Source organism: Phaeodactylibacter xiamenensis, from assembly GCF_000759025.1.
Taxonomy (GTDB): Bacteria; Bacteroidota; Bacteroidia; order Chitinophagales; family Saprospiraceae; genus Phaeodactylibacter; species Phaeodactylibacter xiamenensis.
This window is the reverse complement of the sequence record NZ_JPOS01000010.1, coordinates 230685-288355: the sequence shown is the minus strand read 5'-3', so window position 1 is coordinate 288355 and position 57671 is coordinate 230685. Positions and strand designations below refer to the sequence as shown.

Here is a 57671-nt window from a genome sequence, read left to right as displayed (position 1 = left end):
TCTTCCTCGTCACGACAACTATCGTTGAGGACAAGGGGATTACAGTTAAACTACCACCCTGGTCAGAAGAGGAGCCTGATATTACCAAGCTGAAAAAGCGGAATGTCTTTTCGGTACTGGTTAATGCACAGGATCAGCTTTTGGTTCGTGGTGAGCCGGCACGCATTGAAGAACTACGTGGACGTGCGAAAGAGTTCATTAGCAATCCCAGCAAATTAGAGAATCTGGCTGAAAAGCCAACGAAAGCCATTATTTCACTCAAAAACGACCGGGGTACATCTTACGATGCCTACCTGACCGTTTATAACGAGTTGAAAGCAGCTTACTCTGAGCTGTGGGATGAGCTCAGTCAGCGCAGATACGGTGTTCCGTACAGCGAGGATATGCCCTTTGCGTATAAGAAAGCAATTCGGGAAGAGATACCTTTTGTACTCTCGGAAGCTGAACCAACAGCCTTCGGTGAGGAGTAGACGGTATGGGGATAGGTGCCAAGCTTGTCCCCCTAAGTCGAAAAACTGCCGCCCTATTTCTTTCACCCTTTGCCTTCGGGCAGTTAAAATTGATTAACTATGGCTAAGTTTTCTAAAAAGAGAGGAAAATCTAAACCAGAAGTTTCTACAGCTTCGCTCCCGGATATTATCTTCATGCTGCTTTTCTTCTTTATGGTGGTAACCGTACTGAGAGATGCAGAGCTGATGGTAAAGGTTTCTACGCCTTATGCATCGGAGCTGACAAAGCTGGAGGAAAAATCACTGGTTAACTACCTGTATATTGGCCGACCAACGCAGAAGTACGAAAGCACTTATGGTACAAAGCCAAGGCTGCAGCTCGGCGATAAGTTCGCTACCATTTCTGATATCCCACTGTTTCTGGAAAAGCACAAAATCAAAGTGCCGGAAGCACGTCACGGTCAGATCACTTCTTCCCTCCGGGTGGATGGTGAAGTAACTATGGGTATCGTTACAGACGTTAAGACTCAGCTTCGTAAGTCGGGTCAGTTGAAAGTGAACTACTCCGCTAAAAAAGATCCGAACGCGAAACAATAGACTCTTTTATACGCAATACGAAGTGGTCACCTACTGGCGTTGATGGTCAGCACGGGGAACGATAAATGTCGGGTCGTTGATCCAGACATTCATCGTCTGGAATCTTGGATTTGCGACATCGGCCACTGACGAAGCGCAGCTTGTCAGGGCAAGCGCGAGCCATTTCCCAGCGATTATGCCGACATCAAGCCGGTTGCTGTGGCAAACCACTTTATCGTCGGTATAATCTATTTCGTTTCCTCTATAAAAAAGCGCCTTTTACCGGATTATTCTCGGTGAAAGGCGCTTTGATTTTTTAAAAGGGAGATAGTGCACTACCGTAAGCGGTCCATCGACTTAACAAGCTTGTCATCTTTTTTGATAAACCGATAAGCCAGGAAGCAAAAGAACACCGCAATAATTGGAAACGTAGCTCCAAGGGCAAATTCAATCGCTGCTTTACCTGCTTCTGTCAGGTTTTGAGTGAGGTAGTAAAGGGCAAATACTAACCCGCCGATATTCAGGATGAGCGCAGAAAGGCTCACCTTAGACTGTAGTCCCCGGTTGCGGAATAGAAAAATGGCAATGATTGCTAACGCCCCGGCCAGGCCAAAAAGTACAGAAAGCCCCACCTGATCATTGACGTTATACAGGGCATCTCCAAAAATCATTGAGCTTTCAATCGCCTTTGGTGTTGTGGCAAAAGGGAGCCCAAACAGTCCCAGTGAAGCCCCTCCTGCCAAAAACAAGAAGATAGATTGAATTCTTTGAATCATAGTCTGTTTCGGTTGTTTAGCGCGAAGATAAGGATCATTTGAAAGACTCTCATCAGCAGGTTGTATATTAGCTGTCCGTCAAAAAGATTGATCAATTGCCACAACTCACTTCTTTACGTTATCAGCTCAGCTACTGGGAGCATGCCTCCTTCTTTTCGGATATTGATATCATCATCATTGGTGCTGGTATTGTAGGACTAAGCGCTGCGCTGCGCGCCCGGGAAAAAGCACCAAATGCCAAAATCCTCATACTGGAACGCGGGCCGTTGCCGGTGGGCGCAAGTACCCGTAATGCCGGGTTTGCTTGTTTTGGCAGTGTCTCAGAGCTGCTCGATGATATGACCGAAAGCCCGGAAGACGAGGTCTGGGCGTTGGTGGAGCGGCGCTGGAAAGGGCTGCAACGGCTTAGGGCACTCCTTGGTGACGCGGCTATCCGGTATGAACCATTGGGTGGATTTGAGCTCTTCCGTGCCGAAGAAGCGGAACGGTACGAGACTTGTGCCGACCAAATCACTGCTTTCAATCAAAGACTAAAATCCATTACCGGGCTGGCAGAAACCTATCAAAGGACGCACGAAGCTGCTGCGGATTTTGGGCTAAAAGGCGTACGCTACCTGATCAAAAATCAGGCAGAAGGACAACTGCATACTGGCGAAATGGTCAGAGCATTACTCGAAAAGGCCCGGGCGGCTGACATTTTTATCTACACAGGCCTGGGTGTAGAAACCGTGCACGATGCAGGCACAAAAGTGGAAGTGGAAACCACCCTGGGCTGGTCCGTCAGTGCCCGGCAGGTCCTGGTTTGCACCAATGGCTTTGCCCGGCAGTTATTGCCTGATTTGAAAGTCCGGCCTGCCCGCAATCAGGTGTTGATCACAGAGCCTGTCAAAGCGCTGAAGATCCGGGGTGCCTTTCATTACGACCGGGGCTATTTTTACTTCCGTAATATTGACAACCGGATATTACTCGGAGGCGGCCGCAATCTCGATACCGAAGCCGAGGCGACCTCTGAATTCGGCACCACACCGCTCATCCGGTCTGCCTTGGTCCGTTTGCTGCGGGAGGTTATCCTTCCCGGGCAAGACGTTGGAGTAGCTCACTGGTGGAGTGGGATACTGGGCGTTGGCCGCCGCAAACGGCCGGTCATCCGGCATCTTTCTGACCGCGTGGTGGCGGCAGTGCGCCTGGGGGGCATGGGGGTGGCCATTGGTACCCTTATTGGAGAGGAAGGAATCGATGAGTTGCTAAGGTAATTACTCCTGCTTCGCAATAATCTCAAAGGGCTGTTCCAGCCGATGCCCCTCCTCATCTACAAGCGTCAGCAAATGCTTTCCGGGAGGCGGATCGAGTTCCATAGTGTGAAACTGAGTAGTACGCCCAATGAAGGTCTCGTTCAGATGCCAGTAGATTTCCGTCTCAGGCTGCCGGTGCGCTACCGTGAATACCGTACGGGACCGGCTGCCATCCAGGTCGCGGGGGACAAGGATGCGGGTCGGATATTTCGGGTAGATCAGTTCCATAGGGCTATCCGCCAACTCACCGCAACCTGTGAGGTAAGGCGGGAGCGGCTTATGAGCAGGGTTGCGTCGGGCATAGTAATGAGCTTCGGTGGGGGGGAGGACGAACCAGGGAGCGGGCTGCATCCGCTCAGGCGGATAGCAATCTGCATTTACCCTGAATTGACCGCTCTCATCCAGGTGTATGACTTCATGAAAAGGGCAGGGCTGAAGTCCGGTTGCTGTTCGGGGAACTTGTATGGTATCCTTTGGGCAAACCGGTCCGGCCTGATAACCGCTTTCCCGGCAAATAACTGTTGGTTTGAGGTCGTCATAAGGCGTGAGGAACCAATCCCCCGACGCAGGCAGCAGCTTAAAAAGATCGAACAGTACCGGAGCTGCGGCTTTCACGCCTACCAGGCCGGGGCGCCCTTCACCATCGGCATTTCCTGCCCAGACTCCTACCGCAAACCGGGGCGTTACACCAATAGCCCAGGCATCCCGGAATCCAAAACTGGTACCGGTTTTCCAGGCAATCCGCCGACTGGATTCAAAAACTTTCCATCCGCCCTCACTGGCGGGGCGTTCCACCTGCTGCATCGCCTGAAAGGTCAGCCAGGCAGCACCGGCACTCATGGGTTGAGGGGCATCCTGCAGAGGCACTTGTGCATCAATAGCGGGCAGGTAACGCGCAGATCGGAAATCAGCCGGGCTGTACTGGCCATTGTAATCGTAGGTATGGCTAAGCATCCGGGCCATACTGGCATAGATACCTGTGATTTCCCAAAGGGATCCTTCCGCACCTCCTAATACAAGCGGGAGGCCATAGTGCCCCGGCGGATGTACCAGCGTCGTCATACCAATCTGCTCCAGGCGGTAGTGGAATTTCTCTAATCCATAGGCAGAGAGCAATTCCACCATCGGTACATTGAGGGAACGGGCAAGTGCCCGCTCAGCGGCAACCACGCCATCAAAATCTTCATGATAATTTTCCGGCTGATACCCACTGAGCCGCATGGGGATATCAGAAAGCAGCCGCTGCGGGGTAATGAGCCCCTCCTGCAAGGCAAAGGCGTACAAAAAAGGCTTGAGGATACTGCCTGTGCTTCTCGGTGCCGGGATAATATCCACCCACTCGTCGTGCACTGTTCCGGCACCAAGGACATTGCCTACGTACGCCAGTACATCACCGGTCTCGACATCCAGGATCAGGGCTGCGAGATTGTGAATCTGATTGCCTGCCAGCTGCGCCTGATGTGCCTGCAGCAGTTGGGTAGTTTGCTGTTGTAACTGGACGTCAAGGGTGGTTTGCAGGCGGCCGGACTGCCCGTTGTTCATCGCGCTACCTAAAAGGTGTGGAGCGTGTTGGGGTAGTGGCAGGGGGGCTTCCGGCAACGGTTCATCCAGTGCCAATTCCAGGGTTAGGGTGTCGAGATGGCCTGCTGCTCCCAATCGGGTGAGCAGGCGGTTGCGCTTTTGAAACAGGGCTTTCCGGTTGCGGCTGGGGTGGATGAGCCCGGGCTGATTGGGGAGTACGGCGAGCATAGCTGCCTCTGCCCAGGACAGCAGGGTGGGGGGCTTGCCAAAGTAGCGCCAGGAAGCGGCTTCAAGCCCAACTACATTTCCGCCAAAAGGGGCATGCGTAGCGTAGTGCCGGAGGATCTCGGACTTGGAAAACCGGAGCTCCAGACGGGTAGCGAGGAGCATCTCCTGAATTTTTCTCAAAAAGGTCCGGGGTGGATTGCCCTGCGCCATCCGGATGACCTGCATACTGAGTGTGGAGCCACCACTGACGATCCGTCCCGCACGCAGATTTTGCACGATAGCGCGCCCAAGGCCAGCCGGGTCAATACCCGGATGACTGTAGAACCGTTGGTCCTCAAAGGTAAGCAGTGCAGTCTCGAAGCGCTTAGGGATAGTATCCGGAGGAGGGAACCGCCACTGTTCGTCCGCGGCAATTCGGGCGCTGAGCAGTTGCCCGTTCCGGTCTTCCAAAACCACGCTCAGCGGCGCATCAAAGAGAGGCCGGGGCAGGCAAAAGGCATACCAAAGGAGGAAGATCAGACCTGCCAGAAGCAAGGCCCATTGTTTGAGGGATAGCTTTTTAGTCAACAACTTTCCAGCCGTCTTCATAACGCTCCAGCACATAGGCCTTGCTCAGCTTCTGCCGGGGATTGTTGGGGAACCATGCAAAAAGCGTAATACTCATGCGGTCACCCCGGAACGCTCCGCTGATATCAATAATGCCATGGTCTCTGGCTTCACTGGGCATAAAGCCTTCTTCACCGGGCTGTATGAGATGGACCTCAAAGTCAATCCCACCCAGGTCAGTATCCTGCAGTTGCTTAAACAAGCGGGTAAAGTGGGGCGGGTTCGTCATGGTAATGGCACTGTGGCGCAGGTAGACTTTCTCTTGATTGGTCCACTCTGCCTCAAGGACCTCCGCAATCTCCGGATATTCGAGTGTGGCCTGAATGCATTGGGCTAGGTCAGCCTTATCCTGAGCAACAGCCAGGAAGGGGAGGGCAAGCAGGGCGAAAATGGTAAGTGTAGCTTTCATCTGTTGTTTTGATTGTTAACGTTGGCAGCAGGACTACCGTATTTTTGAACTTGAAATTAAGCGTTTTTGTCCAGAATCAGACGCTGCCCGGCTTTTACGGCTACTGCTGAACCGATCGCCAGAAAAACCGAAGAGGGCCGTTCGGAGAGTGGAACCGCAAAAGCCTCACCGTAAAGGGCGGCCGCATCGCAATTGATCTCATAGCCAACTACCGGGCGGAGTTCCCAGGAAGGGTGCACGACTTGATATTCGGTCGTTCCCTTTTTGCCCCGTCGGGCATAGCCCCAGTAATGCTCTGCAATGAATTGCTCCTCGCTACCTTCCAACAGAGGTTGAGGTGCTCCCCGCGTCGTGACTTCCAAGTGGTTCCAATGACCGGCATGCCGCCACTCGTAGCGGTAGCGCTGCTGCTCCGGGCCTTCTTCCCAAAGGTGCCGCATGGGCATGGCAGCGTAACGCTCCCCGTACAACCCATTGGCTACCCAGGTAATGGCACGCTTGGGAACAATCTCACTGACGAAAACCACGCCCCGCTTCCACTCGCCTGCATCATGATAACGGACGTAAAACCGCAGGTTGACCTCTTCAAACCGTTGATGAAAAGGTATGGGCAACCCAAGTACCCGAGTACGGTCAAATAAAAAGCCGACTAAACTGGCGTAACAGCGCCCATTCCAGGTGTCCAGCTCAGTACCGGGAGGGACATAGGGTTGGAGCAGGGTGGGGTCGACCAGGTAGTTGGCCATAATCAGGTTGCGCCAGTGGGCGGTGAGAAAGGTTCGTACCATATTTTAAAAACGCTCTGGCTACAAAACATGTTGCTTAGCGCTTAAGTACGGCCTCCATTTGTCTTAGCAGGGTTTCTCCCCCCTCCGACAGCGGGCGGGCAGCGAAGTTCTTTTTGCCAGTTTTTCGCAAAACGAGCAGTACAAAGTTATCTGCCAGAATTTCGTCAGGATGGATAATGTACCCCGTATTATCGCCAATCTGCCCGAAAAAACCGGGCGCAGCTTCCGGTGGCACGCCTTGCGGCTGCACCGTGTACCCCGTGTCTGTGGGCAGCAGCGGATACAGGCGAAAGTCGATATAATCAAAATAGCGTTTACCGGGATAGGGGCCAGCCGTATCTGCGGTGATGACGGAAATGTAGCGTTTGGCCTCCCCGGTACTGTCAGGCAGCTCAATAGCATAGTTATGGTCAATGCCATCGGGATTAAGCAGGCGCCGTTTCAGCAGCGGGGTGGGGAAGTGCAGCGGGGCGTCGAGTTTTTGAAAACCGATCAACGCGTATAATTTGCTGCGCAATGCCGGGTTGTAGCGGGAGATAAGGTGGAACAACTCATGCAGTACGACCGGGAGTAGGGCCTGGTTGCCCTCGTACAGCTCATTTTTGGGTATGAAAATGGCGCGTTCGCGGGTAAAGTAGACGGAGGGGCCGAAGATGTCGGTTTCCATCTTGCCCAAGAGCACTGTGTCAGGCAATAAACCAGGGCTAAGCGAATCACAGAAGGCGTAAGCTTGCTCGAAGGTGGCTTTTAGCAGTGTCCGGTCTGTAGTCTTTAGGGGCATCGCCTGCCTGCCCAGGAAGGGTTTGTAGTTTTTTCGGAGGACAGGCGCTGGAATCGCACTATCCAGCGGTATACCCATTTGCAGCCGGGTATCCAGGGGGCTGATTTTTTCAAAGAAGCCTTCCTTTTTATCCGTTTGGAGCTGCTGCGCGGCCTGAATGCTATCCAGCAGGTGCACCACTTTGCCGGGAGAGGGCTCAAAAGTACTTTCCGCCTCGGGCACCGGTTGACAACTCAGGAGCAGCAACCCCGGCATGAAGATGGCCCACCAGTAATTCATAAAATGACAGCTCATTATGGCTTAAAGGTTGTTCAACGCTGCTTACTTCCGCCCGAAGTCGGCAGGGATTTCACCCCAGCGCTCCGTATCCCACTTCATAACAGGGTTGCTGTAGGTGTTATTGCGCAGCCAGATTTCTGCCCGGGCGATGAGCTCGTGCAGCAGCTTGGTTTTGGCATTTTTGACCAGTTTGGTGTTGGCTTTTTTGCGTTTGACCCAGCCCATAGCCGTTCTGGAGTCGGTATAAATTGGTGTGTCTTTGCCTTGTTGCTGAAGTAAGGCCAGGGCATGCACGATAGCCAGGAATTCGCCGATATTGTTAGTGCCCAGGCTGAATTTTTTGTGGAAAATCTGTGCCTCGGTCTTGGTGTCAACGCCCTGATATTCCATGACACCCGGGTTGCCGCTGCAGGCAGCATCCACGCTGAGGCTGTCCCAAATGATTTCTTTCCGGGCCTCCTCCGTAACTATTGGCTTGGCTTTGCGGGTGGAAGGGCTGCCGCTGGAAATGTGGTCTGCAAAATTACCCCTGAAGGCTGCTTCTGCCTCCTCCCGGCTTTTAAAGGACTTGTACCGCGCATTCGGGAACCCTTTGATTTGTGCCTGACAGGCCGCCCAGGAATCGTAAACTCCAGGCGTCATACCTTCCCAAACCGTATAGTACTTTTTCTTCTTCGCCATGTATCTTCGTTTCGCTGCCAATATAAGGTACATCGGGGAGAATTTCCGAATTCCGGATTTTCGTGCAACCTTTATACGAGTGTAAGGTCTTTGGAAGTACAGATGATCAACTGAAAGTCATGCATGCATTAAAGTCACCCGCTGTTGATTACAAACACCTGAAATTGGATTACGCAAGTACACATCAGGATATTGTCGAGAAGTGCAAACGCGGCAACCGCCGTGCTCAATTTGAGCTTTACCGGCTCTATTCCCGTGCCATGTACAATGTGTGCCTGCGTATGCTCCGGCACGAGCATGATGCTGAGGATTTGTTACAGAACTCCTTTGTTGATGTATTTACCAAGCTGCATACCTTCAGGTACCAATCTTCTGTTGGGGCCTGGATCAAGCGCATTGTGGTAAACAACTGCATCAATCATCTTAAGCGCAACCGTTTAAAGCTGGAGGAACTGGAAGACCGGTTTGTGGCAGACGAGCCCGATCAGGCCGGCAGTACGACTGATGACCTTAGCCTCAGCGTTGAGCTGTTGAAGCGTGGGGTACAGCAATTGCCCGATGGGTACCGGGTGGTCTTTACTCTTTATGCTATCGAAGGGTATGACCACAAGGAAATTGCTGAAATCCTCGATGTTTCTGAGGCTACTTCCAAGTCGCAGTACAGCCGTGCCAAAAAGAAACTCCGAAGCATTATCAGTGAAATGAGCTGAAAGGTATATTTCGGAGTGCCACATTTTTCATCACAGGGTAAAGCGGGCAAAGCCCGTTTTAAGACAAGTAGACTATGCACCGCGATCAATTTGAACAATTCATTCACGATAACCGGGACGCTTTCGATAGCGATGTGCCCGAACTGAAGGTCTGGGGCTGTATCCGGCAGGACCTTGACCGCCGAAAGCACCGCCGCCTCCTGCTTTGGCGGGTAGCGGGTATCGCTGCCGCTGTAATCGGACTGCTCTTCTGCGGGGTGGCCCTGGGCGGCTACCTCAATTCGCCAACGCCCCATTCAATTGTAGCTCTGGAAGACGTAGGGGCGCAGTATGCCGCTCAGGAAGCGGCCTATCAGGAAGAAATACAGCAGAAATACCAACAGCTGGTCAGCTACGAACAAGCGGGCGCAGTGCAGCAGGATTTGAAGCACCTGGATGCTACGATTGCGGAATTGCGCAAAGAGCTTCAGGCTGCTCCTCCCGGCAAAGCAGAAGATATCGTAAAAGACCTGCTGGAAAATTACCAGGCCAAGGTGTACATCCTGGAGCGGGTTTTGAACCGCATACAGATGGCAGATCCTGATTTTGAGTCCACTCCACCGAAGAAAGCCAATACGGATGACCGGATTCTCTAAGCTTCCGGCAACAGAGCAGCGCAATGGCGCTACCTTTACCATTGCGCTTGTGCTGTTGGCCACGCTGTTTGCAGTGTCTCTTCAGGGGCAGTCCTCCTGTGATTGTGAGACCTTTTCCAGGCTGATCAAGAAAGAATACCAGGTCTATCCAACCGTATTGGTCAATATTTCCAATAAATACGGTCCGGTCAGTGTGGAAGGGTGGGCGCACAACCGTATCCGGGTGGAAGCGCTTACGGAAGTAGAGGCGGAACACGAGGCTGCAGCAGCCCGGGTTTTTGACCGCATCGAAACGGAGATGAACCTACAGCAGCGGTTGGTGAATATTCAAACCAATATTGCACCGGTTGAGCAGACCTGGTGGCCCTTTCCGAGCTTACAAACGGCTGATTACTCCGTGTCCATCCGGGTGTTTTTGCCTCAACCGGCAGCGATTTCCCTACTGAACAAGCACGGGGCGGTTACGGTGAAGAATATTACGGGCAATGTGTCCGCAGAAGTGCTTAGCGGAGATGTATTTGGTGCAAACCTTAAGGGCGAAGTGACGCTCAACCAGAAAGACGGCACCCTCAACCTCGAACAAATCACCCGACTGAATGCCGATTTGGTTAATGTTGAGGGTAGCCTGACTTCCGGGGATTGGGTGAAAGTCCGGAGCCGCTCTGCCATCCTGAAGTTCCGGAATATCGGCCGACTGGAGAGTGAAACGCGCTACGACAACTACTACGTTGATGGAGGCGGTATTTTTACCAATCAGGGGCGGTACGATGAAATTTCGCTCGATCGGGTCCGGGAGGTACAGGTAAGCACCTCACTTTCCCGCCTTTACGTGAACCGGCTCCGCCATACCGCAACAATTGAAGCAGACAGCAGCAGGGTCCGTATTACGGATCTGCCCGATCAGTTCCGGACTGTTAAGCTTGAAGGCCGATTTACTGACTTTAGGTTAGTTCTTGACCCCTTGATCAATTGCCAGCTCCGGGCAACAGCCCGCCACGCTGGTATTCGCTACCCCTACACCCTGCACCTGATTGAGGAAATCGAGACCAGCGACCGGCATACGGTGTCTGGTTATTTCGGTCAGCAGCGGCAAAGTAATATTGGGCGCGTGGAGGCTTCACTGGATTACGGTGGGCTGACGATAGAAGCGGATTGACAGACCTTCCCGGGATTTTACTATCTTGATGGCAGACAAATTGAAAATCTGAATTCAATCCAAGCCATGAAGATAAAATTCTGCGGAGCTGCTCAGGAAGTGACGGGTAGTGCTCACCTTATTACACTAGACGACGGGTATACGATTTTGCTGGACTGTGGTCTGTATCAGGGGAGTGATGACGACATGAAAGATTTCAATGCACAGTGGCCTTTTGACCCTGCTGAGATTGACTGTCTGATCCTTTCTCATGCTCATATTGATCACAGCGGGCGTATCCCCAAGCTGGTCAAAGATGGTTTCCGGGGGAATATTTATTGTACGCACGCTACCCGCAGCCTTTGCGCGATCATGCTTTTGGACAGTGCCAAAATCCAGGAGTATGATGCAGAGTACCACAATAAGCGGCTTCGCAAAAAAGGGCGTACGGATGGCTTTGTGGAGCCTTTATATACGCCCAGGGATGCAGAACAGGCATGGAATCTCTTCGAAGGGCATGGCTATAACCGCTGGTTTACCATACACGATGGGGTAGAAGTCCTTTTCCGTGATGCCGGTCATATCCTGGGTAGTGCTTCTGTCACCCTGCGTATCGATCAGCTGGGGCGCAAAACCTCCATTGGGTTTACCGGAGATATCGGGCGGCCCAACCGTCCTATCCTTCGGGACCCTATACCTATGCCTGAAGTCGACTATCTCATTTGTGAGTCCACCTACGGCAACAAAGACCATGAGAACGCACCTAATGAAATCAAGCGATTTCAGCGGATCATTGAGCGGACTTGTGTGGAGAAACAAGGCAAGCTGATTATCCCGGCTTTTAGCATTGGCCGAACACAAGAGATTGTATACATGCTGGATCAGTTGGCATCTGCCGGCGAACTGCCGCGTATACCGGTCTATGTGGATAGCCCCCTTGCGGTTAACGCCACCACCATCTTTGGTGCCCATCCGGAGTGCTACGACAATGAATTGAATGAATACTTGCTGGAAGACGATGACCCCTTTGGTTTCAATGGGCTACAGTACGTACGCAAAGCTTCTGTTTCCAAGGATCTGAACAATTCTAATGCGCCCTGCATCATCATCAGTTCGTCGGGTATGATGAATGCCGGCCGGGTTAAGCACCACCTTTACCACCATGTTGCAGATCAGCGCAATACGTTTCTTATAGTGGGCTATTGTGCGCCTCATACCCCTGGCGGGCGTTTGCGCGATGGCGCGAAGGAAGTACGGGTATTTGGCCAGGAACGCCCCGTGAATGCCGATATAGAGGTCATGGACTCGTTCTCTGCTCATGCGGACCGGCATGAGATTCTGGACTTTTTGCGGAATCAAAAGCCCAAACTCCGGCAGCTGTTCCTGGTGCATGGTACACTGGACCGGCAGGAAGCTTTCAGGGGCTTCTTAAGTGAAAACGGCTTTGATCAGGTAGAGATTCCTGAGTTACACCAGGAATATCGGATTTAAGAAGCCCTGCCTAACGTAAAAAACAGCAAGCCCCGCAGTAAACCCAGTGAGCACTGCGGGGCTGATTTTATGTAATGATGCGCTGAGCTTGTTCTGCCCAAAAAGCGTAGAAGTGTCAGTGTGGTAGTTATTCAGGTTGCTTGTTCTGCTGAATTTTATTGAGCAGGAGGGCACCTTTCATCATGAAGTCATCATGGTGGTCCCGGTACTCATTGTGGATCATCAGCAGGCGAGCGGCATCGTAAGCGGCAGATTTAGGTACAATCTGACGGTCTGCGATGGGGTGCAGCCAATATTCCAGGTTGTGAGAACGCAGGTAGCTACGGTCATGCTCAAAATTAATGACCTTGGAGAGCTTGTTGAGGGAGAACAGGTAATCAGTCTCTTTATTGAGCTCTTTCTGCAGGTCAATGATGTTGTAGCGGTCAAACCGGCCTCCGGAGCGCTCGCACAGGAAAACATCCCGGCGCCCATCGAAGGTGATGAGGTCGCGGAAGCGGTACTTACGCAGGTTTTTGATCAGGAAGTTCTTGATTGGCATCCGGGAGGGACGGAGCTGATTGAAGGCTCCGGCCAGTTCCTTTTCTTCCAATCGGAAATCTTCACGGAATGGTTTACGACGGTGTGTGCGCATATTCACCACCTCCTTAACGCGGCCGACTGTATGCCCCAGTTCATCTACTTTAGAGTAGACGCTCACGAAGTCAACATTGGCGTTGTTGATGAAGGTCTCTATGAAAATTCGGTTGGTGTCTTGTTCAAATACCAGCAGGCAGATTTCACTAATGGCGTAGAAATTGGGATATCCTCCGTAAATGTTGCCGTACTTTAATTCTAGAAATGCAATATTATTGTTCACGGTTTAAGGAGATTAAATGTTGGTTTATTTAATTGTGTTTCGTCGAGTGTTCTCGTTCTGATGCATAATTTGCTTGATGACCAGGGCTTTTCGTTCTCATTCATTTGGCTTGGGCAAAAAGCATTTCCATTCGCAAGTTATACAGAAAATTCAAATCCATTAAATTTTGAAAGGCTGAAATTTCAATAAAACCTACAATCTAACAGACTTTTAACGGCAAAACGCACCGTTTAACCTACTGTACTCTTTCACAAATGAATACCCGGTTTAGTTTAACTTCAGAGGAATAAAAACTTGCCTTTCTCGTAAATTTTCTCTCCATCGGCATAAATCTCACCCTCTTTGGTCATATCGGTGATCATATCCCAATGTACGGTGGACTGGTTTTTGCCGCCAGCCTGCAGGTACGATTGGCCGATAGCCATGTGCACCGTACCTCCGATTTTTTCGTCAAACAGGATGTTCTTTGTCATCTGCTGAATACGGTAGTTGGTCCCGATGGCAGCTTCTCCAAAACGCCTGGCGCCTTCGATCTGAAAAATCTGGTCCAGAAAATCCTTGCCCCGGGTGGCTTCCCATTTCTCCACGTAGCCGTCTTTGACGTACAACGTGACGCCTTCCACTTCGTGGCCCATGTACAGAGCAGGGTACGAAAAGCGGATCACCCCGTTAACGGAGTCCTCAAGCGGGGAGGTGTACACTTCTCCGGAAGGCATGTTGGTGCGCCCGTCAGAGTTGATCCAGCGGCGGGTCTTGTCGATTTTGAAACGGATGTCCACACCGTCACCTTTGTAATATACTTCTTCCCGGTCGTTGAGCAGGTCCACGATTTGCTGTTGCTGCTCCCGGACTTCTGTCCAGCTTTGGATGGGGTCCTCATCATAGAGACGGCAGGCGGTAAAGACAAATTTTTCGTATTCCTCCAAAGACATTCCTGCTTCCTGCGCATTAGCGAGGGTAGGATACTGGCAAAGGCTGCGGCGCATATCCAGCGTGGCAGTGCGTTCGAAGTACTTTTTCATCACCGGTGCATGGGCTTCCTGCCGGATTTTGCGCTTGTCCGGATTTACGTTTTGATCTTCCCGCAGGTTGTAAGGTGCGATGATGTACAGGTAGGTGTCGAATTCCTCCATTGCTTTTTGGTAAAGCGGAGAAATGTACTGTAACTGATCTTCTCCGCCTTCTTCCAGCAGAATCCGGCTTTGTTCGCGGAAAGAGAGGTCTGTTTCCACAACGGCACCTGCCCTGACCGCTTCCCGGTAGACTTCACGCACAAGAGGCTCTGCCAGCGTGGTACTGCGCAGGTACATCTTATCTCCCGGCTTAGTGCTCAGGCAATAGTGGACCAACAGGTGGGCATACTTTTGAAGGATGTTTTCCATAGCTTGTAGGTTTGGTTAGCGGCCGGAGGGTGGGCCGGTATAGAAAGGGGACGGGGCGCCCGGAAGGCTGCCCCGCCTGTTTCTGAGAAGGGGTGCTATTGCACCAGCAATTGTTTCATGTCTACCCGCTTGCGGATAATCTCCTCCAGCTGATCCACATGTACGCGTTCCTGTTCCAGGGTGTCCCGGTCGCGGAGGGTCACGGTCTGATCATCGAGGGCTTCAAAATCCACGGTTACACAAAAAGGTGTACCAATCGCATCCTGACGGCGGTACAGTTTGCCAATACTGCCCGTATCGTCGTATTGCACGTTGAAGGACAAGCGGAGGTTGTTGAAGATATCCCGTGCCATGTTCACCAGGCGTTCGTCATTGCGCTTAAGCGGCAAAATGGCACACTTGATGGGCGAAAGAGCAGGGTGTAGCTTCAGCACTTCCCGGGTGCTCTCTTTTCCGTTGGCGCCTGTTACGGTCTCTTCCTGAAGGGCTTGCGACATGGTAGCCAGGAACATCCGGTCGCAGCCAATAGAAGTCTCCAGCACATAAGGCACGTAGCTTTCCTTGGTTTCGGGGTCGAAGAACTGTAGCTTTTTGCCGGAAAGCTCCTGATGAGCGCCCAGGTCGAAGTCCGTCCGGCTGTGGATGCCTTCCAGCTCCTTGAACCCGAATGGGAAGTTGAACTGAATATCCGCAGCGGCATCTGCATAGTGCGCCAGATTCTCGCCGTGATCATGGAAGCGCAGCATTTCCTTAGGCGTGCCCAGGGCAAGGTGCCACTTGAGGCGGGTTTCTTTCCAGTATTCATACCACTTCATCTGCTCGCCGGGCTTGATGAAGTACTGCATCTCCATCTGTTCGAATTCCCGCATACGGAAAATAAACTGCCGGGCAACGATCTCATTTCGGAATGCCTTGCCAATCTGGGCAATACCGAAAGGTAGCTTCTGCCGGGTCGTCTTCTGTACGTTGAGGAAGTTGACAAAGATACCCTGTGCAGTTTCCGGGCGCAGGTAAAGCTTGCCTTCCGCACCCGCGATGTTGCCCAGCTGCGTGGAGAACATCAGGTTGAACTGCCGTACCTCCGTCCAGTTGCGGGAGCCGGTATCCGGGTCTGTGATGTCCAGGTCCTCTATCATTTGCTTCAGGTCGGCCAGGTCGCTGTTGGACATAGCGGCACCCAGGCGGGCTTCAATCTCCGACAGCTCCTTAACGTAGCCGGATACACGCGGGTTGGTTTCCCGGTACATCGCCTCATCAAAATCGTCACCGAAGCGTTTGCGGGCTTTGGTGATTTCTTTATCGATCTTGCCCTCGATTTTTTCCATGTGCTCCTCGATAAGCACATCAGCCCGGAAACGGCGCTTGCTATCTTTATTGTCGATCAGTGGATCGTTGAAGGCATCCACATGGCCGGAAGCTTTCCAGGTCTTGGGGTGCATGAAAATGGCAGAATCCAGCCCGACGATGTTGTCGTGCATCTGTACCATGCTTTTCCACCAATAATCCTTGAGGTTATTTTTGAGCTCAACACCATAGGGGCCGTAATCATATACGGCGCTCAGGCCATCGTATATTTCGCTGGACTGGTAAATAAAGCCATACTCTTTGCAGTGGGCTACCAGTTTTTTGAACAGATCGTTTTGCTGTGCCATAGTTTCCTGATTAATTATACAAGGCTGTACGCTGTCGCACCGCCCGTTTTCGAGCCCGCTAAGGTCGTAAAAACATCACTTATCCGGAACTGAATGCCCGGAAAATACGGAGATTTACGGTTGGAATTGGAAAGCGCGGGTCCGTTCGAGCATTCCCTGTTCAGCTTCCCAGTGGGTTTGTTGTTGTGCAATGGCTTCCAATATCTGCCCATAAGTGGGGCGGGAGTCATAGGAGCGTGCGCTGAGCAAGGCGACTGTTTGCCGTCCGTTGCCCAGTAATACAGAGCGGTTGGCAGCGAAAACTTCCGGCCACTGCGGGAGAACGAGCCGCTCAAAGTCCCGGGCAGTGCCGTAGATGGTCCAGTTGAGCCACGGGCCTGCGCCCTGGTAGTCAATAATGCGCAGTACGTAAAGGTCGGGCGTATCGCCGGTGGTACTCACGCTGAGGGTATCGCCTGCCCGCTCCATGCTGAATGCTGTAGTGGAAGCGGTGATACTGCCTGGAAGGGTACTGACGATCTTGTTGTAGCGGTTTGCTGCAAAAGGCAGCCCCTCAAAGGTGTTTTCTTCCTGAACGAGCAGCCGGAATCCATCGGGCAGGCTGGCAGGAAGGAGCGGATCGAAGCTGCCACTGACCAGGTCCGGCATTGAGGAATAATCAAGTACGGCTTCCCCATTTGGAGCAAGGCCAAAGATCCGGTACCGCCAGTTGCCGGCATTGGGCAGCCCGATAGGGCCTGCCTGTACCGGAGCAGGCAGGGCGTCATAGTCAAAACTGAAGGCATCCGGCCCGGCGGCAGGTGCCCAAAGATAGCGGGGCGTTGCCTCCCCATTGGCCTGCAGGGTGGCATAAGCTGGTGCCCCTTCCGGAACCTGAAGCGCAAAACTCAGTAAGTCGGCAGCCGGATCGATGAAGATATCGCCGGCGAATATCTCTTTGCTTTGCGCTGGCCAGAGGAGTTCGTCCAGGCTGCTGACGCCACTTACCGCTACCTCCCATTGTTCGGGGCGGGGTGAGGGTAGCGTATCCCAACTCAATCTGTCCGGTGCATTCAAAACAGAGATCAGGTTGAAAACGGTGCGGTTAGTGTTGTCCGGTGCTGCGGTGGAGGAGATTTCCAACAGATTGAGGTTGGGGTGGCCTGCGCATTGCTCTGCCATTAACAGCACATTGCTTTGGCTTTCTGCCTCCGTACGGGCAATAACAGCACCAGAGGTATCCGTTACCCAAAGCCAGCTGCCCTGACTTTCAAAGGTGGGCGTATTCCAGGTATATTCCGGTGGGGTGCAATCCTGTTCATCATCGTCTTTATTGCAGCCACTCCAAAGCCCGATGGCCAGGATAAGTACGAGCGAATAACGGTTCATAGGTTATCAGGTTAGTTTTGGGAATCGGTTTTAAGAACTTACGAAAGTGCAATCAGGTTCTCCTAAAACAGAAGAACCAGAAAATATACTACGCAGAATAGGGGAACAAGTTGCCTAAAGTCATCAAATAGCTGAACGTAAAAAAACCAGAAATTATGAATACCATTCTAAGAGCAGTTGTTTTACTCCTCCTCCTCGGCTTTGCCGTAGTCTCCTATGCACAAGAGGCCAGAAAGCTGGACCACTTCGACGCCGTATCCGTAACCGGCGATATTTCAGTGACGCTGGTAAAGGGCGACTCGCCTTCCGCCCTGATCGAGACCGATGGGATTGATGCGGATGAGATTACACTCTATGTGAAAGGCAAGACCCTGAAAATCCAGCTGATCGAGGGGTTGTTTAAGGACTTCGACCGGGTTGAGATCACGCTGACTTATAATCACCTGCGGGCCATCCGCTCCAGTGCAGGAGCATCTGTTCGGACTTCAGGCCCCATCACTGGGGATGAGCTGAACCTCCGGGCTTCAAGTGGTGGGCAGTTGTTTGCGGAGGTGGACGTAAATGCTATTGAGGCTTCTGCTTCAGAGGGTGGCGTACTTACGGTTTCCGGCCAGGCAGAAGACCAGGAAGTGACGGTTTCCACCGGCGGCATGTATGAAGGGCTGGAATTGCAGTGCATGCGCACTTACGTTAAGTCTAATACCGGTGGCATGGCAGAAGTTGTTGCCCACAAGCGGCTCGATGCCAGCGCTAATACCGGTGGCAGTATTGATTACAGTGGCGAACCGGAAATTAAAAATGTCCGGTCTCTTATTTCCGGCGGTATCCGGAAGCTGTAATGAAAACGGTGGAATGGGGGGCAGCGCCCCCCGGTTTTCTTACTCCCAGTTTTTATAGCCCCCTTTCAGGTCATAAATTTCCTTAAAGCCCACAGCTTTGAGCTTAGCAGTGGCCTTAGCGCTTCGGTTGCCGGAGCGGCAGTAAAGCATTAGCGGCTCATCCTTATCAAACCGGGATTCAACCTGCTGTACGAAATCCTCATCAAAGAAATTGATCAGTTCTGCGCCTTCAATATGCCCGGCGTTGTATTCATCCGGCGTGCGAACGTCCAGCAATTGCAAATCCTCAATAGCCGCCATTTTCTGCTGATATTCCTTTTTGGGAAGGACGTATTGCTTCTCTGCGGTGTTTTGGCTTTGACAGGCATTCAGGGTGAAAACGGAAAGCAGTGCGATAAAAAGTGTTTTGTACATTGGATGTCAGTTTTGTTGGCGGTAAAGATAGGAGTTTGTTGCTACGGGCTCAGTAATACAGATCACCAGGCGCCTTAAAGGCCAAACTGCAGGGTAAGGCCAATTTGAATCTGCAGCGTGGTGGTCGCGGTGATACGTTCTTCGAAAACCTCAATAGGGTCATCGATAACGGCAGGCGGATCGTCCATTCGTACCAGGTAACGCGCGCTTCCCCCCATGAGGTACGTACAGCGGGCATCGAGCAGCAAGTCAGGCCAGGAAGTCAACCGGGCTTGCAACCCAGCGCCCAGCCCTGCACTGAATGTATTGTCATTGAGTTCCGGGTAAGCCTCAATCAAATCCTCTTCACCTTCATCAAAAAGCTGTACGTATTGCGTGCGGGTGTACGGGCGCTTCAACCCGATGAGCCCATCAGCATATGGCTGTAGGAAAAAGTTGGTGAAGGGTTTGAAACGGAGGAGCACATGCCCCAGCAGCATATTGGTACGGGTGCGCAGCTCATAGTTTTCCGGAAAGCCGTTTTGAGTGGTGGTAAACCCTACGGTCTCCTCATCAAAGCGCACCAGGCTGAAGTCAAGCCCTGCAAAGACGGGCCGTCCGGGGCCCATTTGAAAAAGGACCTGCCCACCCCCTCCGATGCCGTTCATGTCCAGCACCTGCCGGAAGCCTTCTAATGGGTTGAGCACTGAAAAGTGGCCACCAATCTGCATATATAAAGGATAGCGGGCGGGTTCGTCTGCCTGCGCTTGTAGCGCTACAATCCCGGTGTTCAGTAAAGTGTAAAGCAGGATGGTTCTTAGCATTGGAGCTCCGTTTAGGTTTCAAAATGCGAACATCAGGGAGGGCCTAAGAGTTGGGCCCATGCATTTAGTATGCAGTGCCTGAACGGCAAATTGCCATAAAAACTTGCTGTAAACGTGAAAAAGAGATAATTTTAGTGCGTTATGTAGTGACTTTACCGTAAAAAGCGCGTCTTCTTTTAGGCAATCCCCAACCAAAAAGATTAATTTCACTTTATTCAAAACACTACCAAACCAAAGACCTCTATGAAATTCGAGATTTTTCAGAGCGAGAATAACGAGAAATACTATTTCCGCCTTAAAGCAAAAAACGGGCAGATTATTCTCTCCAGCCAGGGCTATGCCAACAAGTCTGGCGCTAAGAACGGCATTGAGAGCGTAAAGAAAAACGCTGCCAAAGATGAGCTCTTTGAGCGCAAGGAAGCCAGCAATGGCAAATTCCACTTCAACCTGCTCGCCGGCAATAAGCAAATCATTGGCAGCAGCCAGATGTACGCAGCAAAGTCGGGTATGGAAAAGGGGATTGAGTCTGTAAAAACCAACGCTCCGGAAGCGACAATCGAAGACCTTACGGTTGAGAGCTAGCCTCAATACTTTTTATAGTTTTGAAAAGCTCCTGCAGCAACCGGTTTGCAGGAGCTTTTTTTATTTTAGCGCTTCATCAGATCCCTGATATATGTCCGCTATCGTACAACGCATCAACGCATGGTCCAGCCCCCGCAATATTAGTACTGCTCTGATGTACGCCTTCCGGCAAAGAGCAGACACGACGGTGGTCGACGAGCCCCTCTACGCGCATTTCCTGAAGCATGGACAAACGGAGGTTGTACACCCTGGCGCATCAGAAATCCTCAGCAGCCAGCTGAATGAAGGAGAGGAGGTAGTAAAGCAGGTGCTCCTGGGGCATTATACCACTCCGGTGGCCTTTTTTAAGCAAATGACCCACCATCTGGTCGCTATGGATGAGTCCTTCTTGCAGCACATGGATAATATCATGCTTATTCGGGACCCCAGAGCTATCATTGCCTCTTACGCCAAAGTCATCCCTAATCCGGGCATTGATGATATCGGAGTGGAACAGCAGTATCATCTGTTTCAAAAGTTACAGGCTATGGGGGCGCTAAGGGCAGTGGTTGATGCCCGTCAGTTGCTCCTGGACCCGGAAGGGGTGCTGCGGCAGCTCTGTGACCGACTGGGGCTGGCATTTGATAAGGGTATGCTGAAATGGGCTCCCGGACCGCGTCCGGAAGACGGGGTTTGGGCCAGCTACTGGTACAGCCGGGTACATACTTCAACCGGGTTCCAGGCTTACGAGGAACGTACCTATGAAGTACCCCCGAAACTGGAAGCGCTGGCAAAGCATTGTGCTCCTTATTACCATACGCTGTTTGATTTAGCACTAAAAGCAAGAGAGGTTTAGCCGCAGGGTCTTATCTGTCTTCTATCACAGAGGTATTGTGTTTTTTTTGTGTAAAATGCTTACCTTGTCGGTTGTGTAGAGCTAATGGCTAAAAGGGACAGGCGCACAGGTCAGAACCAAGTTGTAAATACCAAGCACACGCTGCCCGGGCTCGGCAGGGAGGCTGGAAAACTAAAGGTTTGGGCAGTTGTAAACCCATCAGCCGGCACTAGTGGTCTGTCAAGGCTAAAACTAGGGGTTGCCTGCGGCGACTTTTGAGGCTACTCTTCGTTGGATAACCCCTTACGTAGCGCTACTATGCGCGGGAACATCCGCCTTGATTAGCCTCAAAATTCGCTCCCACTCAACCCATAAATTAACACTTGACAGACCACTAGTTACCTAAATTAACCCTTATAAGCGCGCCCAGGAATGGCTTGCTCATAAATATGCAGCATCGAAAAAGTTATATTGCCACAATTGCAGGCACTCTTTTGTTCCTCACTATGAGTGTAACGGCTCAGCCCGGCAGCATAACGGAACAGTCTCTGCTTGACTCTCTCGATCAGGCTAAAACAGGAGAACGACATGCCTTCTGGCTCAAGGAACTGGCTTTCCATTATAAGTCAGACCGACCTGCCACTGCGCACAGCTATGCGCGGAGCTCCCTGGAAATCGCGGAACAGCTCAACAACCAAAGAGCCATAGCTGATGCCCTTCACGTGGAAGGCGCTGTCTATTGGTATCAGGGCAAAGTGGCAGAAGCCTCAAAGGCGTTCTTTAAGGCATTGGAAATTCGGGAAAAAATTAATGATAAACTGGGATTGGCCCGTTCCTATAATAACATTGGGAATGTCTTTAGCTGGCAAAATAACTTTCAGGAGGCCGGCTTGTACTACAAACGGTCTATGGACCTTCGGCGGGAGCTGCAGGATAGTTCCGGTATGGTATATTCTCTGGTAAGCCTTGCAGAAGTGGCTGCCTTGCAGGATGACCTCAAAGAAGCGCAGCGCTACGGTCTGCAGGCCCTTGATTTGGCCAGACAAATACAAAAACCTGACGCGGAAGCATTCTGCTATGAACACCTCGGGCAAATTATGCTAAGTAAAAAGCAGTTAGATGAGGCTTTGGATTATTTTCTGGATGCCGCTTCCATAAACCGCGAAATCGGAAACCAAAACCAGCTCGCTGAAAACCTGCTGGAAATTGCCTCGGTGAAAGCTCTTGAAGGGGCGTATGCCGCTGCAATAGATTCCTTGTATGAATCAGTAGAGATTAGCCGTGTGATTGATGCGAATGACCTGGAGGCCGAGGCGCTCAAAAAGCTGAGCCTGAATTATGCTGCCCTGGAACAGTTCGACAGTGCCTATTTCTACGCCATCAATTATCAAATAGCAGACGAAAAAATCACCGGAGAGAAACAAGCCCGGGTTCTCTTTGATGTACAGGAGCAGTACCGGTCACAACTGGAGAAAACCGGGCTTTTGCTCAGGCAGCAGCGTAGTAACCGGCTGTTAATCTGGCTGTCTGTAGCTATTGTAGCGTTACTCATTTTCTTTATCCGCTTAATGTATGTTAAAAATCAGCGCCTGCAGCGAACAGACCGCAAGCTAAAGGAAAAAGCGAGCGAAATCGAACGCGTCAATAAAGTGTTGGCGACTCAGAATGAAGACCTGCGGAACTCCAATGGCTCCCTGAGAGAATTCGCATATGTGGTATCTCATGATCTTCGGGAGCCGCTCCGCACGATAGGGTCCTTCACGACTTTGCTGGCCCGGCGTTTCCCCAACGATCTGGATAGTCAGAGCAGGGAGTACATCAATTTTATTGTCAAGGGGACTAAACACATGAGCTTGCTACTCGACGGGCTCCTTTCCTACGCGAAGGTCAGCAATACGGAGTCGCTTGCGCTAGAGCCGCTTAACCTGAATACGCTGGTAGGGAATGTCCTGGAAATTCTGGATGCTGAGATTGGGGATACTCAAGCCGATATACGAGTGGACGAACTGCCGGTAGTTAATGGTAACCGGGCACTGCTTTCCCAGCTTTTCCAGAATCTGATTGCCAATGCAATGAAGTTCAATGACAAGGCAGAGAAAAAGGTCTGGGTACGTTATCAGGATCAGGGCGATATGCATCAGATTATAGTAGAGGACAACGGAATTGGTATTGATGAGGCCTTCAAGTCTAAAGTTTTTCAGATCTTTCACCGCCTGGAGAAAAACAAATACAAGGGTACGGGCCTGGGCCTGGCTATTTGTCAGAAAATTGTGGCGCGCCACCGCGGCAAAATAGAGCTGGAGTCTGTACTCGGCGAAGGAACCCGCTTTTTAGTTTATCTGCCAAAATGATCTGAAAACATGTTACAACAATATGATCCGAGAAATGAGCACCTCCTGATTTACATCGATGGGGCGCTTTACCCTCGCGAAGAAGCCAAAATTTCGGTTTTCGATAGCGCCGTACAGGGCGGTGATGCGGTCTGGGAAGGCCTCAGGGTGTACGATGGCCGGATCTTCTCCCTGGATGAGCACCTGGAGCGCCTTCAGAATTCCGCCCACGCTATGGCTTTCCGGGAAGTGCCCTCTAATGAGGAAATCAAAGCCGCACTTTTTAAAACCCTTCAGGCCAATGGCATGCGGGACGAAACCCACATCCGCCTGACCCTGACCCGGGGCAAAAAAATCACTTCAGGTATGGACCCCCGCCTCAATCAGTTTGGGCCCACCCTGATTATTGTGGCGGAGTGGAAACCACCCGTATACCCCCCGGAAATTACGCTGGTCACCTCTTCAGTCCGCCGGAACTCTGCTATGTCGCTGGATTCTAAAATCCACCACAACAACCTCATCAATAACATCCTGGCCAAGATCGAAGCCAACCATGCCGGCGCAGATGCCGGGCTGATGCTCGACAAGGATGGTTTCGTCTCGGAGGCCAATGGGGTGAATGTATTCTGTATCCGCAAAGGCGTGGTCTACACCCCTCACGCCGACAGCTGCCTGCCGGGCATCACCCGTCAGCATGTGATCAACCTGTGCCGGGAGCAAGGCATCCCCATCGTGGAGAAAAACCTGTCGCTTACCGAATTCTACACCGCTGATCAGGTTTTTACCACGGGCACGATGGGCGAGCTCACCAAAGTCGCCGAAATCGATGGGCGTGCCATCCGAAGCCGCATGGAAGAAGACCTGTTGGAACAAATCAAGGGCTACTTCCGGGCGATGACCCGGTCAGGGGGAGAGCCTTTACCGTTTTAGCTGGCTCACTCAACGATTAGCGGTAAAGTCAGCTGATTGTCTTTATCGATGCATCGAAGTAAGTAGGTGCCTGTTGGCCATTGATCGACCCGTAGCCTAAATGGAGAGGGAGGTAAATTGTGGTATTGTTCCACTATCTGCCCTGATGCAGTGTAGACTTGCAGTGTTTTCAGTGGCTGTGTCAATTCCACGGTAACCACTTCGGTTGCAGGGTTAGGGAAATATTGGATGTCCGGCAACGAGATGGGAGCATCAACTTCGGGTTCGGCGTCCTTCTGGTTCCTGATTATAGAGCCACACCGATATGTACAACCTGAAGCATAAAAGGGGCCATTCGCGCTAACTATTACCTCATCCATGTTTACAGCTTCCGGTATTAATTCAGCATAAAGCCAGTTCTGCTTTCCAGCGTACATCTTGAAACCACGGACGCTTTCGGTTTGGTGCCCAAGGTAAGATACCTGAATATCGTAAGTTCCCGGATCCAGGCCGGAAAGTTCAATATGCCCGCCATCTTCAGAGGCCGTACCCGTTATCAGAATATTATGTTTGAAAAGCTCAATATTCGCACCATAAAGCGGCTGCCCTTCTGCATCGTTGATTTGGCCGACAAGGGCGGTTTGGGCCAGAAGCAGCGAGCTGCCAAAGAGCAGCAGGCAAGTCAGGATGAATGTACATTTCATTTTCATAGCTTCAAGTTTTTAATGAATAAAAAAGCCGGGACATGACGCCCCGGCGTACCTAAAATTGCTTTGTATGAAGAGTTCTTGATTTCCTGGGGAAGCATGCTGCCACCCATTTAGATGGCAGCACGGCTTGTTAACCCTGTGTCAGAGCAAGCGCGCTTGTTTTCATAGCTTGTTGTTTCGTACAATTCAAAGTTATGGGCAATGCCGGCCGTAAACCAACCGAAAAAAGGGCTTATGTCAGGTTCCTGATTGCCATAAGGCGACGGGCTTTCGCCTTTGCTATCTCGGGCTGAATCCCTACCTTTGCAGCCTGTTCAACAAACCTCTGCCATGGCAAGCAAAAAAATACAATCTGCACTCATTTCCGTTTACCATAAAGATGGCCTGGAGCCTATCGTGGAAGAGCTCAAACGTTTGGGCGTTCAAATCTATTCCACTGGCGGCACACAGCAATTCCTGGAGTCGCTTGGTGCTACCGTGAATGCGGTGGAAGACCTGACTTCCTATCCTTCCATCCTTGATGGGCGGGTGAAAACGCTGCACCCCAAAGTTTTTGGCGGTATCCTGGCCCGTCGCGAGGAGAACCATCAGGAACAACTAAAACAATATGACATACCGGAAATTGATCTGGTAATCGTAGACTTGTACCCCTTTGAGGAAACGGTGGCCAATACAGACGACGAGGCAGCGATCATCGAGAAGATTGACATCGGTGGTATTTCGCTGATCCGGGCAGCGGCTAAGAACTACAAAGATGTGGTCGTAGTGCCTTCCAAGGCAGAATATGGCATGCTGGAAAAGCTGCTTAAGGAAAAAGACGGTGTAACGGAATTGCCTGACCGCAAGGCGCTGGCCCTGCGTTCCTTTGGCGTTTCCTCTCACTATGATACCGCGATTTTCAATTACTTTAATCAGGGAGAAGGCGCAGAGGCTGCCTTCAAGCAAAGCATACCGGAGGCACAGGCCCTTCGCTACGGCGAAAACCCACATCAGGCGGGCACTTTCTACGGGAAACTGGAGGATATGTTCGACATCCTGGGCGGGAAGGCCCTGTCCTTCAATAACCTGGTGGATATCGATGCGGCAGTGGGGCTGATGCGCGAATTTCAGGATGCGGACCCTACCTTTGCGATCCTCAAGCACACCAATTCATGCGGTGTAGCGACACGCCCCACGCTCCTTCAGGCCTGGACGGATGCCCTTGCTGCGGACAACGTTTCCGCATTTGGGGGGATCCTGATTGCCAATACGACGGTAGATCTGGCGACCGCGCAGGAAATTGATAAGATTTTCTACGAAGTGCTCATCGCACCAGATTTTGCACCAGAGGCACAGGAATTTCTTTCAAAAAAGAAAAAACGCATTTTGCTCCGCATCAAGGCGTTTTATGCGCACGAGCGTAGCTTCAAGAGTTTGCTCAATGGCGTTATCGAGCAGGACACTAACCTGAAGATGGAAACCGCAGAGGAACTGGAAACGGTAACCCAAAAGGCACCTACAGCAGCGGAAAAGGAAGACCTGATCTTCGCACTGAAATGTGCCAAACACCTCAAATCGAATACCATCGTACTGGCACGTGGGCAGCAATTGCTGGGCATGGGCTGCGGGCAGACCTCCCGGGTAGATGCGCTGAAGCAGGCGATCGACAAAGCCAGGCATTTCGGTTTTGAACTGGACGGAGCAGTAATGGCTTCCGATGCTTTTTTCCCCTTTGCAGACAGCGTGGAAATCGCCTGTGAAGCCGGGGTTACAGCAGTGGTGCAACCGGGCGGTTCTATTCGGGATAAAGACAGCATTGAGTATTGCGATGCCAACGGTATGTCTATGGTATTTACCGGCGTACGCCACTTTAAACACTAATCCCGTTTGAATTTAGCCATCGACATAGGCAATACCAGGACCAAAGCTGCCGTTTTTAACGATGGTGTTTTGGTTCAGCACGAAGAATGGCCCAACGGAAGTGTGCCCAACTTTTTTGAGTACGCAACCAACCAAGCCGTTCAAAATATCATCTTATCTAATGTAGCCGGTGCTGTGCATTTGGATGTGCAGGAGCAGTTACAGCATCATTTTCGCTTTTTTGAGCTACACCCTACAACTCCTATACCTGTTAGCCATGAGTATGATACACCCGAAACTCTGGGCAAAGACCGCCTGGCCGCTGTAGTGGGTGCGTATACATTATTTCCCCAACAGCATTGCCTGGTTGTGGATGCAGGTACCTGCATTACCTACGACTGGCTGAGCGCGGAAGGGGTATACCTCGGTGGGAATATTGCACCGGGCTTATCTATGCGGCTACAGGCTATGCACCGGTTTACAGCCCGGTTGCCTGAGGTAAAGCGGGGTGAAGCAACGGCGCTGATCGGGCGATCTACCGAAAAAGCCATGCGTAATGGCGCACAGCAAGGTATTTTGTTCGAAATAGAAGGCTACCGGCAGTGGTCAGAGGCTAATTTAGGGCCTGTGAAGGCCTTACTGACAGGGGGAGATGCCATTTTTTTGGCGAATAAGCTCAAAAGCGAGATATTTGTGAACCATCATTTGGTCCTGCTGGGGCTAAATAAAATTCTGGAATATAATGTCAAGCGTCTGGAGTAGAATAATTGTGTTGGCCTGTTTATGCAGCAGTGCCTTTGTGGTGTTGGGACAGGACGTTGCTGTGGAAGCAGATCCGAAGATCAATTCTCCTTACTCCCGGTTTGGGCTGGGGGATTTCAACGCTCAGTATATGCCGGCACAAGGTGGTATGGGGGGGCTTACGGCCGCTTACCATGATCCTTATCATATTAACCCGTTGAACCCGGCGGCACTGTCACGACTTGACGCTACGGCTTTTGAAATTGGCATTGACGCCAGGTACAGTACACTCACTGCAGAGGATGCTTCTGCTCCGTTTTGGAGCGGAAACCTGACCTACCTTGCCCTGGCTTTCCCGCTGATCAACCCGATCAACGAAGTATTGGACCGAAAGGATACCAAGCTCGGGTTGGGCATGGCATTTATATTGCAGCCCTATACTACAGTGGGGTATAATGTGGAAACGACACAGGAAGCCGGTTCAGCCGGGTTGAGTACGAATTTTCTAAGAGGCAAGGGAGAGACCTATCGCCTGAGCTGGAGCAATGGCATTCGCTACGGCGGCCTGTCGGGAGGGCTGACGCTGGGCTACAACTGGGGTACCCTGGAAAACAGCCGCCGGGTGGAATTTAATGATCTTCCACTGAGCTATACTACCGAATTCCTGGATGAGTATACCATGACTGGGCTTTTCTGGCGGCTTGGCCTGCAGTACACCTTTGTCTTCAAAAAAGCCGATGAGAACGGCGAGCTGAAACCAACGGGCCGCCGGCTGATTTTTGGTTTGCACGGCAACACCGCCAACTCGTTCAATACCGAAGCGTATCGCTTTGGGCAAAGGTTCAACTCCAATTTCGGCTTCGTTAACCTGGTGGATACCTTATTTAACGAGGTTGCGGTAGAAGGGACAGGTCAGCTGCCGGCTGAGTTTACCGCTGGTGTGACCTACGAGCGCCTCAACAAAGTACGGCTGGGGGTGGAAATGGGCCTTGCGCAGTGGAGCAATTACCGCAACGACGCACAATCCAATACCGATTTGTCTAATTCGTGGCAGGTACGAGTAGGAGGGGAGTACATCCCGGATTACCTCTCTTATGATAGCTATTGGGAGCGTATACGATACCGGGTTGGGGCCTTCTACGGCAATGATCCCCGTTCCTTTGAAGGCGATCAGCTGCTGGATTACGGGTTAAGCCTCGGTTTTGGCTTCCCGATCATCCTGCCCCGTCAGCGGACCTCCTTTGTTAACTTTACAGTGGAGGCTGGTCAGTTTGGGCTACAGCAAGCCCTTCGGGAAACCTACATCAATATGACACTTGGATTTACATTAAATGATAACACTTGGTTCTTCAAACGAAAATTTAATTAAACTATGAAAGAGTTACGTATTTCACTGATCGCCCTTTCGCTTTCTGTGCTTTTTGCAACCGCTGCAGGGGCGCAGTGCGAGACCTGGAATGGTAAACCCTTTGAGGAAGAAGCAACAAATGCTCACGTACTTTACCGTGGAGTCGTTAAAGGCAAAACTGTAGCTGATCTTGAGGCATTGTCTGAAACAGAGTTCCAGATTGCCTATGAAAACTGGGAAAAGGCTTACAAACTGGCACCTGCAGCGGATGGTCAGCGCCCTTCTCACTTCTCCGATGGTATTGACTTGCTCAAAGTCAAATATAAAAAGACAACGGATGGAGAAGAAAAGAAAGCAATTGCTGAGCGCATCCTGAACCTTTATGACCAGCAGATTGAATGCTACAAGAACGAAGCGTTCCTGCTTGGACGTAAAGGCTTTGACATGTTTTATATGCCGGAATATGGCTTCCGCCAATCTACCTACGATGTACTGAAGGCTGCTGTGGAACAGGGCGGCAATGATGCAGAGTATATTCTTCTGGAACCTATGGGGCAAATCCTGGCTTATTTCTTCAAGTCAGGCAAGATTGAGCAGCCGGAAGCACAGGAAATGTACAGCAAACTGGAGGCGATTGCCGAGTATAACCAGGAAAACAATGATACCTACGGAGAGTACTACGCAGCCTCAAAAGCACGTATGGACAACGCCTTCAAGGAAGTAGAGGACCAGGTGTTTGACTGTGGCTATTTCAAGAAAAAGCTTATGCCACAGTATGAGGAGAACCCTACCGATCTGGAAGTCGTGAAGTACGTATACGTAAAGCTGCGTCAGCAAGGCTGTGATTCCACTGAGACTTTCATGCAGGACATGAAGTCCAACTACGAGCAGCTGGCTAAAGCTGTTAATGACTCGCTGGAGACGGCACGCCGGGAGCGCAATGCCTGCTACGATGCCACACAGCTGCAAAAAGAAGGCAACTATGATCAGGCACTGGCCCGGTACGAAGAATGCCTCAACTCTGACCAGGAAATGGACGATGAGGGCAAAGCCCAGATTTACTACAGTATCGCGTCTATCAAGCTGTACCGTAAGAATAATGCTGGTGGTGCACTTTCTGCCGCCCGCAAAGCGGCAAGCCTGACCGATGGCTGGGGTCGGCCTTACCTCCTAATTGGTGACTGCTACGCCAAACTGGGCCGTAATTGCGACGACTGGACCTCTCGCCTGGCGATCCTGGCAGCTATGGAAAAGTACCGCTATGCTAAGTCCGTGGACGGTGAGGTAGCTGATGACGCCGACAAGCGCCTGAGCCAGTACTACGGTGCTATGCCGGATAAGCAGGAAGGCTTCATGCGTAACGTTTCGGAAGGGCAGCAGGTGTCCGTAGGCTGCGGTATCGGCGAAACAGTTACTGTACGCTTTAAGGATTAATAAACACTCGCAAGAACCTAAGAGATAAAATGGCCCGGTACGCTAAGAAGTGTGCCGGACCATTTCATTTCAAGCGTGAGCCTGAATAATTGCCCCGTAAAAGATTCCCAAAATAAGAAGCCTATACCCTGACGAACTCCTCCTCCCAGTTGAAATTTCTCCAAGGCTGGCGTAACTTGACATTGGATCCACTCGTTTTTTTGCAAAACCGGCGCTCATGTATAGAAAAACGCTTTGCCTTTTTCACGCCCTTTTCCTTTTATCCAACCTATCCGCTCAAAAACACGACTACACCTGGTTGTTAATGCCCTTGGGCAGCCGGTATGACAATGTACCCTGGAGCCCGCAGGCGGTAATGCCACTTTCCGGCTGGGCAACTTGCCGGAAGGTTGGTATCAGTTGAGCATCCGGGCTGAAGGGAAGCATATTGCTTTGCCTTTAGTCATACAGCTATAGGGTTATCGCTACCACCCTAATGCGAAAAAGCCGGGCACCCTTTAGGCACCCGGCTTTCCAGAATAGTCAAACTTTTTTCAAATACCTTCAGTAGGACAGAAGCGCGATCGTGCACCTGAAGAAGACTTCGTAGAAGTCAAATGCTGCTATCCAGGTGACGCCAGGGAAGACCGACTTCGTAGAAGTCGCACGCTACACAGCGCTAGTGGCAGTCATTCCAAAGCGCGCGTAGTTCCTCCGGGCTTTCGACACTCACTACCGAGTCGTCTTCGGTCAGGGTCACTTCGATTGGGAAAACGAAGCCGGGGCGTTCACTTGCGGTTGGCGGGCCAGGGTTGTTCTCGCGCCAGTCCTGGAAAATTTGGCGAGCCGCCTGAGGACTATCCGCTTCAGCCGTTGTGCCATCCGGCAGTGCGATGGTCACCGGATAGTTGATGGTGAAGCAAGGGCCGAAGTTGCCAGGCGCACAGTCCTCACGCAATGCCATCAGTTCTTCCTGACTGTTTACCGTGACGAGGGAGTCGTTGGCAGACAGGGTCACCTGAATCGGGAAGCCAAGGGTAGGGCGCTCGTCGCTGTCCGGGTTGTTCACCTTCCATTGGCGCAGCAGTTGACGGAGTGCCAGCGGGCCTGCGGCTTCTGCCTCTGTGCCGTCCGGGTAGACGAGCGTAACCGGGAAGACCAAATCGTAGCAAGGGGTGTGGTCGTGCGGGCCATTCGGACCGTTGGGGCGACACTCCTGTATCAACGCACGGAACTCCTCCCCAGAGGTGATGGTCTGTACGGTTCCATCTTCCAGAGTGACGTCAAAGGGGTACTCAAACTGCGGGCGCTGAGTCGGGCGGCCATTAACCTGAATCCATGCCCGGATCGCCTGACGGATGGCGATGCGGCTATCGACAGCAGCAGTGGTGCCATCTTCAAAAACAAGGGTAACGGGGAAAACCAGCTGGAAACAGCCGTTGGAGCCCAGGTGGCCGGCTTCTTCCATTTGCATGAAAGCTTCCTGCGTTTCAATTTCGCCGAAGCTGTCGGTCGTAGCTTCTTTATCGCAGGCTACAAAAAGGGTCGCAGCGAAAAAGAGCAGTGCGGTGATTTTCAAAATTCGGGATGTCATAAGTTTGATATTTGGTGATGTATTGTTTTCGATGTCTTACACCCCAATAAGGCAGGACTTCCTCCTGCTGTACTCATGCCGGTAATAATTTTTTTGATTTTTTGTTTGGGGCTAGCCTCTTCCAAAAAAAAACGCCCGGCAGAGCTACCTCCACCGGGCGTAATTGCATATCTGGCTTGCCCGCCTCTTAAAAAGGGCCGGGCGTTCCGTTATTAGTCCAGGTCAAACTTAATACCCTGTGCCAACGGCACCTCTGTGCTGTAGTTAATGGTATTGGTCTGACGGCGCATGTAGGCCTTCCAGGCATCGGAGCCACTTTCGCGGCCACCGCCGGTTTCCTTTTCGCCACCGAAAGCGCCACCGATTTCCGCACCGCTTGTACCGATGTTGACGTTGGCAATACCACAGTCAGAACCGGCATGGGAAAGGAAACGCTCTGCTTCCCGCAGGTTATTGGTCATAATGGCCGATGACAAGCCCTGCGGTACCTCATTGTGGTAAGCAATCGCCTCATCCATATCCTTGTACCTGATGAGGTAGAGGATAGGGGCGAAGGTCTCGGTATGCACTGTTTTGTAGTCGTGCTCCGCCTCTACAATGCAAGGCTTCACATAGCAGCCGCTTTCATATCCGGGGCCTTCGAGTACGCCACCTTCCACGAGGAGTTTACCGCCTTCTTTCTGAACCGTTTCGATCGCATTCAGGTAGTTCTGCACAGCATCCTTATCAATCAGCGGGCCCACGTGGTTGTTTTCATCCAATGGGTTGCCGATGCGCAGTTGCCCGTAGGCTTTGGTCATTTTCTCCTTCACCTCGTCAAAGAGGCTCTCGTGTACAATCAGGCGGCGGGTGGAGGTACAACGCTGCCCGGCTGTGCCTACCGCGCCGAAGAGGGCACCGGTGAGGACAACGTTGGTGTCAGCGCTTGGCGTAACGATGATGGCGTTATTGCCACCCAGCTCCAGGATGGTTTTGCCCAGACGGCTGCCCACTTCCGCCGCCACAATTTTACCCATACGGGTGCTGCCGGTCGCCGAAATGAGGGGTACGCGATGGTCTTTGGTCATAAACTCGCCCACCTTGTAGTCACCATTGATGATGCAGCTTACGCCCTCGGGCACGTTGTTCTCCTTCAGCACGTCGCGCAGCAGGTTTTGGCAGGCTACGGAGCATAGGGGAGACTTTTCAGAAGCTTTCCAAACCGTCACATCACCACAGATGAGTGCGATCATGGAATTCCAGGACCATACCGCTACCGGGAAGTTGAAGGCTGAAATAATACCCACAATACCCAGCGGGTGGTACTGCTCGTACATGCGGTGGCTCGGGCGCTCAGAGTGCATCGTCAGGCCATACAGCTGACGGGACTGCCCTACGGCAAAGTCACAGATGTCGATCATCTCCTGTACTTCTCCCCAGCCTTCCTGCAGGCTTTTGCCCATTTCGTAGGAAACAAGGCGGCCGAGTGCGTCTTTATGCTCGCGCAGTTTCAGCCCATACTGCCGTACCACCTCGCCCCGGGCCGGAGCAGGCATCATACGCCAGGTTTTGAAGGCTTCCTGAGCCGTAGCCATTACTTGTTCGTACTCCTCGCGGGTGGTTTGGCTCACCTTGCCGATGAGCTTGCCATCCACGGGAGAGTAGGACTCAATGTACTGACCGGAGTCCATCGAGTTTTGACCGGTGCTGGTACCGGCGTTTTCAGTATGCAGTCCAAGTTCTTGGAGGAATTTGGTATCCATAGGTATAATTTGGTTTTTATCTTATTCTTCAATCTGCTTTTGCGCCAGGTACAACTCATCAAGCTGCTCTGTGTGCACCGGAGCGGGGGCATCGATCATCATATCGCGGCCCATGTTATTTTTGGGGAAAGCGATGAAGTCCCGGATAGAACTCTGCCCGTTCATCACGGCGCACAGGCGGTCAAAACCGAAGGCAATGCCACCGTGGGGCGGCGCACCGTATTCGAAGGCGCCCATAAGGAAGCCAAACTGCGCTTCTGCCTCTTCGTCTGTGAAGCCGAGAAGTTTAAAGTTGCGCTCCTGCAGCTTCCGGTCGTGGATACGGATGGAGCCTCCGCCAATTTCTGACCCATTGATGACCAGGTCATAAGCATCGGCGCGCAGGGCCTTCATGGTCTCATGGTCTCCATCCAGCATGCGTGCCACATCCTCCTTCTTCGGAGAAGTGAAGGGGTGGTGCATGGCGTAGAAGCGTTCGGTTTCTTCATCCCATTCCAGGAGGGGGAAGTCGACTACCCAAAGCGGTTTGAAGTCGCCCTCCTTCATCAGGCCGAGGCGGCGGCCCATCTCCAGGCGGAGTTCGTTGAGCTGCTTGCGGGTTTTGTCAGTTTCGCCGGCCAGGACGAGCATCAGATCGCCAGGCTTGGCACCCATTTTGTCCGCCCAGACTTTGAGGTCTTCGGCGGAGAAAAATTTATCTACAGAAGACTTGAAAGTACCATCTTCATTGTACTTGACGTAAACCAGCCCCTTTGCGCCGATCTGCGGGCGCTGCATCCACTTTGTAAGCTCGTCTACCTGCTTGCGGGAGTACTCGGCGCAGCCTTCAGCCACGATGCCCACGATCAGCTCAACGCTGTCAAAAACCTTGAAGCCTTTATTTTGCGCTACGTCATTCAGTTCTGTGAATTCCATGCCGAAGCGCAAGTCCGGTTTGTCAGAACCAAAGCGGGTCATCGCCTCGTCGTAGGACATGCGTGGGAATTCAGGCAGTTCAATACCCTTAAGGGTTTTAAAAAGGTGGCGGGTCAGTCCTTCGAAGGTGTTGAGCACCTGCTCCTGGGTTACAAAAGCCATTTCGCAGTCAATCTGCGTAAACTCCGGCTGCCGGTCGGCACGCAGGTCCTCATCCCGGAAGCACTTCACAATCTGGAAGTACTTATCAAAACCGGAGACCATCAGGATTTGCTTGAAGGTCTGCGGGCTCTGCGGCAGCGCATAGAACTGCCCGGGGTTCATACGGGAAGGCACGACAAAGTCGCGTGCCCCCTCCGGCGTACTCTTGATGAGGAATGGTGTCTCAATTTCGAGGAAGCCCTCATCCGACAGGTGCTTGCGGGTCTCAATCGCCAGGCGGCTGCGGAACATAATATTTTCCTGTACGGGCCCGCGGCGCAGGTCGAGGTAGCGGTACTTCATACGCAGGTCATCGCCCCCGTCGCTTTCGGCCTCAATGGTAAAGGGAGGCACCTTTGACGCATTCAGAATGGTCAGTTCGGTGACTTCAATCTCCACTTCACCCGTTGGGATCTTATCGTTTTTGGAAGTCCGCTCTGCTACTTTGCCCTTGGCTTGCAGCACGAATTCGCGGCCTACTTCCCGGGCTTTTGCCAGCAATTCAGGAGAAGAGATATCTTCATTGAACAGCAGTTGCGTCACGCCATAGCGGTCGCGCAGGTCAATGAAAACCATATAGCCTTTGTCGCGCACGGTTTGCGCCCACCCGCTAAGGGTCACTTCCTGGCCAACATGGGATATGCGGAGCTCTCCGCAGGTATGAGTACGGTACATGCGTTGTTTGTTTTGAGTTCAGGGATGCTTAAGCAGTGTGACGGAAATTTCTTCTCCGTCGCTAAGAAGCCACAAAAGTAGGGAATTTGCGGGGGCTGTCCTATTGGAAATTATAGTATTCTGGTGATTTTGTGGCGGTAGTAAGAGGGTATATTCCTTTTAAGGGCCCTTGTGGTATTTGGACAAAGACCATGTATCGGAAGTCAGGATTTCACGAAAAAATTATATATTTGAAAATCATTGAACAACCCCGGTAAACATGCGATATCTACCCTCCCTCAGGCCCGCAGTCTTTATAGTGCTCTGTGGCCTGCTTGCTTTCCCACTTTTCGGTCAAGTCAAAAAAGGGCGCAAGTACATCAACGCTAAAGCCTACGACGAGGCAGCAGCAGCTTTTGAGCGACATCTTTCTCATGCTAAGTGGGGCGCTGCTGCTCATTTGGAAATGGGCCATCTGCTGACTTTAGAGGAGACGATTTCCCTGTCTGACATCCAGTCTGCGCTGAGTTATATCAGTGCTGCCGATTCTATCTATCAATCGCTTCCTTCCAAAAAACAGCGCAAACAACGTAAGCTCGGCGTGAGCCCAAATACCCTCAGGCGTGCGCAGTCGGATATGGTTAAATTGGCTATGGGTTTGCTAAAGGAGCAAGGTGAAATTCTGGCATACGATCAGTTTATGGATGAGGTGCCGCCCCTGTCCCGCTTCAATCAACGCCGGGCAGAAGGTGTCCGGAGCTTTATTGTAAATGCAGAAATGGAACGTCTTAATTCATTATCTTACAAAACCCTCACAGCTTTGGTTAACCGGCATGGGGACCTACTGCGCAAAAATCATCTGGGCTTTGAAAACCGTATCAAAGGTCAGTTGCTCCGGTCTTTCCTCAAAGCCTATGAATTGGGAGATTTGAAAAAAATGGCAGAAGACCATCCCAGCCATTGGATTGCCGCTGAGTGCTATCTTGATGCCTTTGTAGAGGCTGCTAAATCACCCGGTATTGGGGCTTTACTCGATTTTCTGAATGATTACCCGCTCTCTATGATTAATGATTTTGCATCAGAGGCGGTGGCTCGTCAGCTGTCCGGTATTGATCAAAGCGCGTTGACGGAGGTACAGGCCGCCCGCCTTCAGGAGGTCCGTAGTTTTACCAAAGTCAATAATCAGATGCGATGGGGCCTTGCGCCCGATGACATAGACGGACTCATTGAAGTCATCAACCGCGGGGCACCGGCACAGCGTACCTACGTGCTGATGCAACGGGTGGTGGAGCAATTGCGCCGTGATAAGGCATGGGCGTCCGCGATCCGCCTCATCAGCGCCTGTGGCCCTCAGTTCCCGGATGAGCGCCCGCCCGGCTGCCGGGCTAATTTTGTATACTATACCACCAAAGAGCGCTGGGTGGAAGATGCAACCGCTATACTGAGCCGGCCTGCAGATAGCCTGCACCTTTACCCAATCGACGAGCTGAATACCGGCCGCAATGAACGTTCACCAGTGATTGATGTATCGGGTGAAGTCCTGTACTATTCCAGCCCTGATGCTGAAATGGGCACTGAAATCCTGGAGTCCACCTACGACTATGAATCTGGAAAATGGCAGCAGCCTAAAGTAGTTGCCTCTCTGTCCACGGAGCAGAATGAAGCACCATTGTCCATCACTGCCGATGGGAACACCATGCTGCTTTTCCGCAACGGTAAGCTATTCACCAGCCGCCGTTCAATTGATGGCTGGAGCCCCGCTGATTCCCTGAAGAGCGAGGTGAATGCCTTTCCCTGGCTGGGCAGGGCCGTGCTGTCACCGGATGGGAATGCGCTCATCTTTGCTGCCTCCAAAGAGGCCCTGGAGAATCTGTACCGCCCCTCGGATATTGACATCTTCGTCGCCTTAAGGCAAAAAGACGGGCGGTTCGGGCATCCTTTTCCCATCGGTCCTGCTATCAATACCGATGAACAGGAGCGTTCCCCCTTCCTGCATGCTGATGGGAAGACTTTCTACTTCAGCTCCAGCGGGCACGGTGGCCTTGGCGAAACTGATGTCTTTATGTGCCGCCGGCTGGATGACACCTGGCGCAACTGGACGGAGCCTGTCAATTTGGGAAAAGAAATTAATTCCATTTACCACGACTGGGGGTACAATCTTTCGTTAAGCCCTTCCGGAAGTATTGGCTATCTCTCCTCCGATGATTTGGGGTGGAGTTACCATAGTGACCTCTACGCTACGGGCATTCCGGAAGCTGCACGACCCCAGCGTCAGAAGACAGTAATCGGAGCAGTGACTAGCGAATATCCTATTACCAGTGATACCAAAATCGTTATTCGGGATGCCAAATCGAACGCGGTGATTGCCGAGGTGTCTGCTCAGCCTAATGGCCGGTTCCAGTATGTGCTGCCGGATTCTGTGGCACAGGTGAAGTTTGAGGTGAACCGTCCGGGCATTTTCCCCAAGTCTGCAGTTGCTGAACTACCCGCAGGCAAAGAGGTGGTCCGGTTAAATGACACGATGGATGTCGTGACCCTCAAGGCTATGGTACAGGAGGGCAAAGCGGCACCCATAGAAGTTTATTTCCCTACAAATGGTGCACAATTGGATTCTACCTCCTATTTCAACCTTCAGCAATTGTTTGAATTGGTGAAGGACCGTACTTGGGTACTGGAAATATCCGGTCATACTGATCAGGAAGGGGCAGAGCCTTACAACCTGCGCCTTTCAAAAGAGCGGGCGGAGTCGGTGTCCAGCCATTTGCGGAATCTTGGACTGCCTGAAGAACGCCTAAGACCAGTCGGGAGAGGCTCTGGTATGCCGGTGGCGAAAAACGATACGGAAGCCGGGCGGGCTAAAAACCGCCGGGTGGAGATTCGCCTGTTGCTTCCGGATGATAAAGATTAGACTGTGTTGGGGGAGTTACTTCCCCCGGCTTGTTCCTGTTCGCAGCACGCCCATCTGTTGATGAGGCGGGTAAATGATGGAGAAGTCTTGCTGATGCACTAGTTGCCCGGACTGAATAAGCTTTCCCTGAAAGACAATGGTGTGGCTATTGTCCTCACAGTGAAAGTCAGTTACCGGGCGGAAGTTTTCGAGGTATTGTACCTCTGCCAGTTTCGGGTTGTCAGCCAGTTGCCCGCTGCATGGCACTTGCGGGCGGTCTGTTATTGCAGGCTGCTGCTTCGCCGGGTAACTTACCAGGGCTACCTCCCCGATTTCCTGATCTGTCAACGGATCGCCAGGCATAAAAGAGTAACGCGCTGGCACGAAACCTTCTTTAAGGATGTAAATAAAGGTCTCCCGGTTCGGTACTCCCCTGAATTCCGTATTTAATGTGCCCCCGTGCCCTAGCTGGCAAGAATGGAAATCGTGGTTTTTGTTGAATTTGGAGATTAGTTCACGCTCTTGAGTGATATAGACCTGAGCGCCGGCAGGGTTGCCATAGATGCCATCAAACTTTGCGATGATGACATACGAAGTATCTCCCGGATTGAGGGCAGAGAACACAATCCAGGCGGCCAGAAGAAGGGCTGTAACTGTGAGCAGTGATTTTTTCGGAGTCATTGGGACGTTCAGTTTTGCATGGAGGTTTTTAGGTGATGCGGCATAAGATACTGGAAATCAAATGTAATGTCAATAAAAGAACGCAGTTTTAGTGCGGGAAGGGCTCGTCCTCCACATTTTTAACATTTGTCAGGTTGAAATGCTGAATATTTTTCTCGGTATGAGGGTTATCTGGCACGGATACCTGATGGTAATACTGCCTGATGTAACCTGCTTTTTCAATCGTTAGGTTGACGGTTGCCTGAGTTTTCGGGATGTTGATACAAATACGAAAATAGCCACTGGTATTGGATTGATCTGTCCACTCCGAATTGCCTTCAATGAAAACCATAGCATTTTCAACAGCAGTACCTTCATAGGTGTCAAGCACATATCCATCGATGCATACCTCATGGAAGTTGCGCCTGCGGTCTTTAGTATCCTGAATCCAATCATAAACGATGTATCCGCCCATTAGGAAAAAGATGAGCCCAATCGCTCCGAAGATAAGAGTTGCGGAATACCCTACGAGTCGCTTGCGCAATTCCGCTTTGAGCTCTTCCAAAAAGGGCTTTGATGGTTCTGCTGCCTCCGGCGGGTCCGGTTTCAGCCAGCCCAGACGTTGGAAAAAATGGCGGAGCTTGCTCATTGATTGGTTTGCTTTACGCTATAAAAACGGAACTGACCGTGGTTTAGTTCCGGAGCAGGCTCCACCGTGCTGTGCCTCTATTCTGCCAAAAGCAGCTTTTGTGTTTTAGGCGGCTGCCCGGGTTCAAAGACCGCTATGACAACAGCGGTATGCCTGATGGCCCAGCTGCCCAACTTAAGTTGCAGCACCTGCTGGCCGCGCAGGTTTTGTCGCATCAGTTCTTGCCCAAGCAGGCTGTAGGCCACCACCTCTGCTTCCGGTAAGGGGTTTGACAAGACCAAGGTAGCCTGATGGCGGGCCGGATTAGGGAAAACTTCAATGCTCAGCTCCTGAAGTTGCTGCTCAATAGCGGGCCAGTCGGGCAATTGGATTTGGTTTTTTGGGGTTCCCCTGCCTGCTTCGGGCGTACCCTGGAAGGCAACGGGCAATTGCAGGGCAGGGCCTACTTCCCAACTGGAGTTACTATTGGCGCATATGGTCCGTACCCGCCACTGTATAAGGTCACCTCCGGGGAAGCCTTCAAAAGTGTAGCTGTTGCCGGAGAGGGTCTGCTGCCCGACTCCTGTGCTCTGGCTCAAATACTGCAGCTTGTAAGCTACGGCTCCGGGTACAGGAGCCCAGGAAACCGTCCCTGAGGTGGGGGAGAGGGCGGTGCTGCTCAGGTTGCCGGGGGCATCGCAGAGCTCATCGAGGTCACAGATGCCGTTGTTGTTATTGTCAATCAGGGTCCCTGTACATGTACAGTCAGCAGTGTAGACATCATTCTGTGTGCAGTTGTCAAAGTCATTGCAAGACGTACCAATGATGTTGTCGTCGGTACCCGGGCACTGGTCATCCGCATCGCAAATGCCGTCCTGGTCCGCATCGGGACAACCGTCGGCAGCAGTCGTGAACGCCGGGCCAGGCGTATTTGGGGAATTAACGCCATCGCATTTTGCCCGGATTTGCCAAAAGTGTAGTGTTTCCGGTGAAAGACCGGTTAAAGTGTGTGTATTTGAGGGGACAGAAAGCACAAAGCCGCCCTGTCCGTTCGGTGCATAGCCCAGGCGGTATTCCACCGCACCAATTACGGCTTCCCAGGATAGGGTTGCCTGGTTGGGCCCTACATTAGAGACAGCGAGGTTTTCGGGCGCGCCGCATTCGGGCTCCTCTAAGTCGCATTCTCCATTGAAGTTTTCGTCCAGTAATGCACCGAGGCAGTCGCAGTCGCTGCTATAGGTGTCATTGATGGTACAGGGGTCGCCGTCATCGCAGGGTTGGCCGATGAGGGTGTCGTCAAAATCCGGGCAGTTATCCTCTGCATCACAAATGCCATCTCCATCGGCATCGGGGCAGTCATCTGACAGCGTTTCAAACGCCGGCCCATTTTCAAAAGCGGATTGCCCGGTCAGGCAGATCGACCGTACCCGCCAATCTATTGTAGCGCTTCCCGGCAGGTTGTTGAGCGTAAAGCTGTTGCTGGCAGACAGGGCATTATTAGCAGGGCCGCCATTGACGCGGTAACGGATCAGGTACTCTTCTGCCGCCCCCACCTCTGTCCAGGATAGCTCTGCTGTGTTTGAAGTGATATTGCTAACTTGCAGGTCGACAGGTTTTGTGCACTCATTTAGATCGCAAACGCCGTTGTTGTCCTCATCAATCAGTTCGCCCGCACAGTTGCAATTTGCATCGTAGACGTCATTTTGCGTGCAATCATCACCGTCGTCACAGGCTTGCCCGATGAGTGCGTTTACAATGGAAATCGAAGTGGTACAGGAACTACTGAGCCCGGACTGGTCAGTGACGGTTAGGGTAACATCGGCGGCCCCAACATCTGCACAGGTAAACATAGCAGGGGACACAGAAAGTACCTGAATGCCACATGCGTCAAAGGAGCCGTTATCAATATCAGCAGCATGGAGTGTAGTGGGTGTGGCACCGGCAGGGTCAATCTCCAATGCAAAAGTATTGGAAGGGATACAAATCGCCTCAGGAGGTGTGTCATCCACAACGGTCACCGTAGCAACACAATTGGCAAAATTGTCGTAGGTTTCATCTCTCACGGTCAGAATTACGGTGTTGAATCCGATGTCATTACAGGTTAGTCCGGCAGGGGAGGCTTCGAAGTATGCGATGCCGCAATTATCCGTTGATCCGGCGTCCAGGCTACTGCCATCAAGAACGGCCTGGCCATTTGCATCTACAGCAACAGTGATGTCCTGGCAAAGTGCGGTAGGAGGAGTAATGTCGTTAAGGGATACGGTAGTCCAGCAGGTTGCCGAATTGCCAGATTCATCTTCCACCGTAAGCAGTACATTCTGTGATGTCCCATCCTCACACGAGAAGGTCGTACGGTCGAGATAACGGAGGGTAATGCCGCAATTATCAAAGGAGCCATCGTCTACATCTGTGGCTTCGAGTGTCGCCTGCCCGCTGATGTCCAGGGTGAGCGGTATCAGGTCCTGGCACAGGGCTACAGGAGGCAATTCGTCCACTACGGTAACACTCGCAGTACAGTTGTCTGTATTGTTGCTGCCATCGGTCACAGTGAGGATGACGTCCTGTGCTCCCAGGCCGGCACAGTCGAAGTTGTTTTTGCTTGCTGCAATTTGAAGGGTACTGCAGTTGTCCGTAGAGCCGCCGTCAATGGCGAAAGTAGGGAGCGTGCCCTGTCCGTTCTCATCCAGGCTAACGGTGGCAGGGGTGCAAACAGCCTGTGGAGGGATCAGGTCCTGTACCGTTACGGTAGCCATACAGCTACCCGAACCGGAATGAGGGCTGCCATCACTGACGAACAGCATAATAGGCACATCCCCAAGATCCGCACAGTCAAAACTACTCTGACTGGCTTCAAAAGTCAGGTTGTCGGAACAGTTATCCGCAGAGCCATCATCGGCTTGCTGAGGCATAAAGCTGCCGTTGCCCGATGCATCCAACTGAACGGCAATATCCTGACAGACAGCTGTTGGCGCCACCTGATCCTGAACAGTAACGGTAGCCATGCAGGTACTCTGATTGTCCGAATCATCAGTCACAGTCAGCGTAACCATCACCTCCGTATCGGCACAATCAAAGGTTGCCATATCTACGGTGAAGCCAAGGTCGGAGGTACAGGCATCAGTAGACCCATTGTCTAAATCGGAAGGGCTAATGGTGGCGTTGCCTGTGGCATCTGTGGAAATGATAATATCCTGGCAAACCGCTTCGGGAGGCGTTTCGTCCAGGATGGTTACGTTCGCCGCACAGGTGCTTTCGTCTCCGTCTAAGTCGGTGACAGTTAATACCACCGGGTTGTCGCTGCCGATGTGGGAGCAGTCGAATGAGCTTTGATCGAGGGAAAGGCTGGCGATGCCGTCTAAGGCAATGGTGCCTTCCTCCACCTGTGCGGGGGTGATTTCTACCGTACCGTCATTTCCCAGTGGTACTGTCGGGTCAGTACAGCCGGCCTGCAGGCCACCGCAGGGGTCTACGGTAATCGTGCCGGCAACCGTCAGGTCGGTACAGCCCCAAAGCGGAATAGCATAATTGAATATCCCTGTTTCCGTAGGTGCTCCATAGATCGTTAGCTGGTCGTCGCTCCAAACGGCACTTACCCCATCGGGCAGCCCAAACATACCGGTTACCAGGTTGGCGGTTTCGGTAAGGCCAGTCACTCCAGTGGTACTATAGGAGACTTCAATGATTTCCTCCAGCGCGCAAGCAGATTGGGTATCGGAGCCAGCTGTTAAGGTAGCAGTGCAGGAGGGGATGACGTAGCCGGTTAGCGTAGGAAGCTCATTACAAAAATCCGGACCATTACCGTTCAGTATCCATCCATCGGTTGGTGGCCATTCCGTCTGATTGGGATTGGAGTAAAATAAGCCACTACCATCAGCAAATAGGATATGCCAGCCATTGATGTTGAGCAGATGATCTTTGAGCAAAAGCAGCAACTGGTTTTCATGGGTGAAGATGGTAACTCCAGTCGCGAGTGTCAAATCCTCGTCATAGGTGTACACCCCATCAATGGCATAGCCTACCGTGCTACAGTTCGTTCCGGAAATGGTCACGGTGGGAAGTGGCGGATTGGTGGAGGCGGTATTGAAAATCCCAAGATCCCCGATGCCATCTGCCAACGTGCCATCAGAAACGATCGAAATATTATCCCCATCAAATGTAGCCGAGTTGAGCTGCCCCTCTGCGTTAGACCAGTAGAGGAGTTGGGCGGTTACGTCGAGCTCAATTTCGATAATATCTGATGCTTCATCCACAATGGTTTCCAGCCCTGAGCCATCGAGGTTGGCGCGAAGGATGTTGCCCGCATCGGTGAAGTACATTTTTTGATTGGTGGCATCAAGAGCAATAGCTCTGCCATAATTGCTGTTTGGAGGGAGCGTAAGGGGAGAGGACGCCCAATCCATAAGGACCTGTGCATCAATACCGTTGACTTTCGAGGTCAGAATGGCCGCATTAGTGGTCCAGTAAAGGTCTCCGTTGGCAGGGTCTACAGCAATTTCGTCAAATGGGAAAGCACCTAAATTATTTAGCGGAGAATCAGGGCTAGCAGCAATGATGGTATCTACCTTGCCCTGCCCGACATAGTTGGCGAGGTCTAATTTGAAAATATACTGGGTATTTTGAATATTTGACGTCCAGTACAATTCCTGAGCAGCAGCATCAATGGCCATACCCTTAATGTTTAAAGGGAAACCCGGGTTGAACCAGTAGTTGCCGTAGTTATTGAAATCTTCGCTGCAGCATATCCATGAATACACCAAGCCAGAATTGGAATAGGATTGGACCGGAGAACCATCCAGGTTTGATTTTAGAATGGAGGCGCCATTGGTACTGTAAATGAAACTTTCCTCCCCATCAATAACGACTGCTTTGGTGCCGGAGGCCCCATCGTTCGCCACACTGTCCCAGCCCTCTCCTTCTGTAGGAGCAACCGGTGAGCGTACAATTCGAAGGCGGTCCGTTTGGGGACCAAAGGATCTGGAAAACCAAAATAGGATACCATTCGATGCCCTAATATGTAGCCCGCCCTTAGCCTCAAATCCGGATCCCCGGAAGGTAATGGGATTGGTGCCATCAAGAGCGGCGCGCATGATGCCGCCGCTTGTATCGGTCCAGAATAACTGGTTGTTCACCAGATCGAGGGCCATGCCTCCAAGTAAGAAGGAACCGGGAACCAGCGTTGTAAGGTTACTCCCATCCGTATCGCAGCGAATAATCCCGGCTCCTCCGAAAAGGTACACCTGGCTTTGGCCGGGGTCGAACTCGATTGTTCTGTGAAATCCGGGCACACTCACAAACGTTGCTGCGGCAGAGGCGATGTCAATACTAAAAAAACCATTTGAAAGGGTTAACACAAAAAGCTGCTGATTCACCAGGTCAATCGCAAAATTGCCTAACAGGTCATTAGTATTCGGACTTTCGAAGAAGACCTGAGGGTTGCTGCCATCGAGCGCACTTTTCATGACGGTGTTGCCTTCGCTCCAATACAATGTATTGTTAGGACCGTCCACCGCCAGCCCTCTTATGAGACTGGAGCCAGCAGGCTGCGCCAGTATTTCAACGGCACTGGCATTCGTCCAGTCCAGGCGTATTATACGTTCAAGGTCTACAAAGTACAGCGCGTTGCTTACTTCGTCAAACGTAACCTGAGCGGGGCCGCTGGGGCTCACAAATTCAAAGTCCAGGACATCAGGGGTGCCATTAGTCGGGGAAATGGAACTCAGGGAAGAGCTGTTATCCGCCCAGTAAAGGGTGGAGGGAGCCTGAGCCGACAGCCAGGAAACGGGGAAAAGAAAAGCTAGCAAAAACAGGATATTTGTGCACTTCATGATACCAGGGTTTTCAGGTCATTATTTCAAAAATCAAAATTAGAGGACTGAATTTTGTGTGCATATCCCCTCTGCAGGGTATTTTTACCCGCTAACTCAAGCCCCGGTGAAGCATATTATTTTTTTCACACCACTGCTCCTGATTGTCTCCAATGTATTGTTGGGGCAGGACACCCTTCGGCTTACTCCGGGTTTCAGGCAGATAGAACTGCTTGAGTGGGGACAGCTCTATCGCACGCCCGATACGGAGCTTGGGGTGGAGGGACTGAAGCACCTTCCTGATCATGGGTGGAGCAGTCTTTCGAGCACCGATGGTGCTTTTTTCGCTGGGAAAGACTTGTTGTGGGTCAAAGTGTACATTCGCAATTCAGGAGCAACTCCTCTTCCATTGCTGGTACAGAGCAAGGAAGTACGTACCAACCGGATAGCCTTTTTCTGGGCCCCGGCTGAGAGCCCTCCGCTTGCTTCGCCCCTAATGGGAGATTATTTGCCATTCGGGAACCGCATGATCGGCCATCCTACCTACCTTTTCCCCATCACCCTTGAGGCATCGCAGGAAGGTGTTTTGTACATCTGTTATGACAAAAGGGAAGAAACCATTACCATTCAGCCCCAGTTGTGGGAGCCTGCTGCCTTTGAAGAGGGCGACCGGAAGAGCCGCTTTTTGATGGTCCTTTTCCTTGGCGCGCTTACTTGTCTGGTTGTAGTAATGGCCGTGTTGGGGCTGATCGCCCGGCAGGGGCTGCTGCTGAGCTTCGCCTTGTACATCACCTCGGGCCTGCTGATGGTATTTGTCATCACAGGCTACGGTGCGATGTACCTGTGGCCCAACCACCCTTACTGGAACGGGCTGGGGTATTTGTTCCTGATCTTCTTTCATGTAAGCTTGCTGGAAATGGCCAGGTTATATCTGGGTTTACGGGACGGTGCACCCCTCTTGCACCGTTTGTTTCAGTTGGCGCAGGTGGCGCTCTTACTGGTTTTCATGCCTGGAGTACTGAGCTATCCGGTTTTAGGAGGGTTTTTGAAGATATGGCTGGGGCGCAGTGGGTTACTGTTGTTGCTGCTGATCAACCTTGGGATCACCATAGCGTGCATAGGCACCTACCGCCGTGAGGGCAGGGGAGGCGCTTTGCTTTTTCTGTTGGCGTTTATGTTTTCGCTTATCGCGCTGGCTCTTTTTGAAATCGAGCAGTTAGGGTCGCTCAATACTCCCTGGAGCATGGAGCTGACGCTTTTGTTCATGCTTCTGGATCTGCTTACACTAGGGGGCTTGTTCGGGCATTACCTTAGGCGTACATTTATTCAGAATACGCAGCTTAGTGAGGCGCTGTCCCGTTCTCAGCTTAAGGCCGCCAACGCGCTGCTGTTGGGGCAATATAAAGAGCGCAAGCGCCTGTCGCAGGAGCTGCACGATGGCATTAGTATCCAACTGGCGTTACTAAAAATGCGGCTGTCAGGTGAGCCTTCTGGCCAGCTTACGCAAGTGGAGCCTGTTTTAGAAGATCTGACACGAATATCCGAGAACATCCGAAACTTCACCCACGCTATTTCTCCTGCACTGCTTGAAGAAGAAGGGCTCATCATGGCCATTGAAGCCCTGACCGGGCAGGTGGCTGATCAGGCAGGGCTTGAGGTAAGCACGCAATTGCCGGAAGCGGAACAGGTCCGGACCCTAAGCCGGCTACAGTATTACTCCGTCTTTTTGGTGGTCCAGGAACTGCTAAGCAATACACTCAAACACGCGGGGGCAACTCGGATCCGCCTCTCTCTGGAATTCACCGATGCGTGTACCCTGCACTACTGCGATGATGGCAAGGGCTTGTCAGTGGACGAGGTGAATATGGGGCTTGGGCTGGCACACATCAAAGACCGGGCGGCATTGCTCGGCGGAACCTTTGACTACTACCCGGCAGATTCCGGTGGGGGTTGCTTCCGGTTTGTATTCCCTGTATCTATTGTATCATGAAGCAGGCGGATCAGTTCCGCTGCAGAATGAACATCCAGCTTTCTGAATAGATTTTTTCGATGGGTTTGCACAGTATGCAGGCTAATGAACAAGCGGTCTGCGATCTCCTGACTACTCAGGCCCTGCAGAATAGCTTTGGCTACCTCTTGCTCCCGGGAAGTCAGGTTGCTGAGCCGGGTGAAAGTATCCTGAAAGATTGGGTCCTGGGGCCGCCCCGGCATTTGGATGTGCGGGCTGAGGTATAACTCGCCCCGAAGCAGGGTTTTAAAGGCCTGCAGCAGTTCGGCTTTAGTGGTGTCCTTCAGAAGGTAGCCATCAACACCTTGGTTGAGGGCTCTACGTACTACGCCCGGGGCATGGTAGGAAGAGAAGGCCAGGATTTTGATCCCAGGTTGCCGAAGCCGGATATGATCCACCCATTTCAGGCTGCTTTTTCCACGGATATTCAAGTCCAGCATCAAAAGGTCAGCGGTCTGGGCAAGGGCTTGTTCAAGTTCTTCAGCGCTGCCGGCACAACTTTGGATGGTAAACGCTTCTTCGCCTTCGAGCAACTGTTTAAGCCCCTCGTGAATAAGCGGGTGATCGTCAAAAATGATAATACGGTAAAGTGGGCGCACTTGAGTAGACAAGACTGGTTCTACCTTAAAGGTAGCCAACTAAATGGAGAAAAAAAAGTCCCCCACCTGCCGTTTGCAGATGGAGGACTCTGAGCCTGCTTAGCAGAGGCTACTGTCCATTATACAGCAGCCGCTTGGTCATCGGGGCCCGGCCATCCTGTTCAACTGTAATGAAGAGCACGCCCGCCGGGATATTCAGTGCCCGCAGGTCGATGTTGAGCTGCGAATGAGCGGCGGTCGCCTGATAAAGGACTTGCCCTACCGCACTGCGGATGAGGACCGCACCCGGACGCCCATCCCAATCCTTTAGTGCGAGCGTAAAGTTGCCGGAAGTCGGGTTTGGGAAGAGTTCGAAGCCGGTCTCTGCAGCACGGGTCCGTGTAGGATCGCTTAAGGTAACCGCCGGGCCCACTACAAATCCGGAATTCTCGTTGTCGCAAAGTGCCCGTACCCGCCATTGTACGGTAGAAGCAGGGGGCAGCCCGTTTGCCACATACGTATTGCCCGGGATATCCAGAGAAACGGGATTGCCGCCAATCGGCCGGAACTGTAAACGGTAGGCATTCGCAGCCGGCACCGCATCCCATGAGAACTGGGCAGTGGTATTGGAGAAGGCTACTGCATTGAGGTTGACCGGATCTGTACAGGCTTCGTTGAGGTCGCAGATGTTATTATTGTTGGTGTCAATCAGGGTTCCTGTGCAGTTGCAATCGTTGCCGTAAGTATCATTCTCTGTGCAGTCGTCCCCGTCGTCACAGGCTGTGCCGATGAGGTTGTCATCAAAGGCAGGGCATTGATCGTCTGCATTGCAGATACCATCGTTATCGTCATCCGGGCATGCACCGGACAAGGTGGTGAATGTCTCCACAGAAGACCATGGAGCATTTTCTCCGCTGCAAAGTGCCCGCACCCGCCAAAGGTAGGTGGTGCCTGCATCAAGCCCGGCAACTATTGAGCTACTGCTGCCGACATTTATGCTGACGAGGTTGCTTAAAGGGGCCCCCTGTTCCAGGTATTGTAACTCGTAGGTGCCTGCGGCAGGGACAACACTCCAGCTCAGGAGTGCACTGCTGTTGGTGAGATCGCTGGCCTGCAGGTTGAGAGGAGTGGTGCAGCCGGCTTCGTCCAAATCGCAAATGTCGTTATTGTTCGCATCAATGAGCGTGCCAGCGCAATTACAATCGTTGCTGTAAGTATCATTTTCAGTACAGTCGTCCCCATCATCACAAGCTGTACCGATAAGGTTGTCATCGAAGCCCGGGCATTGGTCATCAGCATCGCAAATGCCATCGTCATCGCTATCAGGGCATGCATTTGCCTGTGTGATAAATGACGTGCCTGTGATGTAAGCGGAGTTGCCGTTATTGCACTCGGTGCGCACCTGCCACTGATGGTTGATGTCCGGCGTGAGCCCGGTAAGCGTTATACTATTTGATGCGGAAGTCAGAGTGGTTAAACTGCCACCATCAGGCAGGTAGCGGATACGGTAGAGATTCGCATTGGGCTGTGGTGCCCATGAAAGCGTAGCACTTGTAGCCGTAATATTCGATACAGCAAGGTTGACGGGGTCGTCACAGCTCTGTATGCAGGGGGCGCAATCGGGCCCACCGCAATCGATGCCGGTTTCTGCACCATTCTGAATGCCATCATTGCAGGTCGGACAGGCAGGGCAGTCAGGCCCGCCACAGTCTATACCGGTCTCCGCTCCGTTTTGGATGCCATCATCGCAAGTGGCCGCAGGCGCATCGGTACAGAAGTCAGTGCTTTCTGAGCTGCCAAATCCACCACCGGAGGCAATCACCGCCCCATCGCTATCGGTCAGGGTGTAGGAGCCGTTGCCATACTGACAGCATATGCCATCGCCATAAGTGTCGTTGATGGTGAAGGTATAGTTGCCTCCACTCAGGTTGATATTTTCGGTCACCGTGGCGCCATCGGGCAGGTTGCCGTAGTTGCCTCCGGACGCGACGATGGAATTGGAAGCATTGGTGATGGACCAGGAAGTCTCTTCCGGATAGTTGTCAAGCGTTATGGACAGCGTCAGGCCAGCGGTATTGCAGGGGCAGGCATCGCAGAAGGAGCCTCCGCAGTCCACGCCCTCTTCGTCCCCGTTCTGAACGCCATCATCGCAGGTAGGTGGTATGACTGGTCCGCAGACGGATGAGTTGAGCAGGCTTGCGCGGAAGCCGCCCGGCTCAAACAGAGCGCGCATCCGGGCTTTCTGGCCGAGCGTAAACAAATTCATACAGCCATCATCGGAATAGTCCATGTAGTTCTGAAACATATCAGGCAGGTCGCCGGCACCTTCATTACAGCTGTTGGGGCCGGGGTAATTACAGGCACCACCGGTGTAATTGGGGCCACCAGCCCGGGGCGTATCTCCCACCTGATCGTCTACATTACAGTTTCCATCGCCCCAGATGTGGCGGAGGTTGAGGTAGTGGCCGACTTCATGTGTGGCAGTACGGCCCAGGTCGAAGGGGGCAGTAGCTGTACCAATTGTACCAAAGTACTGATAGTCCACAACGATACCATCAGTGCTTGCCGGGCCACCGGGGAACTGCGCGTATCCCAAAATACCGCCACTAATGTCGCATACCCAGACGTTCATGTACTGATCAGCGGGCCAGGCATCTTTGCCACCACTGCTGGAAAATTTTACAGTGTTGTTAGTACCAAATGAGGAATTGGAAGTTTGTGTCCGCGTGACGCCATCTGTCGGGTTGCCTTGCGGGTCTACCGTTGCCAGGCAGAATTCAATTTCTGAATCTGCAGCCACCGGCTGGAAGTCACCGGGGGTATCAGAAGCGTCAGGATTGAGCCGGCGGAAGTCCTCGTTCAGTACATCAATCTGGCTTTGAATCTGCGCCATACTGATGTTTTCGCTTTGGTTGTTGTACACCACATGCACCACCACTGGTATGGTAATGGTCCCGTTGACAGACCTCAGCCCGGGCTGTGCCAGCATCCGGTTGGTATGTTTTTCAATTTGCTGTCTGTTTTCTTCGAATTTGGGATAGGTTTCCTGCTGTAGCTCCATGTATTCGGTGGCGCCGCAATTGCGCTGGGCTTGTACGCCCAGGGCGAAAAATAACAAGGCGAAGAGCGGTAGAAGTCTTTTTTTCATGCTTATCTGTTTTTGTGTTTTGAAGTTGCTGAACGTATCTATTGCCAATAATGGCTATTTGTTCAGAGGTTACACAAAAATCGTAGCATTTCAACAGGAGCAGCAGCCTGTAGTGGACATTGTGTTATCGTATGTCGCCTGGCAAACTTTTGTAGGAGCCCCGGCCAATTGGGAAATAGGATGTATTTAATTCCCGCACGGGATAGGTCTTGAAAGGCGTAATGAAAACCGTGTCTTGCTCAAGGGGTTCTTCAAAGGCTTTCATATCCGGGTGGACGAGCAGGGTGCGCACGTTTTGCCCCTCGGTCCGGGCGTTGGAAATCAGCAGGCTTTCGTAAGGGATACCCCAGGACATCAGCAGGGTGTCCATTGGCGCTTCTGCTTCTGTGCGGTAGAACCGGTTGCCGGATTCGGGGGCAGCTACGGCTTGTTCCACCCATCGCCAGCGGGCTTCAAAGGGTTGGTGGTGGATAGCGATGGTGCCAAGGCGCAGGGCAAGGATACCTCCAAGGAGATAAGCCAGCTTGCGCCCTTTGAGCAGCGGGGCGACCTCAAAAAGGAAAGGCACTCCGACAAAAATACTTAGGGCCATATAGTTCACCTCTACGTAAAAGCGGTGTTCGGACTCCGGCGAGCCAATGTGCAATAACATAAGGTAGCCAAAGCAGGTCAGCCATATCAGCCCGAGCTTGAGCCAGTGGCGGCGGTACAGGTAAAAACCGGTAACCACCAACAGTAAAACGGGGAATCCATACCAGATGGTGAGGGCGTTATAAAGGAATTTGCTGTGTGCCGGAAAGTCAAAGTAGTTCGGGAAGTAGGCGGTCAGGTTGTCCGAAAAGGAGCTGTACTTGGCATTGTCGTACCAGTTGGCGGAAAGCCAGGATTTTACACCCTGCACGACTGCCATAAATCCGGCCAGTGCCCAGTAAGCCCAACCGTTGATTTTTGCACGAAAGTGCAGCCCGAAGTACGCCCACAGGAAGTAAAAGGAGATAAAGATCAGCGGGTGATAATAAGCCAGCGCCACGACCGAAAATGCGCTCAATGCCCACATCCAGGGCTTATCCTGCCGGGGGTAGCGCAGCCAGTAGGCAAAAAAGACCAGCACCGCGCCCAGTCCCTGCTGTTGCTCAGAAGTGGCCCAGTAAAAGGCATCGTACACGATGAGGGTGTAGAGTAGTACGATGGCCCAGCCCAGAAAGTCGTTGCGAAGCACCCGTACCGTTATGGTGTAGAAACCCAGGAATAACAGCGGGAAAGAAATGGAATATAAAAAAGAAATCACCTCCACCGGAGCCCCCAGTTTGATGGCACTCAGTGGCAGTAACTGCACCAGGGCCGACCCAAACCGGTTGACCATGACCTGCACCGTGCCGTCGTTGATCATCAGGAAGGTCTGAAAGGCAATATCCAGCATCCACGCCCGCTCCCTGTAAAACAGGGCTGCGAGTACCAAAAGACCGAACATGCCAAGGTACCCCAGCCGGCGGGGCGTCGCAGATTCAAACTGAAAAAAGGTAGGCTGCTGCATGCGGCAAATATAATGCCTTTTGTGTGACGATTGCCTGTTCAGGCGTCTACAGCACTGAACAAACTTGTCAAACTACCCGACAAGAAGTATCTTACTCCGCAAAGTACACACCCAATGAGCACCAACGCCCGCAAATTCGGCACTGCCCCTGTATTCTTCACGGCCATCTCCACTATTCTCGGTGCAGTCATGTTTTTGCGCTTTGGTTTTGCAGTGGGGCAGGTGGGGCTGCTGGGTACGATCGCTATTATCCTCATCGGGCACGCCGTGACCATACCTACGGCTATGGCGATTGCCGAGATTGCGACCAACCAAAAAGTAGAGGGTGGGGGAGAGTACTACATCATCTCCCGTTCTTTTGGCCTGGTGATCGGTTCGTCTATCGGTATCGCTTTATACTTTTCTCAGGGCATTAGCGTGGCGTTCTACATCATCGCTTTCGCAGAAGCTTTCACCCCTTTGTTTGAATACCTTAGGGAAACCTATCACTTTTCGCCTGCGGTGGAGTGGCTGCTGGATAAGAAACAGACTGTCAGTATTCCGGCACTGATTCTGCTGACTATTGTGGTGCTTTCAAAAGGTGCCGATCTGGGGGTGAAGATGCTATATTTTGTGGTCGCTACGCTAGGCATCGCGCTGATTGCGTTCTTTGCCGGGCAAACCGAATATGGTAAAACCACACCACTCGACCCGTTTGCCAATGTGCAGTCTTATCAGGAGGTAGAGGTCAATCCGGTACAGCCGGCGATTGATTCTGCCACGTTGCCTTTCCAGTTGGATACAGCTGTGAGCTCCGCCCCGGCAAATCCCAATGTGCCGGAGTTGAGAGCGGCCCCGGCCGAGCCGCCCGCGCAGGAGGAGAATATCCCACCTATTGTCGCACTGAGCTTCTTTTCCGTTTTCGCTATTATTTTCCCGGCATTTACCGGTATGACGGCAGGAGTGGGGCTTTCCGGCGACCTGCAGAATCCGGGGCGTTCCATTCCTTTAGGTACGCTTGCGGGGACGCTGACGGGCATGGTGGTCTACGTTTTTATTGCCTACAAGCTGGCGGTATCTGCCAGCCCCGAGCAACTGGCGGACACTAGCCGGCTGGTAATGGGCGAAATTGCCTGGCAGGGCTGGTGGCTGGTTCCCGTCGGCCTGGCAGCAGCTACGATTTCCTCGGCTATCGGGTCTATTCTGGTGGCCCCGCGTACCTTACAGGCCATTGCCCGAGATCAGCTCATCCCTTCCAAGTTTGTGAATTTCTGGCTGTCACGGGGGAGGGGGAAGAATGATGAACCTTTCAATGCTACTGTGGTGACTGTAGTGGTGGCTTTTGTCTTCATCATGATGGGCGGGCTGGATGCCGTGGCGGAGATCATCTCCATGTTTTTTATGGTGACTTATGGTTCCCTGTGTCTGATTTCCTTCCTGCAGCACTTTGCTGCTGACCCATCCTACCGCCCTACGTTCCGGTCCCGCTGGTACATTTCTCTGTTTGGGGCCATTGCCTGTTTTGGACTGATGTTTTTCATGAATGCGGGTTATGCCATCATGGCACTGCTGTTCATGGTGGGCATTTACCTGCTGGTCAGCCGCTTCAATCCGGACAAGAAAAATATTGCGATTATTTTCCAGGGGGTGATTTTCCAGATCAGCCGGCAGTTGCAGGTGTTTTTGCAGAAAGCCGACAAGGAGCAGACCGGTAGCTGGCGCCCATCTGCCGTTTGTATTTCTGAGCACTCCTTTGACCGGCTTGCGGCCTTTGATATGCTCCGGTGGATTGCACAGCGTTATGGTTTCGGAACCTATATCCACAAAATTAACGGCTACCTGTCCCGCAGCACCTATCAGGAGGCGAGCGCCTCAAAGGCCCGCCTGATCAAAATGGCAGAGGCCACCGACAGCAATATTTATATTGATACCCTGACGAGCCCGTCCTATACCTCGGCGGTGGCGCAGGTCATTCAGCTACCTGGCATTTCCGGTACGGATAATAACCTGCTGCTCGTGGAATTCAGCAAAGTGAAACCCGATAACCTGGAGGACATCGTGGATAACTTCAAGCTCATCAAATCGGTGGACTTTGATTTGGTCATTCTTGGAAGTTCGGAACGGGGCTACGGGCTAAAGCAAGGCATTCACATCTGGATTACGTCTAACGACTATGAGAATGCCAACCTGATGATACTGCTGGGCTACATCATCCTGGGGCACCGGGAGTGGAGCCGTGGGCAGATCAAGATATTTGCCCTCTATCCGGAAGACAACGTCGAGGCAGAGCGTGAACGCCTGTCTACCCTGATTGAAGCCGGGCAACTGCCGATTTCCAGGCATAACATCGAGGTCATTCCGCGCAAGCCGGACATCGATCCCAAGACGATCATCTCCGAAAAATCTAAGGATGCCGATCTCACCATCATTGGTTTCCGGGACGGGCCGGTGAAGCATCAGGGTGCAGAGTTGTTTAAAGGGTACGAGGAGATTGGGAATACGCTCTTTGTCAATGCGGCCGCTCAAATCCGGATAAAGTAAGAGGTACAATTCCCTGTGTGCATAAAGCGTTTAATGACTCAGAATTAAAAGCTTATGATTTTTTCTGCCCTATCTGCATTAGTTGGTTTTTGGCTGTGGCTGCAGCCTGCCGTTTCTGATTGCCCTATCGTGGAGGTGAAGCTGACCAAGCGTGCATTTTGCGAGGATCAAGAGACGCTCGACTGGACCGATGACCTATTCTATGGTGATATAGAAGTCACCTTTACTGAACATCCTGAGCAGGGCCTGCTCCGGGTCGAGGGAGCGTATTTGTTGAAAGCCGCAGAAGTTGAGGTGTCGGCTTTGGATGGCGGGGCCTATACTTTTAAAAAGGTGCCCATACAGGCTACGCCGCGCGAGACGTGGCTTTCGCTCACGGCGTCCTTTACAGCCCTTGATCAGTGCCGTTTCCGCAATCGCCGTGCCGGGCGCACCCGTGAGCAATGCTCGGTTTGCCCCGGCCCTCCGGGTACAACAGGCGGCCCGTATCCCAACTGCTGGCCATCGGAAGAGGCCGAGGCTTCCTGCGACCAATCCGTTAATTATGCTCCGGATCCGGATTACCCTGAGCTTACCCAGGTGCGCTACATGCAAACCATTGTGCATATTTTCCAGAAAGAGCACCCGGATAGCCTGGGGCAGTGGGTGCGCCACCCGGACGACCCTGGCAACTTCACAGCAGAACACATTGATATCATCCGCTCCTGGTTTGAGGATCCTGATGGACCCAACGGGGTGCTCAGTAACCTTTGTGATGACCCCACAGATGGCTCTCCGCATATGAAAGATGCCCGGATCCGGCTGCTCAATACCGGCACACCGGGAAAAGACGTCTTCTTCCACCCCGATAACAAAGGCTGGGGCATAGGCTTCTCCGGCTGTAAGCCCGGGGGGTATCAGTACTGGTATCAGGTGGATGACCGCTATTTGAAATCGCCAGACCCCTCACACCCGGATTATGATGCATTGATTGCTCCGGAAACCCAGGATGCCTTCCATGTTTTTATTACCGGTGGCAAATGGATGCCCGAGCCGCCCGGTGACCCCCGTATACCGGATGAGAACGACTGCTACTGGCCCTGTGGGGGCGGACTGACTTCCTCTATGGGCTGTCAGCGAGGGCAGGTACCCGACTATCCCGCCCAGGCTTTATTTGGGGTGTACAATATCTGGCAACATGGCATCACGCCGGGGCGGCAAACCTGCGAAGTGGATTATCCCGGTTCGGAAGCCGGCCTGGGGGAAGGGATGCTTGGGGAGATTTTTCATGTCCTTTCGGTAGATCACCTTAGCCCGCTACAGGCCCACAAGAAACATGCTGACGGAGGCGATGGCTGCGCGGATACCCCCTGGAAGTCCGATTACAACCGCCTGGGGTGCAATTTTCAGGAGCGTTGTGCCCTCACGGAGTGCCAAATTGGAAAGATGCACCACTTTTTTGCAGCATTGGAACCGGACTTTGAGCGCTTCCCGGATGGGAATGGCGGGTTTACCATTGATCCGGTGCCCTGCCGCCCGACAGCAGAAGATATGGTGATTCCCCAGGGTGCGGACATCGTGTGGGAAGCTCCGCAGGCGTTGCGTTCCGGCCTGGTCATTTCCGCTGATGCCCGCCTGACGGTGCAGTGTCAGTTAAGCCTGCCGGCCGGGGCTTCAATTACGGTAGAAAATGGTGGAGAGCTCATTTTAGAAAGCGGCAAACTGCATACGGACTGCCCGGAGGGCCGCATAGAGGCGCTACAGGTTGCCGGCCGGGTGGTGCTTAAGCCTGGGAGTGTAATTGAAAGTATCAGGCAGGTAAAAATCGAAAGCACAGGTTCAATGGAGGCATCTAATACCACTTTCGTAAACTGTGGCTTGCCGGAAGGGATGTTCTGTGGCCAGAACGGGAATACCTGTGAGTGATTGCGGCTCTTGCCCTGCCTACAGACCATCAGCACACGTACAGCGCACCGGGTGAATGCCCCGGCAATGGCTTGGCTTGGCCTCCTCGCCGGGCGCTCTCCCTTCGCCCGGCGTGCTGACTATGGTCAAACGAAAAGTGGTCAAACGAAAAGCGCACCGGGTGAATGCCCCGGCAATGGCTTGGCTTGGCTTCCTCGCCGGGCGCTCTCCCTTCGCCCGGCGTGCTGACTATGGTCAAACGAAAAGCGCACCGGGTGAATGCCCCGGCAATGGCTTGGATTAGCTTCCTCGCCGGGCGCTCTCCCTTCGCCCGGCGTGCTGACTACGGCAAAACGAAAAGCGCACCGGGTGAATGCCCCGGCAGTGGCTTGGCTTGGCTTCCTCGCCGGGCGCTCTCCCTTCGCCCGGCGTGCTGACTATGGTCAAACGTACAGCGCACCGGGTGAATGCCCCGGCAATGGCTTGGCTTGGCTTCCTCGCCGGGCGCTCTCCCTTCGCCCGGCGTGCTGACTACGGCAAAACGAAAAGCACAC

The 57671-nt window shown here is 52.4% G+C and carries 44 protein-coding genes (2 of these 44 cut by a window edge); 22 read left to right on the top strand and 22 right to left on the bottom strand.

What is annotated here, in order from left to right:
- Both IX84_RS03560 and IX84_RS03555 read left to right on the top strand, forming a co-directional pair.
- Positions 1 to 470: the 3' portion of an ExbD/TolR family protein gene (locus IX84_RS03560; protein ID WP_044216580.1), read on the top strand. It extends 85 nt beyond the left edge of the window; the window shows 470 of its 555 coding nt (coding positions 86-555); the start codon falls outside the window, past its left edge; its stop codon occupies positions 468 to 470.
- A gap of 99 nt (positions 471 to 569) precedes the next feature.
- Positions 570 to 1046, top strand: coding sequence for an ExbD/TolR family protein (locus IX84_RS03555; protein ID WP_044216579.1), 477 nt, complete (start codon positions 570 to 572; stop codon positions 1044 to 1046).
- Between the two features lie 314 nt (positions 1047 to 1360).
- On the opposite strand, the gene IX84_RS03550 is transcribed toward IX84_RS03555, so the two are convergent.
- On the bottom strand, positions 1361 to 1801 hold the full coding sequence (locus IX84_RS03550) for a DUF4293 domain-containing protein (RefSeq protein ID WP_044216578.1): 441 nt from the start codon (positions 1799 to 1801) through the stop codon (positions 1361 to 1363).
- A gap of 95 nt (positions 1802 to 1896) precedes the next feature.
- On the opposite strand from IX84_RS03550, the gene IX84_RS03545 reads away from it, so the two are divergent.
- Positions 1897 to 3054: an NAD(P)/FAD-dependent oxidoreductase gene (locus tag IX84_RS03545; protein WP_044216577.1), complete on the top strand. Its 1158-nt coding sequence runs from the start codon at positions 1897 to 1899 to the stop codon at positions 3052 to 3054.
- Here the strand turns inward: IX84_RS03545 and pbpC are convergent, their stop codons facing one another.
- Genes pbpC through IX84_RS03520 form a run of 5 tightly spaced genes read right to left on the bottom strand, consistent with a single transcriptional unit; the run spans position 3055 to position 8386 of the window.
- Positions 3055 to 5376, bottom strand: a complete 2322-nt coding sequence (pbpC, locus tag IX84_RS03540) for a penicillin-binding protein 1C (RefSeq protein ID WP_044216576.1) — start codon at positions 5374 to 5376, stop codon at positions 3055 to 3057. It lies immediately after the preceding gene.
- A gap of 25 nt (positions 5377 to 5401) precedes the next feature.
- The gene (locus IX84_RS03535; protein ID WP_044216575.1) at positions 5402 to 5857 is read right to left on the bottom strand and encodes a Rossmann-fold NAD(P)-binding domain-containing protein; all 456 of its coding nucleotides are present in this window, start codon (positions 5855 to 5857) and stop codon (positions 5402 to 5404) included.
- A gap of 56 nt (positions 5858 to 5913) precedes the next feature.
- The gene (locus IX84_RS03530; RefSeq protein WP_044216573.1) at positions 5914 to 6645 is read right to left on the bottom strand and encodes a YqjF family protein; all 732 of its coding nucleotides are present in this window, start codon (positions 6643 to 6645) and stop codon (positions 5914 to 5916) included.
- Between the two features lie 34 nt (positions 6646 to 6679).
- Positions 6680 to 7705 carry a hypothetical protein gene (locus tag IX84_RS03525; RefSeq protein ID WP_044216572.1) on the bottom strand — a complete coding sequence of 342 codons (1026 nt, stop codon included), beginning with the start codon at positions 7703 to 7705 and terminating at the stop codon, positions 6680 to 6682.
- Between the two features lie 42 nt (positions 7706 to 7747).
- On the bottom strand, positions 7748 to 8386 hold the full coding sequence (locus IX84_RS03520; RefSeq protein ID WP_044216571.1) for a ribonuclease H1 domain-containing protein: 639 nt from the start codon (positions 8384 to 8386) through the stop codon (positions 7748 to 7750).
- 119 nt (positions 8387 to 8505) lie between these two features.
- Here IX84_RS03520 and IX84_RS03515 point away from each other — a divergent pair, with 119 nt between their 5' ends.
- From IX84_RS03515 to IX84_RS03500, 4 genes are all read left to right on the top strand, one after another.
- Positions 8506 to 9096 (top strand): RNA polymerase sigma factor, encoded by a 591-nt coding sequence (locus tag IX84_RS03515; protein ID WP_081968590.1) that lies wholly within the window; start codon positions 8506 to 8508, stop codon positions 9094 to 9096.
- Positions 9097 to 9170: 74 nt separating this feature from the next.
- Complete coding sequence (locus tag IX84_RS03510; RefSeq protein WP_044216570.1) at positions 9171 to 9731, top strand: hypothetical protein; 561 nt, start codon at positions 9171 to 9173, stop codon at positions 9729 to 9731.
- Positions 9715 to 10887 carry a DUF4097 family beta strand repeat-containing protein gene (locus IX84_RS03505; protein ID WP_044216568.1) on the top strand — a complete coding sequence of 391 codons (1173 nt, stop codon included), beginning with the start codon at positions 9715 to 9717 and terminating at the stop codon, positions 10885 to 10887. The genes IX84_RS03510 and IX84_RS03505 overlap by 17 nt, the downstream gene beginning before the upstream one ends.
- A 66-nt stretch (positions 10888 to 10953) precedes the next feature.
- Entirely contained in the window at positions 10954 to 12357 is a 1404-nt protein-coding gene (locus IX84_RS03500) for an MBL fold metallo-hydrolase RNA specificity domain-containing protein (protein WP_044216566.1), read from the top strand.
- A gap of 127 nt (positions 12358 to 12484) precedes the next feature.
- Here IX84_RS03500 and IX84_RS03495 read toward each other — a convergent pair whose 3' ends face one another.
- The 4 genes from IX84_RS03495 to IX84_RS03480 form a co-directional block, all read right to left on the bottom strand.
- Positions 12485 to 13216 (bottom strand): hypothetical protein, encoded by a 732-nt coding sequence (locus IX84_RS03495; protein WP_044216565.1) that lies wholly within the window; start codon positions 13214 to 13216, stop codon positions 12485 to 12487.
- Between the two features lie 278 nt (positions 13217 to 13494).
- Positions 13495 to 14598, bottom strand: a complete 1104-nt coding sequence (locus tag IX84_RS03490) for an aminopeptidase (RefSeq protein ID WP_044216564.1) — start codon at positions 14596 to 14598, stop codon at positions 13495 to 13497.
- A gap of 95 nt (positions 14599 to 14693) precedes the next feature.
- On the bottom strand, positions 14694 to 16250 hold the full coding sequence (locus IX84_RS03485; RefSeq protein WP_044216563.1) for a glycine--tRNA ligase: 1557 nt from the start codon (positions 16248 to 16250) through the stop codon (positions 14694 to 14696).
- A gap of 114 nt (positions 16251 to 16364) precedes the next feature.
- Positions 16365 to 17618 (bottom strand): hypothetical protein, encoded by a 1254-nt coding sequence (locus tag IX84_RS03480; protein ID WP_044216562.1) that lies wholly within the window; start codon positions 17616 to 17618, stop codon positions 16365 to 16367.
- 155 nt (positions 17619 to 17773) lie between these two features.
- Between IX84_RS03480 and IX84_RS30650 the strand changes: the two genes are divergently transcribed.
- Positions 17774 to 18457 (top strand): head GIN domain-containing protein, encoded by a 684-nt coding sequence (locus IX84_RS30650; RefSeq protein WP_052515735.1) that lies wholly within the window; start codon positions 17774 to 17776, stop codon positions 18455 to 18457.
- A 39-nt stretch (positions 18458 to 18496) separates the two neighbouring features.
- On the opposite strand, the gene IX84_RS03470 is transcribed toward IX84_RS30650, so the two are convergent.
- The gene (locus IX84_RS03470; protein ID WP_044216561.1) at positions 18497 to 18871 is read right to left on the bottom strand and encodes a rhodanese-like domain-containing protein; all 375 of its coding nucleotides are present in this window, start codon (positions 18869 to 18871) and stop codon (positions 18497 to 18499) included.
- Positions 18872 to 18945: 74 nt separating this feature from the next.
- Positions 18946 to 19674: a hypothetical protein gene (locus tag IX84_RS03465; RefSeq protein ID WP_044216560.1), complete on the bottom strand. Its 729-nt coding sequence runs from the start codon at positions 19672 to 19674 to the stop codon at positions 18946 to 18948.
- A 243-nt stretch (positions 19675 to 19917) separates the two neighbouring features.
- Here IX84_RS03465 and IX84_RS03460 point away from each other — a divergent pair, with 243 nt between their 5' ends.
- From IX84_RS03460 to IX84_RS03445, 4 genes are all read left to right on the top strand, one after another.
- Positions 19918 to 20256, top strand: a complete 339-nt coding sequence (locus IX84_RS03460; RefSeq protein WP_044216558.1) for a YegP family protein — start codon at positions 19918 to 19920, stop codon at positions 20254 to 20256.
- Between the two features lie 91 nt (positions 20257 to 20347).
- A complete protein-coding gene (locus IX84_RS03455; RefSeq protein WP_238578222.1) occupies positions 20348 to 21091 on the top strand; it encodes a sulfotransferase in 744 nt (247 codons plus the stop codon).
- Between the two features lie 428 nt (positions 21092 to 21519).
- On the top strand, positions 21520 to 23421 hold the full coding sequence (locus IX84_RS30645) for a tetratricopeptide repeat protein (RefSeq protein ID WP_052515734.1): 1902 nt from the start codon (positions 21520 to 21522) through the stop codon (positions 23419 to 23421).
- 9 nt (positions 23422 to 23430) lie between these two features.
- A complete protein-coding gene (locus IX84_RS03445) occupies positions 23431 to 24330 on the top strand; it encodes an aminotransferase class IV (protein WP_044216555.1) in 900 nt (299 codons plus the stop codon).
- Between the two features lie 5 nt (positions 24331 to 24335).
- On the opposite strand, the gene IX84_RS03440 is transcribed toward IX84_RS03445, so the two are convergent.
- Complete coding sequence (locus tag IX84_RS03440; RefSeq protein WP_044216553.1) at positions 24336 to 25019, bottom strand: carboxypeptidase regulatory-like domain-containing protein; 684 nt, start codon at positions 25017 to 25019, stop codon at positions 24336 to 24338.
- A 330-nt stretch (positions 25020 to 25349) separates the two neighbouring features.
- Between IX84_RS03440 and purH the strand changes: the two genes are divergently transcribed.
- From purH to IX84_RS03420, 4 genes are read left to right on the top strand one after another with little or no spacing between them, the layout of a single operon-like run.
- Complete coding sequence (purH, locus tag IX84_RS03435) at positions 25350 to 26879, top strand: bifunctional phosphoribosylaminoimidazolecarboxamide formyltransferase/IMP cyclohydrolase (protein WP_044216551.1); 1530 nt, start codon at positions 25350 to 25352, stop codon at positions 26877 to 26879.
- Positions 26880 to 26885: 6 nt separating this feature from the next.
- The gene (locus tag IX84_RS03430; protein ID WP_044216550.1) at positions 26886 to 27620 is read left to right on the top strand and encodes a type III pantothenate kinase; all 735 of its coding nucleotides are present in this window, start codon (positions 26886 to 26888) and stop codon (positions 27618 to 27620) included.
- A complete protein-coding gene (locus IX84_RS03425) occupies positions 27601 to 28968 on the top strand; it encodes a hypothetical protein (protein WP_044216549.1) in 1368 nt (455 codons plus the stop codon). The genes IX84_RS03430 and IX84_RS03425 overlap by 20 nt, the downstream gene beginning before the upstream one ends.
- A 3-nt stretch (positions 28969 to 28971) precedes the next feature.
- Entirely contained in the window at positions 28972 to 30381 is a 1410-nt protein-coding gene (locus IX84_RS03420) for a hypothetical protein (RefSeq protein WP_044216548.1), read from the top strand.
- A gap of 658 nt (positions 30382 to 31039) precedes the next feature.
- Here the strand turns inward: IX84_RS03420 and IX84_RS03415 are convergent.
- The 3 genes from IX84_RS03415 to aspS form a co-directional block, all read right to left on the bottom strand.
- Positions 31040 to 31954, bottom strand: coding sequence for a hypothetical protein (locus IX84_RS03415; RefSeq protein ID WP_044216543.1), 915 nt, complete (start codon positions 31952 to 31954; stop codon positions 31040 to 31042).
- Positions 31955 to 32166: 212 nt separating this feature from the next.
- Positions 32167 to 33696 carry an L-piperidine-6-carboxylate dehydrogenase gene (gene amaB / locus IX84_RS03410; RefSeq protein ID WP_044216539.1) on the bottom strand — a complete coding sequence of 510 codons (1530 nt, stop codon included), beginning with the start codon at positions 33694 to 33696 and terminating at the stop codon, positions 32167 to 32169.
- Between the two features lie 21 nt (positions 33697 to 33717).
- On the bottom strand, positions 33718 to 35487 hold the full coding sequence (aspS, locus tag IX84_RS03405) for an aspartate--tRNA ligase (RefSeq protein ID WP_044216537.1): 1770 nt from the start codon (positions 35485 to 35487) through the stop codon (positions 33718 to 33720).
- Between the two features lie 259 nt (positions 35488 to 35746).
- On the opposite strand from aspS, the gene IX84_RS03400 reads away from it, so the two are divergent.
- Positions 35747 to 38374, top strand: coding sequence for an OmpA family protein (locus tag IX84_RS03400; RefSeq protein WP_044216535.1), 2628 nt, complete (start codon positions 35747 to 35749; stop codon positions 38372 to 38374).
- Positions 38375 to 38389: 15 nt separating this feature from the next.
- On the opposite strand, the gene IX84_RS03395 is transcribed toward IX84_RS03400, so the two are convergent.
- The 3 genes from IX84_RS03395 to IX84_RS03385 all read right to left on the bottom strand — a co-directional run bounded on the left by IX84_RS03395 (position 38390) and on the right by IX84_RS03385 (position 45466).
- Entirely contained in the window at positions 38390 to 39034 is a 645-nt protein-coding gene (locus IX84_RS03395) for a hypothetical protein (RefSeq protein WP_044216534.1), read from the bottom strand.
- Between the two features lie 88 nt (positions 39035 to 39122).
- The gene (locus IX84_RS03390; RefSeq protein WP_044216533.1) at positions 39123 to 39662 is read right to left on the bottom strand and encodes a peptidase associated/transthyretin-like domain-containing protein; all 540 of its coding nucleotides are present in this window, start codon (positions 39660 to 39662) and stop codon (positions 39123 to 39125) included.
- Between the two features lie 77 nt (positions 39663 to 39739).
- Positions 39740 to 45466: a fibronectin type III domain-containing protein gene (locus IX84_RS03385; RefSeq protein ID WP_044216532.1), complete on the bottom strand. Its 5727-nt coding sequence runs from the start codon at positions 45464 to 45466 to the stop codon at positions 39740 to 39742.
- A 106-nt stretch (positions 45467 to 45572) separates the two neighbouring features.
- On the opposite strand from IX84_RS03385, the gene IX84_RS03380 reads away from it, so the two are divergent.
- Positions 45573 to 47435 (top strand): sensor histidine kinase, encoded by a 1863-nt coding sequence (locus IX84_RS03380; protein WP_160213644.1) that lies wholly within the window; start codon positions 45573 to 45575, stop codon positions 47433 to 47435.
- Here IX84_RS03380 and IX84_RS31985 read toward each other — a convergent pair.
- From IX84_RS31985 to IX84_RS03360, 3 genes are all read right to left on the bottom strand, one after another.
- Positions 47372 to 48064 (bottom strand): LuxR C-terminal-related transcriptional regulator, encoded by a 693-nt coding sequence (locus IX84_RS31985; protein ID WP_160213642.1) that lies wholly within the window; start codon positions 48062 to 48064, stop codon positions 47372 to 47374. The genes IX84_RS03380 and IX84_RS31985 overlap by 64 nt on opposite strands.
- A 97-nt stretch (positions 48065 to 48161) precedes the next feature.
- Positions 48162 to 51179: a fibronectin type III domain-containing protein gene (locus IX84_RS32795; protein ID WP_052515733.1), complete on the bottom strand. Its 3018-nt coding sequence runs from the start codon at positions 51177 to 51179 to the stop codon at positions 48162 to 48164.
- A gap of 124 nt (positions 51180 to 51303) precedes the next feature.
- On the bottom strand, positions 51304 to 52713 hold the full coding sequence (locus IX84_RS03360) for a hypothetical protein (protein WP_044216524.1): 1410 nt from the start codon (positions 52711 to 52713) through the stop codon (positions 51304 to 51306).
- A 114-nt stretch (positions 52714 to 52827) separates the two neighbouring features.
- Here IX84_RS03360 and IX84_RS03355 point away from each other — a divergent pair, with 114 nt between their 5' ends.
- The 4 genes from IX84_RS03355 to IX84_RS03340 form a co-directional block, all read left to right on the top strand.
- Positions 52828 to 55233, top strand: a complete 2406-nt coding sequence (locus tag IX84_RS03355; protein ID WP_044216522.1) for an APC family permease — start codon at positions 52828 to 52830, stop codon at positions 55231 to 55233.
- A 54-nt stretch (positions 55234 to 55287) separates the two neighbouring features.
- Positions 55288 to 57138: a hypothetical protein gene (locus IX84_RS03350; protein ID WP_044216521.1), complete on the top strand. Its 1851-nt coding sequence runs from the start codon at positions 55288 to 55290 to the stop codon at positions 57136 to 57138.
- 55 nt (positions 57139 to 57193) lie between these two features.
- Positions 57194 to 57421 (top strand): hypothetical protein, encoded by a 228-nt coding sequence (locus IX84_RS03345; RefSeq protein WP_044216519.1) that lies wholly within the window; start codon positions 57194 to 57196, stop codon positions 57419 to 57421.
- Between the two features lie 69 nt (positions 57422 to 57490).
- Positions 57491 to 57671, top strand: partial view of a hypothetical protein gene (locus tag IX84_RS03340; protein WP_044216517.1) — the 5' portion only. It continues 32 nt past the right edge of the window; the window shows 181 of its 213 coding nt (coding positions 1-181); the start codon lies at positions 57491 to 57493; its stop codon lies off the right edge, out of view.

Excerpts from the sequence above, each read along its gene's own strand:
- IX84_RS03555 (WP_044216579.1), top strand. The coding sequence starts at position 570 with ATGGCTAAGTTTTCTAAAAAGAGAGGAAAATCTAAACCAGAAGTTTCT.
- IX84_RS03550 (WP_044216578.1), bottom strand. The coding sequence starts at position 1,801 with ATGATTCAAAGAATTCAATCTATCTTCTTGTTTTTGGCAGGAGGGGCT.
- IX84_RS03535 (WP_044216575.1), bottom strand. The coding sequence starts at position 5,857 with ATGAAAGCTACACTTACCATTTTCGCCCTGCTTGCCCTCCCCTTCCTG.
- IX84_RS03530 (WP_044216573.1), bottom strand. The coding sequence starts at position 6,645 with ATGGTACGAACCTTTCTCACCGCCCACTGGCGCAACCTGATTATGGCC.
- IX84_RS03525 (WP_044216572.1), bottom strand. The coding sequence starts at position 7,705 with ATGAATTACTGGTGGGCCATCTTCATGCCGGGGTTGCTGCTCCTGAGT.
- IX84_RS03520 (WP_044216571.1), bottom strand. The coding sequence starts at position 8,386 with ATGGCGAAGAAGAAAAAGTACTATACGGTTTGGGAAGGTATGACGCCT.
- IX84_RS03515 (WP_081968590.1), top strand. The coding sequence starts at position 8,506 with ATGCATGCATTAAAGTCACCCGCTGTTGATTACAAACACCTGAAATTG.
- IX84_RS03510 (WP_044216570.1), top strand. The coding sequence starts at position 9,171 with ATGCACCGCGATCAATTTGAACAATTCATTCACGATAACCGGGACGCT.
- IX84_RS03505 (WP_044216568.1), top strand. The coding sequence starts at position 9,715 with ATGACCGGATTCTCTAAGCTTCCGGCAACAGAGCAGCGCAATGGCGCT.
- IX84_RS03500 (WP_044216566.1), top strand. The coding sequence starts at position 10,954 with ATGAAGATAAAATTCTGCGGAGCTGCTCAGGAAGTGACGGGTAGTGCT.
- IX84_RS03490 (WP_044216564.1), bottom strand. The coding sequence starts at position 14,598 with ATGGAAAACATCCTTCAAAAGTATGCCCACCTGTTGGTCCACTATTGC.
- IX84_RS03485 (WP_044216563.1), bottom strand. The coding sequence starts at position 16,250 with ATGGCACAGCAAAACGATCTGTTCAAAAAACTGGTAGCCCACTGCAAA.
- IX84_RS03480 (WP_044216562.1), bottom strand. The coding sequence starts at position 17,618 with ATGAACCGTTATTCGCTCGTACTTATCCTGGCCATCGGGCTTTGGAGT.
- IX84_RS30650 (WP_052515735.1), top strand. The coding sequence starts at position 17,774 with ATGAATACCATTCTAAGAGCAGTTGTTTTACTCCTCCTCCTCGGCTTT.
- IX84_RS03470 (WP_044216561.1), bottom strand. The coding sequence starts at position 18,871 with ATGTACAAAACACTTTTTATCGCACTGCTTTCCGTTTTCACCCTGAAT.
- IX84_RS03465 (WP_044216560.1), bottom strand. The coding sequence starts at position 19,674 with ATGCTAAGAACCATCCTGCTTTACACTTTACTGAACACCGGGATTGTA.
- IX84_RS03460 (WP_044216558.1), top strand. The coding sequence starts at position 19,918 with ATGAAATTCGAGATTTTTCAGAGCGAGAATAACGAGAAATACTATTTC.
- IX84_RS03455 (WP_238578222.1), top strand. The coding sequence starts at position 20,348 with ATGTCCGCTATCGTACAACGCATCAACGCATGGTCCAGCCCCCGCAAT.
- IX84_RS30645 (WP_052515734.1), top strand. The coding sequence starts at position 21,520 with ATGCAGCATCGAAAAAGTTATATTGCCACAATTGCAGGCACTCTTTTG.
- IX84_RS03445 (WP_044216555.1), top strand. The coding sequence starts at position 23,431 with ATGTTACAACAATATGATCCGAGAAATGAGCACCTCCTGATTTACATC.
- IX84_RS03440 (WP_044216553.1), bottom strand. The coding sequence starts at position 25,019 with ATGAAAATGAAATGTACATTCATCCTGACTTGCCTGCTGCTCTTTGGC.
- purH (WP_044216551.1), top strand. The coding sequence starts at position 25,350 with ATGGCAAGCAAAAAAATACAATCTGCACTCATTTCCGTTTACCATAAA.
- IX84_RS03425 (WP_044216549.1), top strand. The coding sequence starts at position 27,601 with ATGTCAAGCGTCTGGAGTAGAATAATTGTGTTGGCCTGTTTATGCAGC.
- IX84_RS03420 (WP_044216548.1), top strand. The coding sequence starts at position 28,972 with ATGAAAGAGTTACGTATTTCACTGATCGCCCTTTCGCTTTCTGTGCTT.
- IX84_RS03415 (WP_044216543.1), bottom strand. The coding sequence starts at position 31,954 with ATGACATCCCGAATTTTGAAAATCACCGCACTGCTCTTTTTCGCTGCG.
- amaB (WP_044216539.1), bottom strand. The coding sequence starts at position 33,696 with ATGGATACCAAATTCCTCCAAGAACTTGGACTGCATACTGAAAACGCC.
- aspS (WP_044216537.1), bottom strand. The coding sequence starts at position 35,487 with ATGTACCGTACTCATACCTGCGGAGAGCTCCGCATATCCCATGTTGGC.
- IX84_RS03400 (WP_044216535.1), top strand. The coding sequence starts at position 35,747 with ATGCGATATCTACCCTCCCTCAGGCCCGCAGTCTTTATAGTGCTCTGT.
- IX84_RS03395 (WP_044216534.1), bottom strand. The coding sequence starts at position 39,034 with ATGACTCCGAAAAAATCACTGCTCACAGTTACAGCCCTTCTTCTGGCC.
- IX84_RS03390 (WP_044216533.1), bottom strand. The coding sequence starts at position 39,662 with ATGAGCAAGCTCCGCCATTTTTTCCAACGTCTGGGCTGGCTGAAACCG.
- IX84_RS03385 (WP_044216532.1), bottom strand. The coding sequence starts at position 45,466 with ATGAAGTGCACAAATATCCTGTTTTTGCTAGCTTTTCTTTTCCCCGTT.
- IX84_RS32795 (WP_052515733.1), bottom strand. The coding sequence starts at position 51,179 with ATGAAAAAAAGACTTCTACCGCTCTTCGCCTTGTTATTTTTCGCCCTG.
- IX84_RS03360 (WP_044216524.1), bottom strand. The coding sequence starts at position 52,713 with ATGCAGCAGCCTACCTTTTTTCAGTTTGAATCTGCGACGCCCCGCCGG.
- IX84_RS03355 (WP_044216522.1), top strand. The coding sequence starts at position 52,828 with ATGAGCACCAACGCCCGCAAATTCGGCACTGCCCCTGTATTCTTCACG.
- IX84_RS03350 (WP_044216521.1), top strand. The coding sequence starts at position 55,288 with ATGATTTTTTCTGCCCTATCTGCATTAGTTGGTTTTTGGCTGTGGCTG.
- IX84_RS03345 (WP_044216519.1), top strand. The coding sequence starts at position 57,194 with ATGCCCCGGCAATGGCTTGGCTTGGCCTCCTCGCCGGGCGCTCTCCCT.